This is a genomic window from Clostridium yunnanense (assembly GCF_016595795.1).
In the GTDB taxonomy this organism is placed as follows: Bacteria; Bacillota; Clostridia; order Clostridiales; family Clostridiaceae; genus Clostridium_AR; species Clostridium_AR yunnanense.
On the sequence record NZ_JAENHN010000032.1, the window covers coordinates 40,541 to 98,211 of the forward strand.

Annotated in this window: 48 protein-coding genes (1 of these 48 cut by a window edge); 37 read left to right on the top strand and 11 right to left on the bottom strand. The window is 30.9% G+C overall.

The features are described from left to right. Window positions 1-92: 92 nt before the first annotated feature. Window positions 93-464, bottom strand: coding sequence for a transposase (locus JHL18_RS10690; RefSeq protein ID WP_243277857.1), 372 nt, complete (start codon window positions 462-464; stop codon window positions 93-95). A 122-nt stretch (window positions 465-586) separates the two neighbouring features. Next, window positions 587-2,389 carry a DUF2207 domain-containing protein gene (locus JHL18_RS10695; RefSeq protein WP_200268956.1) on the bottom strand — a complete coding sequence of 601 codons (1,803 nt, stop codon included), beginning with the start codon at window positions 2,387-2,389 and terminating at the stop codon, window positions 587-589. A gap of 379 nt (window positions 2,390-2,768) precedes the next feature. On the opposite strand from JHL18_RS10695, the gene JHL18_RS10700 reads away from it, so the two are divergent. Beyond that, window positions 2,769-4,763 (top strand): methyl-accepting chemotaxis protein, encoded by a 1,995-nt coding sequence (locus JHL18_RS10700; RefSeq protein WP_200268958.1) that lies wholly within the window; start codon window positions 2,769-2,771, stop codon window positions 4,761-4,763. Window positions 4,764-4,850: 87 nt separating this feature from the next. On the opposite strand, the gene JHL18_RS10705 is transcribed toward JHL18_RS10700, so the two are convergent. Next, window positions 4,851-5,276, bottom strand: coding sequence for a DUF3842 family protein (locus JHL18_RS10705; RefSeq protein ID WP_200268960.1), 426 nt, complete (start codon window positions 5,274-5,276; stop codon window positions 4,851-4,853). A 225-nt stretch (window positions 5,277-5,501) separates the two neighbouring features. Here JHL18_RS10705 and hypB point away from each other — a divergent pair, with 225 nt between their 5' ends. From hypB to JHL18_RS10735, 6 genes are all read left to right on the top strand, one after another. Beyond that, a complete protein-coding gene (gene hypB / locus JHL18_RS10710) occupies window positions 5,502-6,170 on the top strand; it encodes a hydrogenase nickel incorporation protein HypB (RefSeq protein ID WP_200268962.1) in 669 nt (222 codons plus the stop codon). A gap of 178 nt (window positions 6,171-6,348) precedes the next feature. Next, complete coding sequence (gene cbiM / locus JHL18_RS10715) at window positions 6,349-7,347, top strand: cobalt transporter CbiM (RefSeq protein WP_200268964.1); 999 nt, start codon at window positions 6,349-6,351, stop codon at window positions 7,345-7,347. Window positions 7,348-7,370: 23 nt separating this feature from the next. Continuing rightward, a complete protein-coding gene (locus JHL18_RS10720) occupies window positions 7,371-8,165 on the top strand; it encodes an energy-coupling factor transporter transmembrane component T (protein WP_200268966.1) in 795 nt (264 codons plus the stop codon). Window positions 8,166-8,169: 4 nt separating this feature from the next. Continuing rightward, window positions 8,170-8,898 carry an energy-coupling factor ABC transporter ATP-binding protein gene (locus JHL18_RS10725; protein ID WP_200268968.1) on the top strand — a complete coding sequence of 243 codons (729 nt, stop codon included), beginning with the start codon at window positions 8,170-8,172 and terminating at the stop codon, window positions 8,896-8,898. A 254-nt stretch (window positions 8,899-9,152) separates the two neighbouring features. Next, entirely contained in the window at window positions 9,153-9,839 is a 687-nt protein-coding gene (locus JHL18_RS10730) for a response regulator transcription factor (RefSeq protein WP_200268970.1), read from the top strand. Continuing rightward, the gene (locus JHL18_RS10735) at window positions 9,839-11,212 is read left to right on the top strand and encodes an ATP-binding protein (RefSeq protein ID WP_200268972.1); all 1,374 of its coding nucleotides are present in this window, start codon (window positions 9,839-9,841) and stop codon (window positions 11,210-11,212) included. Before JHL18_RS10730 ends, JHL18_RS10735 begins: the two co-directional genes overlap by 1 nt. A 106-nt stretch (window positions 11,213-11,318) precedes the next feature. Here JHL18_RS10735 and JHL18_RS10740 read toward each other — a convergent pair whose 3' ends face one another. After that, window positions 11,319-11,819, bottom strand: a complete 501-nt coding sequence (locus tag JHL18_RS10740) for a DUF6803 family protein (RefSeq protein ID WP_200268974.1) — start codon at window positions 11,817-11,819, stop codon at window positions 11,319-11,321. A gap of 197 nt (window positions 11,820-12,016) precedes the next feature. Between JHL18_RS10740 and JHL18_RS10745 the strand changes: the two genes are divergently transcribed. After that, the gene (locus JHL18_RS10745; protein ID WP_200268976.1) at window positions 12,017-12,307 is read left to right on the top strand and encodes a hypothetical protein; all 291 of its coding nucleotides are present in this window, start codon (window positions 12,017-12,019) and stop codon (window positions 12,305-12,307) included. 190 nt (window positions 12,308-12,497) lie between these two features. Here JHL18_RS10745 and JHL18_RS10750 read toward each other — a convergent pair whose 3' ends face one another. After that, complete coding sequence (locus JHL18_RS10750) at window positions 12,498-13,907, bottom strand: glycoside hydrolase family 5 protein (protein WP_200268978.1); 1,410 nt, start codon at window positions 13,905-13,907, stop codon at window positions 12,498-12,500. Between the two features lie 572 nt (window positions 13,908-14,479). Here JHL18_RS10750 and JHL18_RS10755 point away from each other — a divergent pair. The 27 genes from JHL18_RS10755 to JHL18_RS10885 all read left to right on the top strand — a co-directional run bounded on the left by JHL18_RS10755 (window position 14,480) and on the right by JHL18_RS10885 (window position 50,914). Then, window positions 14,480-15,973 (top strand): ATP-binding cassette domain-containing protein, encoded by a 1,494-nt coding sequence (locus JHL18_RS10755; RefSeq protein WP_200268980.1) that lies wholly within the window; start codon window positions 14,480-14,482, stop codon window positions 15,971-15,973. A 1-nt stretch (window position 15,974) separates the two neighbouring features. Next, window positions 15,975-16,982 (top strand): ABC transporter permease, encoded by a 1,008-nt coding sequence (locus JHL18_RS10760; protein WP_200268982.1) that lies wholly within the window; start codon window positions 15,975-15,977, stop codon window positions 16,980-16,982. 99 nt (window positions 16,983-17,081) lie between these two features. Then, window positions 17,082-18,107, top strand: coding sequence for a sugar ABC transporter substrate-binding protein (locus tag JHL18_RS10765; protein WP_200268984.1), 1,026 nt, complete (start codon window positions 17,082-17,084; stop codon window positions 18,105-18,107). A 151-nt stretch (window positions 18,108-18,258) separates the two neighbouring features. Beyond that, window positions 18,259-19,845 carry a glycoside hydrolase family 43 protein gene (locus JHL18_RS10770; protein ID WP_200268986.1) on the top strand — a complete coding sequence of 529 codons (1,587 nt, stop codon included), beginning with the start codon at window positions 18,259-18,261 and terminating at the stop codon, window positions 19,843-19,845. 219 nt (window positions 19,846-20,064) lie between these two features. After that, window positions 20,065-21,339, top strand: coding sequence for an extracellular solute-binding protein (locus JHL18_RS10775; protein WP_200268987.1), 1,275 nt, complete (start codon window positions 20,065-20,067; stop codon window positions 21,337-21,339). Window positions 21,340-21,343: 4 nt separating this feature from the next. Next, window positions 21,344-23,140, top strand: coding sequence for a sensor histidine kinase (locus JHL18_RS10780; RefSeq protein ID WP_200268989.1), 1,797 nt, complete (start codon window positions 21,344-21,346; stop codon window positions 23,138-23,140). Window positions 23,141-23,143: 3 nt separating this feature from the next. After that, window positions 23,144-23,974, top strand: a complete 831-nt coding sequence (locus tag JHL18_RS10785) for a response regulator transcription factor (protein WP_200268991.1) — start codon at window positions 23,144-23,146, stop codon at window positions 23,972-23,974. A gap of 57 nt (window positions 23,975-24,031) precedes the next feature. Further along, a complete protein-coding gene (locus tag JHL18_RS10790) occupies window positions 24,032-25,090 on the top strand; it encodes an aldose epimerase family protein (RefSeq protein ID WP_200268993.1) in 1,059 nt (352 codons plus the stop codon). A gap of 743 nt (window positions 25,091-25,833) precedes the next feature. Next, window positions 25,834-27,411, top strand: a complete 1,578-nt coding sequence (locus JHL18_RS10795; protein ID WP_200268995.1) for an ABC transporter substrate-binding protein — start codon at window positions 25,834-25,836, stop codon at window positions 27,409-27,411. Between the two features lie 89 nt (window positions 27,412-27,500). Beyond that, complete coding sequence (locus JHL18_RS10800; RefSeq protein ID WP_200268997.1) at window positions 27,501-28,454, top strand: ABC transporter permease subunit; 954 nt, start codon at window positions 27,501-27,503, stop codon at window positions 28,452-28,454. A gap of 5 nt (window positions 28,455-28,459) precedes the next feature. Continuing rightward, window positions 28,460-29,311, top strand: a complete 852-nt coding sequence (locus JHL18_RS10805) for an ABC transporter permease (RefSeq protein ID WP_200268999.1) — start codon at window positions 28,460-28,462, stop codon at window positions 29,309-29,311. Window positions 29,312-29,315: 4 nt separating this feature from the next. After that, the gene (locus JHL18_RS10810) at window positions 29,316-30,284 is read left to right on the top strand and encodes an ABC transporter ATP-binding protein (RefSeq protein ID WP_200269001.1); all 969 of its coding nucleotides are present in this window, start codon (window positions 29,316-29,318) and stop codon (window positions 30,282-30,284) included. A 135-nt stretch (window positions 30,285-30,419) separates the two neighbouring features. Continuing rightward, window positions 30,420-31,400, top strand: coding sequence for an oligopeptide/dipeptide ABC transporter ATP-binding protein (locus JHL18_RS10815; RefSeq protein WP_200269003.1), 981 nt, complete (start codon window positions 30,420-30,422; stop codon window positions 31,398-31,400). 336 nt (window positions 31,401-31,736) lie between these two features. Further along, the gene (locus JHL18_RS10820) at window positions 31,737-32,228 is read left to right on the top strand and encodes a diguanylate cyclase domain-containing protein (RefSeq protein ID WP_200269004.1); all 492 of its coding nucleotides are present in this window, start codon (window positions 31,737-31,739) and stop codon (window positions 32,226-32,228) included. A gap of 36 nt (window positions 32,229-32,264) precedes the next feature. Next, window positions 32,265-33,308: a GGDEF domain-containing protein gene (locus tag JHL18_RS10825; protein ID WP_200269005.1), complete on the top strand. Its 1,044-nt coding sequence runs from the start codon at window positions 32,265-32,267 to the stop codon at window positions 33,306-33,308. 180 nt (window positions 33,309-33,488) lie between these two features. Then, complete coding sequence (locus JHL18_RS10830) at window positions 33,489-34,652, top strand: serine/threonine-protein kinase (RefSeq protein WP_200269006.1); 1,164 nt, start codon at window positions 33,489-33,491, stop codon at window positions 34,650-34,652. A 254-nt stretch (window positions 34,653-34,906) separates the two neighbouring features. Next, complete coding sequence (locus JHL18_RS10835) at window positions 34,907-35,353, top strand: MarR family winged helix-turn-helix transcriptional regulator (protein ID WP_200269007.1); 447 nt, start codon at window positions 34,907-34,909, stop codon at window positions 35,351-35,353. A 19-nt stretch (window positions 35,354-35,372) separates the two neighbouring features. Next, entirely contained in the window at window positions 35,373-36,749 is a 1,377-nt protein-coding gene (locus JHL18_RS10840; RefSeq protein WP_200269008.1) for an MATE family efflux transporter, read from the top strand. Window positions 36,750-36,953: 204 nt separating this feature from the next. Continuing rightward, window positions 36,954-37,904 (top strand): alpha/beta hydrolase, encoded by a 951-nt coding sequence (locus tag JHL18_RS10845; RefSeq protein ID WP_200269010.1) that lies wholly within the window; start codon window positions 36,954-36,956, stop codon window positions 37,902-37,904. A gap of 136 nt (window positions 37,905-38,040) precedes the next feature. Then, window positions 38,041-38,769 (top strand): nitroreductase family protein, encoded by a 729-nt coding sequence (locus JHL18_RS10850; protein ID WP_200269012.1) that lies wholly within the window; start codon window positions 38,041-38,043, stop codon window positions 38,767-38,769. Window positions 38,770-39,016: 247 nt separating this feature from the next. Next, complete coding sequence (locus tag JHL18_RS10855) at window positions 39,017-41,008, top strand: PAS domain-containing sensor histidine kinase (protein ID WP_200269014.1); 1,992 nt, start codon at window positions 39,017-39,019, stop codon at window positions 41,006-41,008. A gap of 20 nt (window positions 41,009-41,028) precedes the next feature. Continuing rightward, a complete protein-coding gene (locus JHL18_RS10860; RefSeq protein ID WP_200269016.1) occupies window positions 41,029-43,260 on the top strand; it encodes an MASE3 domain-containing protein in 2,232 nt (743 codons plus the stop codon). 317 nt (window positions 43,261-43,577) lie between these two features. Further along, window positions 43,578-46,580, top strand: a complete 3,003-nt coding sequence (locus JHL18_RS10865) for an exonuclease domain-containing protein (RefSeq protein WP_200269018.1) — start codon at window positions 43,578-43,580, stop codon at window positions 46,578-46,580. 350 nt (window positions 46,581-46,930) lie between these two features. Continuing rightward, window positions 46,931-47,257: an ArsR/SmtB family transcription factor gene (locus JHL18_RS10870; protein WP_200269020.1), complete on the top strand. Its 327-nt coding sequence runs from the start codon at window positions 46,931-46,933 to the stop codon at window positions 47,255-47,257. Between the two features lie 186 nt (window positions 47,258-47,443). After that, the gene (locus JHL18_RS10875; RefSeq protein ID WP_200269022.1) at window positions 47,444-49,798 is read left to right on the top strand and encodes a YhgE/Pip domain-containing protein; all 2,355 of its coding nucleotides are present in this window, start codon (window positions 47,444-47,446) and stop codon (window positions 49,796-49,798) included. A gap of 305 nt (window positions 49,799-50,103) precedes the next feature. Continuing rightward, complete coding sequence (locus tag JHL18_RS10880; protein ID WP_200269024.1) at window positions 50,104-50,457, top strand: hypothetical protein; 354 nt, start codon at window positions 50,104-50,106, stop codon at window positions 50,455-50,457. 88 nt (window positions 50,458-50,545) lie between these two features. After that, the gene (locus JHL18_RS10885; RefSeq protein ID WP_200269026.1) at window positions 50,546-50,914 is read left to right on the top strand and encodes a hypothetical protein; all 369 of its coding nucleotides are present in this window, start codon (window positions 50,546-50,548) and stop codon (window positions 50,912-50,914) included. Between the two features lie 136 nt (window positions 50,915-51,050). Here the strand turns inward: JHL18_RS10885 and JHL18_RS10890 are convergent, their stop codons facing one another. From JHL18_RS10890 to JHL18_RS10910, 5 genes are all read right to left on the bottom strand, one after another. Then, window positions 51,051-51,371, bottom strand: a complete 321-nt coding sequence (locus JHL18_RS10890; protein WP_200269028.1) for a spore coat protein — start codon at window positions 51,369-51,371, stop codon at window positions 51,051-51,053. Between the two features lie 126 nt (window positions 51,372-51,497). Next, window positions 51,498-51,716: a spore coat protein gene (locus tag JHL18_RS10895; RefSeq protein WP_200269030.1), complete on the bottom strand. Its 219-nt coding sequence runs from the start codon at window positions 51,714-51,716 to the stop codon at window positions 51,498-51,500. 28 nt (window positions 51,717-51,744) lie between these two features. Next, window positions 51,745-52,881: a zinc-dependent alcohol dehydrogenase gene (locus JHL18_RS10900; protein ID WP_200269032.1), complete on the bottom strand. Its 1,137-nt coding sequence runs from the start codon at window positions 52,879-52,881 to the stop codon at window positions 51,745-51,747. Between the two features lie 17 nt (window positions 52,882-52,898). Further along, window positions 52,899-53,261: a spore coat protein gene (locus tag JHL18_RS10905; RefSeq protein WP_200269034.1), complete on the bottom strand. Its 363-nt coding sequence runs from the start codon at window positions 53,259-53,261 to the stop codon at window positions 52,899-52,901. A 16-nt stretch (window positions 53,262-53,277) separates the two neighbouring features. Continuing rightward, window positions 53,278-53,496 (bottom strand): spore coat protein, encoded by a 219-nt coding sequence (locus JHL18_RS10910; protein ID WP_420839221.1) that lies wholly within the window; start codon window positions 53,494-53,496, stop codon window positions 53,278-53,280. Between the two features lie 243 nt (window positions 53,497-53,739). On the opposite strand from JHL18_RS10910, the gene JHL18_RS10915 reads away from it, so the two are divergent. Next, window positions 53,740-54,186: a hypothetical protein gene (locus JHL18_RS10915; protein ID WP_200269038.1), complete on the top strand. Its 447-nt coding sequence runs from the start codon at window positions 53,740-53,742 to the stop codon at window positions 54,184-54,186. Window positions 54,187-54,437: 251 nt separating this feature from the next. Next, entirely contained in the window at window positions 54,438-56,222 is a 1,785-nt protein-coding gene (locus JHL18_RS10920) for a glucosaminidase domain-containing protein (RefSeq protein ID WP_200269040.1), read from the top strand. A 563-nt stretch (window positions 56,223-56,785) separates the two neighbouring features. Here JHL18_RS10920 and JHL18_RS10925 read toward each other — a convergent pair. Next, window positions 56,786-57,671, bottom strand: partial view of a S8 family serine peptidase gene (locus JHL18_RS10925; protein ID WP_200269042.1) — the final stretch only. It continues 1,490 nt past the right edge of the window; the window shows 886 of its 2,376 coding nt (coding positions 1,491-2,376); the start codon falls outside the window, past its right edge; the stop codon is at window positions 56,786-56,788.

Consider the following 57,671-nt stretch of genomic DNA (forward strand, 5'->3'; position numbering starts at 1 on the left):
GTGTCTTAATTTCCATTTATAGTACCCGGAACGGTTAACTTGCATTAATCTACAAAGATCCTTAAGAGAATATTTAGCTTTTAAGCTATCTATTATTTCGTACTCACATCTTTTATAGTAACGAATTCCTTTTTTGCACCAACTCCTTTCACTATGTATCCTTTTTTTAATCTTTTAATTTCGATTTCTTGCTTTGCTACAATTAAACGAAGTCGGTCGAGTTCATTCATTGATTTGTTTGTATGCAATGCAGCAAACTTATTCCCTGGCTTCTTTTTGTTTTCTAAACCAGCTTCGCCGTCGTTTAAGTATTTGTGAATCCAAGTTGCAATCATACCACTTGAAATTCCTTCTTCCTTTGCTAGAGTTGGTCGGCCTATGCCTTCATCAAAATATCTACGAACAATACGGAGTTTTTCTTCCTTAGTCCATGTTCTATTTGAACCACCTTTTGTTCTACTCATCATAATCACATCCTTATATATAAATTTTAACATGAAAAAAGTAGACATGCTTTTTTTCATGTCTACTTTTATCTTACAACTTCATATCAAAAGTTGATAAGGTGTTTTCTTATTAAACCTATTTAAAATGCACCAGAGTCTCCGCCACCGCCGCAAGATCCGCTATCTCCACCGGAGGTAAAGCCACCTCCGTCTCCAAAACCGCCACCAAAATCACTAGAATTATTACTACTATGATCTGTAGTGTTTTCTATTAATTGATCTTGAAAATCATCAAAAAAGTCATAATATATAAAGTTAAGATAACTCATGTTGTAAAATAGAGGATCTGAGTATATATAGTTATCATTTGCTAGATTAGGAGAGAACTCAATTATTTTATCTGTTAAGCCTAAAGCGAGAGCATAAGGTAAATATTTTTTCCATTGTTCTGTAGATATAAGAGCTTTTTCATTTGAGGCTAAATATTTAAGTAAGAACTTTTTAAAAGCAATCCATTTTAAATGTTCGTTATTATAAGTATTAGTTAAAACATAACGGTTTCTTATTTTTATGTTGAAAGGCTTTGAATCAGCTTCTGTTTTTATTAGGATTTTCCAATCATCAAATTTATTTTTAAAATCTAAGGCTGTTCCACGCTCAGTTGTTTGTTCTTCTATATCTTTTAGTGAAAAAGAAGGATAATCGCCATAAGAAGAAAGCCAATTAAGTAGATATCTCTCGTGAATAGAACAAAAGTCTAAATTCTTAGTATTTATTGAAAAAGTAAAAGCTATTTTTTCTTCCCCTTTGTTAAAGAGCTTTTTTTCTACATAAGAATTTGCGGTATAGGTTAATATATTTCTTACTGATAGATTCAATAAGGTTGCAACTATATCTTTAATTTCTATATACTCGCTAATTAAGTAAGTTACTAAAGCTGGACTTAAGTCGCTAGGAAGAGACTCACAATAAGTATCAGTGAAAATTTCCTCTGTGCTTCTATACTCTTCAAGTTCTTTTTGAAACTTTTCCTTTTCTTTAGCATTATGAAGTATTAAAACAACTGCTAATAAAAGTATAGTTGAAACTAAGATAAAAATCCCAACACTACTAGAGTTATCTGTATCATAATTTTTAGGAGGTACGTTAGTAGGTGGAGTAATCGAGTTTTTTGAATTATTGGTGTTGTTATTTGCAGTGTTTTCTGGGGTATAAGCGTTATTCATCTGTTCGTTATAGATTCTATTGTACCCATCTTCATTAACTACTTTTTTAGCATCTTTAAGATAATCAGTAGGAAAAAGTATACGACAACCAAAGTATTCTCCAGCATTAAGTTTTGCAATACTAAACAAGAAATTATTAACATCTGCTTTACTTGCAGTTCCAGAAGCTGGACCTATGCCCCAATATTTTGCGTCTTTTAGATTTCCTGTTGGAAAGTTAACCTTAAGGGATAGGTTATTTATATCTGTATTAGATGAGTTTTCGTAGAACTTTCTAAATAATTCACCGGCGTCATTATACTTGGTTGCAGCTCCAATTATGGAGTATTTAATATTGAACTTAACCACTTTATTGCTGTTTTTTGAATATATAGTCAGTTTTTTGTAGTTTCCATCTGTAGCTACTGTATAAGTTTCATTTTGTTTACTATCATTGTTCTTAAATATAACTTTGTTTGAACCATCTAATATACTAATTTCAATATTCTCCACTCCTGAGCTTTCACTAAAATTAATATTTCTAGTGATTCCATTAAAGTCCCCTTTGAAGTTATATTCATATACTTCTGAAACTTCAATATCACCAGCGGTATTTAGTATGGTATCTATGGCAAGTCTGTCAATAGAAAAACTTTTACTATCGGCATGTACGGTATGATATGGAAGTAAAAGTATAAATAATAAAAGAACTACTAGATATTTAAAATATTTTTTCATAGACTTCTCCTCATCTTAATTTTTTTAGACAACCAATACTTAAGTTTGATTGCAGAACATAATGGTTTAATAGAGCATAAAGAAAAATTTATATTATAAGATAATTTTATGGATATATATGCTTTATTTTACAGTAAAATACTTGCGCGGACAACTATATAAATGATTAGAGCTCAAAAAGAAAACAAATATGAAAGGATAAATTAAAAACCTATTTTTATTTACACAAATAGAAAAATATACCTGACGACAAAATGGTATAATTTTTGACAATATATTTACTAACACAAGGAAATGTGATAAAATTTTAACATAGATTATTACTACATTTAAAAAATAATTTAATTCTATGTAAATTGACTAAACAGGGGGATCATGCATGAAAAGCATTAAAGCAAAAATGATAGTATGTTTAGGTTTGTTGATAGGTGCTATATGTATTGGGCTAGGAATAGCTTCTTTCATGAATTCATCAAAAGCACTAACTTCAAATTTATCAAAGACTCTACCAAAGATAGCAGAACAGTCAGCAAGTAATATTCAAAGTAAAGTTGAAGGTCAGTTGAGTTCATTAGAGGTTCTTGCAGCAAGAAATGATATAAAAAACCTAAATGAACCATGGGACAATAAAGTATCAATACTCAAAGAAGAAATAGCTAGAAGTGGAAGCATTAAAATAGGTATTGCAGATAAAAATGGTGATGTACAATATACCGATGGGAAAAATGCTAACATTAAAGATAGACCATATTTTCAGAATGCATTAGCTGGTAAAGGTAATGTATCAGACCCATTAATTAGTAAAGTAGATGGATCTATAGTTATAGTATATGCAGTACCAATTAAAAACAATAATGATATTGTTGGAGTATTAATTAGTACTAGAGATGGCAATAAATTAAGTGAAATAACTAATCAGATTAAGTTTGGACAAACAGGCAGTGCCTTCATGATAAAAAAAGATGGAACAGTTATAGCACATAGTAATAAAGATTTAGTAATGAAATTATACAATCCTATAGAAGAAGCAAAAAAAGATTCTAGTTTAAATGAATTGGCCAATGTTGAAAAAGATATGGGTCAAGGTAAAATGGGAATGAGTAAATATCTATTCCAGGGAGTAGAAAAATATGTAGGATATGCTCCAGTAAAAGGAACTGAATGGTCATTAGCAGTTGTTATATCTAAAACAGAGGTGTTATCAGAACTTGATAGTATGAAGGTTTCTGTTGTAGCATCATCTCTAGTGTTTTTATTAATTGGATTAGCAATAGTTTATGCTGTTTCAACTTATATAGCAAAAGGAATAAAATCAACTTCAAAGCACCTAGATTTGCTAGCAAAGGGTGATTTAACTGAAGAGGTTTCATCTAAATACTTGACATCTAAAGATGAAGTTGGGGAAATGACAAACTCCATGAAAACAATGCAACATTCTCTTAGAGAAATGATTAGTAGAATAAAAGAAAATTCTTCAAATATTAATGGACAATCAGAGAACCTTGCATCTGTTGCTGAGGAGATCTCTAGTACTACACAAAATGTTGCTGAATCGATAAATGAAATTGCACAAGGAACAGGAAATCAGTCTGAGGACTTAATAAATGTAACTGAGGTTATAGATAAATTTAGTAACAAGTTATCTGAAATGGTAAATGAAATACAAGTAGTAGATTCAAACTCTAGGGAAATTAGTTTAATGGCTAATGAGAGTAGTAGTGAGATGAATAAGTTAAATCAGTCTGTAACAAAAGTTAGTGAATCCTTTAAGACCTTTAACACCAAGATTATTGGACTTGGAAAAAATATAAATGAAATAAATGAGATTACAAATATAATTAATAACATAGCTGGACAAACTAATCTGTTAGCATTAAATGCTGCTATTGAAGCAGCAAGAGCAGGAGAAGCTGGAAAAGGATTTTCAGTAGTGGCGGATGAAATAAGAAAACTTGCTGAACAATCAAAGGTTTCTTCAGAAGATATTAAAAGACTAATTAGTGAAATATCTAACAATACAGATGTTATAGTTCAAGATTCTGTAGAAATGGATGATGAGCTTATAAATCAAGTTGGAATAATAAACGGTTCAATAACTTCCTTTGGGAATATTATAGAGGCAGTAGGTGAAATAATTCCTAAAATAGAAACTGTTAAAAATTCAGCTGAAGATATAGATAAGGATAAAGATACTATATTATCTAGAGTAGATGGGGTATCCTCAGTTGCTCTCGAGGTTTCAGCCTCAGCTGAAGAAATTGCTGCATCATCAGAAGAGATGAATGCTTCTACAGAAGAAGTGGTGGCAGCGGCTCAAATACTTAGCTCTATGACTGGCGAAATGCTTGAGGAAGTAAATAAGTTCAAAATTTAAATTGATACATAAATATTAAAAATCAGGAGGTTTTAATCAAAAAATGATTAAAACCTCATTGCTTTTTCAAATTTACCTATTTTCAGTTTAAGATATTAACACTAAGTTATTTTTTATATCAAATACAATCTCTTCAATAATATCTTTGATTTGTAAGTTTCTTGTTCCAGGGATATAAATTCCGTGTTTTTGTAATGGGAGTATATACTTAGTACATTCCATATTAAAAATTGATTTTGAAATTAGTGGGGTGATTTCTCCGTTTATGCTGCCACTACACATCACTCCGATTGGGCCAATGATACCATCAATTTTATTTGTTCTGCAAAATGAAGAAATCGCTCTTTCGCCACTTATACCAACGTTTGCCCCGGCTTTTACCATGTTTGAGGTTGCAAAGGTATTTGTGCCAAGTGCAATTATATAAATATCTTTTTCTATTTCTTTACGAATTTTCTTTATAATTGTTTGTCCAAGACCTGCGCCTTGTGCGTCTATTACAGCGATTTTCATTGTAATGCCCCCGAAAAGTAATAATTATAGTGTAATAACATTATTTTTATATCTTTAAGTATTATTATATAATAAAATAGAATTATATTCTATTTTATCTATATAATAGTTCCAAATAGAATCTATTTAGTAATTATATTACCATTAATAGTTAACGGAATTGTCGCTTATTTTTTTATAGAAGTGGATTATCTATATAATATAATGGTTATGGAGGGTGAGCGTATGAGTATTAAGGTTGTAAAGCAGGAATTAGAGACAAATGAGGATTGTAGTAATGACATTAAAGAAATTTTGAAAAGTAAAAATGTATACCTAATAAACGTTATGGGTTCACCAGGTACGGGAAAAACAAGTTTAATTATAGAGTTAATTAAGTTGTTAAAGGATAGATATAATATTGCAGTTGTAGAAGGGGACATAGCTGGGCAAGTGGATGCTGAGAAAATTGATTCACTTGGAATTTCAGTAGTACAACTAAACACAGAAGGCGCTTGTCATATAGAGGCAAAATCGATTAAAACTATATTAGGGTATTTTGATCTAGATGAAATTGATATAATATTTATTGAAAACATAGGAAATCTTGTTTGTCCTGCTGAATTTGAAATAGGGGAAGATTTAAAAATTGCTATTTTAAGTATTCCAGAAGGTGATGATAAGGTTGAAAAATATCCATTGCTGTTTTCAAAGGCTAATGCTATTGCATTAAATAAATTTGACATGATGGAACACTTCGATTTTGATGATAATAAGGTAGAGGAAGATATTAGACTTCTAAATTTATCTTCTGAAGTATTTAGAATATCCTCAAGAACTGGTGAAGGGTTAAATTCACTTGCTACATATGTGGAAGGGAAAATAAATGTAAGGATTAAAAATAAATTAAGGTGATATTTACAAATTATAACTGTTGTAGTATTATATAAATGTATGCTACGAGAGTATACATTTGTATAAAGATTTTAAAAATATGTTAATCTAGTTTAATAACCACGAGGGTTGATTGCTGCTAACAGTTATCAATTTTTTGTGGTTTAATTTTTTTCGGAATTTTACAGGAGGAGTTAAAATGCATATTCCAGACAATTACTTAAGCCCAGCTACTTGTGCTGCAATGGGTGCTGTAATGGTTCCCATTTGGACAAGGGCCATTAAAAAAATTAAGAATGAGGTTAGTAAGAAGAAAATGCCACTTATGGGTATAGGAGCATCACTTTCATTTCTAACAATGATGTTCAATGTCCCCTTGCCAGGAGGAACAACTGGCCATGCTGTTGGTGGAACCTTATTAGCTATTCTTTTAGGACCTGCATCAGCTTGTATTTCTATAACTATTGCACTTCTAATTCAAGCTTTATTATTTGGAGACGGGGGCGTTTTAGCTTTTGGAGCAAATTGTTTTAATATGGCATTTGTTATACCATATGCAGGCTACTATATTTATAAGTTTTTAAAAGGAATAATCAAGGGTGAAAAAGGAGAGTATATTTCAACTCTAATTGCATCATACCTAGCGTTAAATGTTGGTGCTTTGTGTGCTTCAATTGAGTTTGGTATTCAACCCTTGCTATTTAAAGATGCAGCTGGAATGCCATTATATTGTCCATATCCATTAGCCATATCCATTCCTTCAATGCTTCTCCCGCACCTTGCAGTTGCAGGGGTTATAGAAGGTATTATTACCATAGGAGTATTGGGATTTATAAAGAAAGTTTCACCTGATATGATATATGAAAATACTACTGCTAAAATGAAACCTATATATGCCTTAATAATTGGATTAGTTTGTTTATCACCTATTGGTTTATTAGCATCAGGGACAGCTTGGGGAGAGTGGGGATCGGATGAAATAAGTTCTGTGATTACAGGTGGCAAAGCTTTAGGATATATACCTAAAGGAATGGAAAGTGGTTTTAGCCTTAGTGCATTAATGCCGGATTATTCAATCAAAGGGATACCGGATTACTTTGGATATATTTTATCCGCAGTTGCAGGAGTTGCCATACTTCTAATTATATTTAGAGTGATAGCAAGCATAAAAAAAGATGTCACAAAGGTGAACAATTAAGCTGATAGGAGTGGACGTTATAAATGCCAGAATGGCTTTTAAAAAAAGATAATTATATACCTGAAAAGGATAAGGATGCTTTTATAAATAAGAGCATCCTATCTATATTAGGGGTTCTTACAAGATTTAGATTACAAACAGAAGCTAGAGCTAATAAATTCGGGATAAATGCAGTACTTAAAGTTGTTACGACCTTTATACTTATTATTTTTGTTTCTTTGACTAAGAACTTTTCCTTTGTTTTGATCAGCGGTGTATTTTTACTTGTACTAATTAATTTTTTAAGTATTAATGAAATAAAATATATATTGAAAATTAGTTTTGTAGTAGCGATATTCACGTTAATAATTCTCTTGCCATCAGTTTTTTTGGGATACGGAAATAATACCTTAATGATTACATTAAAGGTTTTAATTTCTGTTGCGTTTGTGAATATATTAGCTTGTATTACACAATGGAATGATCTGATAAGGGCTTTAAAGATATTTCATGTACCTGATATGTTTATTTTTGTACTTGATATAACAATAAAATATATTATTGTTTTAGGAGAGTTTTCACTAAATATGATTTACGCACTCAAATTAAGGTCTGTTGGTAAAAGCAATAACAAGAGTACATCTCTTTCTGGAATTGTTGGAACCATGTTTATAAAGTCAAAGGAAGTAGCAGAAGAAATGTATGGGGCAATGGAATGCAGAGGGTTTACAGGTGAATATAAAGTATACAATAAATTTAAGTTTTGTTTAGCAGACTATATCTGCATAATAGTTAATGTGATATTTATAACAATATATTTTTACTTTGATAGGTTGTGATTTTATGATAGATATAAAAAATGTTTCTTATTTCTATAATCAGGATATTCTGGCGCTTAAAAATATTAATCTGCATGTTCAGGAAGGTGAAGCTGTCGCTTTAATAGGAGTTAACGGCTGCGGAAAGTCTACTCTAATGAAATTAATTAATGGCTTAATTTCTCCTAAAGAAGGTAATTATTTTTTTGAAGGTGAGGAAATAACTTATAAAAAATTACAGAATGAAAAGTTTTCAAAAGCATTTCATAAAAAGGTAGGTTTTGTTTTTCAAAATTCAGAAGTACAACTGTTCTGCTCTAATGTTTATGATGAAATAGCCTTTGGACCAAGACAGATGGGAATGAGAGAAGAAGAAGTTGAAAAAAGAGTAAATGATACCTTAAAACTATTAAAAATAGAGGATTTAAAAAATAGGCAACCATATCATTTGAGTGGGGGAGAAAAGAAAAAAGTAGCAATTGCTACTGTAGTAGTTCTAAATCCTGATGTATATATTTTTGATGAGCCTATGAATGGGCTAGATCCTAAAACAAAAAGATTTTTAAAAGAATTTATGGTAAATATAAATAATGCGGGAAAAACTATTATATGTTCTACCCATGATTTTGAATATGTAAAAGGGATATTTAAAAGAGCTATAGTGTTTTCAAAAGACCATTCAATCATGAGAGATGCTGCTTACGACGATGTAATGAAGGATACTGAATTCTTATACAACAATAATATTATTTAATACATTTTCATATAAAATTCATAATTTTATGCTAAGGTATGGATGTGCCACTTCAATCTGAAATCTATTTTTAAAACTCTCACGGCTTATGTGAGAAAATTAGAAATAATAAATTTTATTATGGAGTGGTTCATCTATATCATATTAATTCTTAGCGTAAGCTCATTAAAGCATCGGATGGATGACCATTTAATTTCAACACAGTACTTTAATGGCACAAATATTAAAAATAAAAAGTTATGTGAGGCTGGATTATGAATAATATTTTAATTATAGAAGATGAACAAAATGTATTAGATGTGTTAAAAGCTTATTTAGAAAAAGCAGGGTATTCAGTTTATGGCTCAACTAGAGGTTTGAAAGGACTTGAACTATTCAAATCAATAGATTTCAAACTAGTAATTCTTGATTTAATGCTTCCAGATATAAGTGGAGAAGATATATGCAAAATTATAAGAGAGAAATCAAAAGTACATATATTTATGCTTACTGCAAAGGGATCCCTGGATGAAAAGATTGAAGGACTAGAACTTGGAGCAGATGAATATCTTGTAAAGCCTTTTAGTCCAAGGGAACTAACTGCAAGAGTAAATGCTCTTTTTAGAAGGATTTCCTATGAAGAAGATAATTCGGACTTACTTTATAATGATGGGAGTTTAATAGTGGACTATGAAAAAAGACTAGTAAAAGTTAAAGGTCAAGAAGTCCCTTTAACCTCAAATGAACTAGATATCTTATATGCACTTATTGTCAATAAAGGGAAGGTACTATCAAGGGAGCAATTAATAGATAAAATTGGCGGAATAGATTTTGATGGATATGACAGAACAATAGATGTCCACATTAAAAATATCCGTAAAAAAATAGAGGAAGACACAAAAAAACCAAAATATATTATAACTGTTGTAAAAGTAGGTTATAAATTTGGTGGTGATAACTAGTGAAAAGTATAAGAAGAAAACTGAGTATTATGTTTTTTATATGTTCTTTAGCAGCAATTTTGCTCATTACAGTGTTTGTCAATTTAACCATTACAAAAAAGTTTGATGATTATATGGTAGACACGCAAAATAAAAGATATGAAAGAATTGTGTCTTATTTTCAAGAAATCTATAAAAGAGAAGGAAAATGGTCAAAGAATTCTGGTATTGAAATGATGCATGAAGCTTATATGGGAAGTTATTGCCTAACTCTACTTGATAGTAATGAAAAAACTATATGGGGTATGGATGCTAGCGATATTAAGAACAATTTACATTTCAATACTATGATGGTTAAGGATACTGGAGTATATAATTCTAAAAGATTTCCTATAGAAGTGGATAATAAAAAGGTAGGATATGTAGATATAGGACAGTATTCATCAGTACTACTATCTGAAGAAGATGTTAATTTTAAGTTATCTATAAATAAAAGTATTATTGCTAGTGGCTTAATAGCTATAATAATAACAATTGTATTAAGTCTATATTTCTCTAAACAATTTTCAAGACCTATTAAAGAAGTTTCAAAAATGTCTGTAAGCTTATCAAGAGGAAACTTCGATACCAAGTCTGTTACAAAGAGTAATATTAAAGAATTAGAAAATTTAAGAGCCAGTGTAAATGTATTAGCAGGAAAACTAAAGCAGCAAGATATGTTAAGAAAACGGCTTGTGTCTGATATATCCCATGAGATAAGAACCCCTTTAAATATACTACAAAACAATTTAGAAGCAATGATAGATGGTATTTTTCCTGTTACTGATGACAGACTTAAAGATTTAAACGATGAAGTTATTAGATTCGGTAAGCTATTAAATAATCTAGAGTTATTAAAGCAGTTTGAAGCAGAAAGTATAAAAGCTAATTTTGAAACAGTTGATCTAAACCAGATACTGAAGAGCGTATGTGAAGATTTTTATATGGAGGCTCAAAACCAAGGAATAAATATTAATTATAATGCTCAAAAAAATCAACAATACTATATAACTGGTGATAAGGATAAGCTAAGACAAGTTTTCTTAAATATAATTTCTAACTCGATTAAGTTTTCTAAGGATAGTGGAAATATACATGTTAATATGTATCCTAAGGACCAAAAGTTAGTTGTAGAGATTAAAGATAATGGAATTGGAATAAAAGAAGAAGATTTACCTTTTATATTTGAAAGGTTATATAGAGGCGACAAAAGTAGAAATGAAATAGATGGAAGCGGTATAGGTTTAACAATTGTGAAAAATATTTTAGAGCTTCATCTTGCTGACATTGAAGTGGAAAGTAAAGAAGAAAAGGGCACAAAGTTTACTATATATTTTGATAGGGTTATTGTATAAAAGTAAAGAGTGCCAAAGTAAGGAATGCATACAAAAAGTAGCTAAAGATTTTTACTTTAGCTACTTTTAAGTTATTAATGTGTATGTTTTTAGTATTACAAATTAATTACTTCATACCATCCATACCACTCATATTTCCCATGTTACTAACGATTTCTGGGTTAACCATACCAAATATCATTGCTATATGTGCAACTACAAGAAATCCACCTACTAGTATGAAATGTATTTTCATTTTTTCTTGATCTGATTTATTTTTGAAAATTAAACCTAAGTCAAGTAAAGCAAGAGGTAGAAGGAAGATTACACCGCTTAGATAAAAACCAACTGCTACTACGTCTACCCAAGTATGCCAACCACCTGTTTTAGTCAATGGGATTACTGCTGTTATAAATAGATAAATAAATATTCCTGTAAAATAGAAACCATCAAAAATTGAAACTGCCTTGTTTAAAGTTCTGATACCGCCACTTTTTATTTTGTTAAATATAATAAAGAATTCCGTGATGGTAAGAGTCTCAGCACATATTACTGGTATTGCCATAAAGATTAGCAAGTTCCAAGGCTGATTTGATGCCAATAACGACATATAATGAGTCATATTCATAGTTTTATACCTCCAAAACATTTTATGAGAAAATATTATCAAAATCATATGAAGAAAATATGAAGTGAATAAATTTAAGTATTAGCTTTTATTAAGAAAATAATGAATTTGCTTCTTCATAAAATCTTTATAGGAGTACGCTAATATATAAAAATAATAAGAATGTTTTCAAATTTAATTATTTTGGAGGGAATAATATGAGTTGTCACAATAAAGGTAATAAAAATAAATCAAAACATAATAATGGATTTAGTAAACATATGCTGCATATGCTTATTTGCTGTGGGCTACCAATGGCGGTAATATTCTTTTTACCGTTTATAGCAAGTTTGAGTCCTAGTATAGCCGGAGTGCTTGGCAAGATCGCTCCATTTTTGTGCCCAATAATGATGTTTGCAATGATTCCAATGATTATGGGAAATAAAAATAAGAGTTGCTGTTCAGAGGATAAAAAAGAAGCTGTAGAGGTTAAAGAACCTATAAAGTAAAATTACACTTTATCATATTGAAAGACATATAAACTGGGAACATATATAGCTTAGTTAACTACAAAAATGAGAGCAGCTTCAATTGTGAAGCTGCTCTTACTTTTCACTGGATAGAAAATCACAAAACTTAAAACATAGCTGAATTTTGATGAATTTAAATATTAAATATTTAGTTATAGATAGCAATAAACTACTTATTATTATAATATTGTCCTAGAGAGATACCATTTGCTCCAAGAGGTATCTGATGGTCGAGGCCTATGAACTTTCCTCCAGATTGCCAAAGTGCAGGTTTCAATAACGCGTACTTTGCTTCATCCCAAGTCTTCCAATCATTACCGAGAAGCCCACCTGTATCACCTGAATTTGGATTTATGCACCAAAAAGTTTGATTAATATGCTTGCTTACTATATAGTCTCTCAATAAAGTCATCCATTTTTGATTTTTTCCGCCGTCCATAAAGCCACCCCATTCACCGATTAAAAGTGGCGCAATTCCTTTATCATTTATATATGCCCAGCTGTTATACCAATAATCATCTAAAAGAGTTTGTGTTGTAAAGTCTTTATCAAACCAAGTTTGATTGTAAACTGAAGGACCATAATCATGAGGTGAATATACAATCTGACTATTAAGAGAACCTAGGTTTATTGGATAGTCTTTTACTCCTCTAAGGTTTCCACCCCACCATGCACCATACCAAGGTGACTGGTCTCCTGTAGCACCAAATATATCAGGAGTGTTATAAGTGTATCCTTTTTCGGTTTTTGGATACTGTTCAACACCTTCAATCATTACAAGTAACTTTGGATTTTTTGCAAGCACTGCCTTTGAGCATTTTTCAGCTGCATATTTCCAATTATTTTCATCAGTAGAGTTATCCCACTTTGCTATATTTGTAGGAGCAGTAGTTGTATAACCTCTCTGACCATGAGGTTCGTTTTTAAGATCAAAGGCTAGGATAGTATCATCATTTTTGTATTTATCAGCTAGCCATGCCAAAGTGTTTATCCATTTATCAGTGGTTATTACTCCAGCAGTTGTTGTATTTACGCCATACCACAATGGATAATTATGTCCTGAATTATTGGAATCTGGACTGTGTACATCAATCATCACTTTTATACCTAACTGTTTACAATAGCTCATTATGGTATCAAATATCTCCATACTGTTTTTAACACCATTGGTTGTTGGGTCGTAGAAGTCAGGATTGCAAACATAATAAGGAGGATTATTAGCAGCAGTAACACTTGAAACTTTATTAGGCTTCCCAATCATCCAACTATATAAAAGTTCAGAGGAAATAGGAACTCTTAAGAAACCTATACCTCTATCTGCAATATTTGTTAAAATACCTTTAATGTCATACCATGCACCATGGAATACGTTTTCGGTACAGTTAAAACCAAACCAGTTTGCACCAGTAAGCCAAACCTCCTTTCCATTCATATCATAAATCTTATTGCCTACGCAATGTAGCCAATCGTCATTATTTGTATCAGCTGCTTTTACTTTTTGAATGTTGCCAAAAGAACATGTTGTGATTACAGTTGAAACAATAATAAGTGATGAAATTAGTCTTCTTAATTTTTTCATTATAAAATCCCCTTAATTTAAATAATTTTAGATAATCAAGATTTTAGACAACTATCAGTTTATTGAGTTTTAAGATTAAAGGTGTACACCTCCTTTATTTCGATTATTAAGTACTATGACTACAAAGGTTTTAGTTAAATTTTAGTGTGATTATTTCAGCAAGAAGTTGTATAGTTAGTTTTAAATTTTTGCGGTATGTAATTTAGGTTATCTGTTTAACCGGAATAAATATCCCAGTTCTATAAATTAAAAATACATTTCGTTTAGAAGTGGTACATCTCTATATATAGAAAGTATATATCTATATATTAAATAATATGTTATAAATTTACAATTAGACATTGAAATAAGTTACTGATATTTTTAAAATCGTCACTAAAGAGTTAAGCATATGTATACGAAGAGGGGCTTTATTAAGATTTACTTATTAGATATTGATACATTACTTTTTAATTTTGATTTAAAAAGTAAAAATATCAAAGGTAAAAGTAAATTTATTCTATATTATTAATTTTTTGTATGTCCTAAAATAAACACATGAAAACGTTTTTGAGAGGCTGAGGTGGTAAGTGGTGAGTAAAATGTTTTTGAAGATGGAAAATATACATAAGAAATTTCCAGGGGTGTATGCATTAAAGGGCGTAAATCTGGAGATAAGGAAAGGGGAAGTACATGGGTTATTGGGCGAGAATGGAGCAGGAAAATCTACATTAATGAAAATACTTGGTGGTGTACAATCTCAAGATGAAGGAAAAATATTTGTTGAAGAGGTTGACTGTGGCTATATTACACCAAGTAAAGCAGCTCAGTTAGGAATTGGATTTGTACATCAAGAGTTAAACTTATGCGAATCTTTAACTGTTGCAGAAAATGTATTTATGGGGAGACTTCCGTATAGGAACAAAGCCTTAGGAATAGTGGATTATCAAAAGTTATATTTAGACACAGAGGCAATATTAAAGACACTAGAAATTGAAATTAAACCTACAGATTTAGCTTCTGATTTAGAAACGGCTAAGAAACAAATGGTTGAAATTGCAAAAGCAATAAGTCTAAATGCTAAGCTTATAATTTTTGATGAACCAACAACCTCACTTTCAAGAAAGGATGTTTCAAGCTTATTTGAGGTAATAAAACATCTAAAATCACAAGATGTGGCTGTTATTTATATCTCTCATAGATTAAAGGAGATATTTGAAATATGTGATAGGGCTACAGTGCTTAGAGATGGAACCTTTATAGGAAACTGTGAGGTTAAGGGTATAAGTCAGGATGAACTTATAAACATGATGGTTGGAAGAGAGTTAAAGAACTTGTTTCCAAAGGAGATTTTTGAGCCGGGAGAAGTGGTTCTTGAAACTGAAGGAATTAGCGATACTACTGGAAGGATTAAGGATATAAGTGTAAAGGCTAGAAAAGGCGAAATCTTAGGTTTTGCAGGATTAGTAGGTTCAGGTAGAACTGAGCTTATGAGACTAGTATTTGGTGCAGATAAAATAGCCAAAGGTAAGCTTAAGATAAATGGCAAGGTTGTCAAAATCAAATCTCCAGAGGATGCTATAAATAATGGAATATGCTTGCTGACAGAAGATAGAAAAAAGCAAGGCTTATCTTTGGTTATGAGTGTAAATGACAACATCAATATTACTAACTTAAAGAGTTTTATGCTAAACCATAAAGCCTTGAAGGAAACCGGTGAAAGATTTAGAGAAGCTTTACTTATAAAGGCAGCTAATCTTGATGTGATGGCTGGAACACTCTCAGGTGGAAACCAGCAAAAAATAGTTCTTGCTAAGTGGCTAAATACCAATTCAGAAGTATTCATTTTTGATGAACCTACTAAGGGGATAGATGTTGGAGCAAAGGCTGAAATATATCATATCATGAATGATTTAGTGAGAAAAGGTAAGGTTGTAATCATGATCTCCTCAGAGCTTCCAGAGCTTATAGGTATGTCTGACAGAATATATGTTATGTGTGAAGGAAGAATAACAGGAGAACTGAATAGAGAAGAAGCTAGCCAAGAAAAGATAATGGCCTTAGCTACAGTTGGAGGTGCTAATTAAAATGGATCAAAAAGTAAGTTCTAATACAAAGGCAGTTGTTAAAAAATCAGTTGATTTTAATATGAGAAATTTATTTTTGAAATATTCAATTTACCTAGTTCTTGTGGTACTAATAATAGTATTTTCAGGTATAAGTCCAAAGTTTTTAAGTACTGCAAACATTGGTAACTTTTTAAGACAGATTCCTACCGTAGGAATTATAACTGTTGCTATAACAATGGTATTAATTACAGGAGGAGTTGACTTATCTATAGGAGCGATTGCGGCTTTTGCGGGAACCGCAGCAGCATTTTTGGCCGTTCATGGATTTAACCCAATAATAGTAATTGCTGCATGTTTATTAATTGGTGCCATGTGGGGAATGTTTAACGGAGTTCTTATCACAAAGTTTAAACTAGAGCCCTTTATATTAACTATGGGTACAAGCTACTTAATAAGAGGTCTAATATTATTCTTTACAAATGGAATCTATATCAAAGGGGTTCCAGATTGGTTTTATAGTCTTGCTAATACAACAGTTGGACCAAGAATTATACATTCAAACACTGTAATATTTGTAATATTAGCAATCATAATGGCCTTCGTAATGAAAAATACAAGGTTTGGACGTTATAGCTATGCAGTTGGTTCCAATAAGGAGTCAGCAAGACTATCAGGTATTAATGTAAATAAGCACTTTGTTAAGGTATATGTAATTGAAGGAATATTTGCTGCCCTTGCAGGCTTGCTTTTAATGTCAAACTTAAATGTTGGTGCACCAAGTGAAGCTAACGGTATAGATTTATTTGCAATGGCTGCTGCAATTATTGGAGGAGCACAATTTGGAGGTGGTATCGGTACTATTGGTGGAGCTATGGTTGGTATTCTTACAATACAAGTGTTCCAAAATGGACTTGCCATCTTAGGTGTTAATACCTTTATACAACAAGCTGTTACCGGTGGAATCATAGTTGTGGCTGTAATTATAGACTTCTATAGAAAGAGAAGTACTTTTAAAACAAAATTTTAAATTAAGGAGCTGTTAAAGCACCGTGTTGAAATTAATTAAATAATATTGTTATCAAAAATTTTAAGATAAATAAATGATTACTTAAGGGGGATTTGAGAGATGAGAAAAAGAATTATTGCTGTTGTGGCAGCGCTACTGGTAACTGGAAGCATTTTTACAGGGTGTGGACAAAACGATAATAAAGGTACAGCTTCATCAGGAAAGAATAAAACTCTTTATTTTGTTCCTATAGTTGATACAGGTGCATATTGGTCACCAATGAAGAAAGCTGCTCAAGATGAAGCAAAAGCATTAGGCTACGAATTAGTATTTAAAACATCACCTTCTAATGAGCCTCAAAAGAATGAAAAGCATTTAGGCTTTGTAGATGAAGGTATACAAAACAATGCAGCAGGTATAGCAGTTTCTCCAATGGATCCAGATATGTTTGATAAGAAAATCAAAGAAGTTAAGGATGCAAATATTCCAGTTGTAACTTTTGATGCTGATGTTAAGACAAAGGACAATAGAACTGCATATGTTGGAACTGACAACAAACTTGCAGGTGAAGAACTAGGAAAGCAAGCTGGTGAGTACTTAAAGTCTAAAGGGGTTAAGAGTGGTAAGATTGCCTTAGCTGCAGTAAATTTAACTCAAACTACTATGACCTATAGACAAGATGGAATAAAATCTGGTTTTGAAAAAGCTATGGGGGATGATGCTAAGAACTTCACATGGCTAGAACCAATACAAGATAATGACCAAGCAGCTGAATCTAAGAAACAATTAGAAGGACAAATCACAGCAAATCAAGATATGGTAGCAGTTTTTTCACTAGGTTCAGAAGGTCCTGATACTGGTGTCATGGAAGCTTTAAAGTCTCAAAATAAAGCTGGAAAAATATATCACTTTGGATTTGACTACACACCAACTTGGGAAAACGGTATAGCAGCTGGTTTAATAACAGGAATAGTTGATCAAGATTCTTATGCTATCGGAAAGACTGTAATTGATGTGTTAGATAAAAAAATAAAAGGTGAAAAAGTAGATAATAACTATCCAGTACCTGTTAAGTGGGTATCAGCTGATAAGATAGTTGAGTATGGGAAAGAAAAGCAAAAGCAATTTACTACTGAAACTAAATAGTTTCTTCAAATACAATTTGAAGCTTTAGAGGTGTTAAAATTAATTGATTATTTATCATATACTTTAATGAGTTTTCGCAAAGAATCAATTAATTTCTAAAGTATTCTTAAACATTAGGAAAAAATTAAATATATTTAAGGAGGTTTTATAAATGGATAGAATTCAAAATCCAATATTAAGAGGTTTTAATCCAGATCCTTCAATAGTAAGATGTGGAGAAGACTACTATATAGCTACATCAACTTTTGAGTGGTTTCCTGGTGTTCAAATACATCACTCCAGGGATTTAAAGAATTGGCAGCTAATTAAAAGACCTTTAGATAGAATGAGTCAATTAAATATGGTGGGTAATCCTGATTCAGGTGGAATATGGGCTCCTTGTTTAACACATTCTGATAATATGTTTTGGCTCATATATACCGATGTTAAACATCTATCAGGAATTTGGAAAGATTGTGCTAATTACTTAGTAACTTGTGATAGTATAACCGGAGACTGGAGTGAACCTATATATCTAAATGGAGTTGGTTTTGATGCATCTTTATATCATGATGATGATGGTAAAAAGTATTTATTAAATATGGTTTGGGATCATAGAGAAGGAAATCATCAATTTTATGGTATAGCAATTCAAGAATATAGTCATGAAGAAAAGAAGCTTATAGGTGAGTCAAAGCTGATTTTTAAAGGCACAGAAATAAAGCTAACTGAAGGACCACATATTTATAAAATAAATGGCTATTATTATTTAATGGTGGCTGAAGGTGGTACAAAGTACGAACATGCTGTAACTGTGGCTAGATCAAGAAATATCATGGGACCATATGAGCTTCACCCAGAAAACCCAATTTTAACTTCTTGGAATAGTCCTAGAAATCCATTGCAAAAAGCTGGACACGCGTCCTTAGTTCATACTCATACTGATGAATGGTACCTTGCTCATTTGGTTGGTAGACCACAGACTGAAAGAGGCTGTTGTCCTTTGGGTAGAGAAACTTCCCTTCAAAAGATTCAGTGGATAGATGGATGGCCATACGTAGTAGATGGTAGAGAACCTTCTCTATATATAGAAGCTCCTAAAATGGAAGAAGTAAAATGGGAGCGCAATTATCCTGTAAGAGACGATTTTAATGAAGACGAATTAAATATAAATTTCCAAACCTTAAGAGTTCCTTTAGACGAGACTACTATGAACCTAAAAGAAAGAAAAGGTTTCTTAAGACTTCGTGGAAAACAGTCGTTAACTTCTAAGTTCCTTCAAGCACATGTTGCTAGAAGATGGCAAAGCTTTAACTTTGATGCTATAACAGGTGTTCAATTTAATCCTTCTAGCTTCCAACAAATGGCTGGCTTAGTATGTTACTACAACACTGAAAACTGGGTTTATGTAAATGTGACTCATGACGAAGAATTAGGAAGGATAATAAGCTTAATTGAGTGTGACAATTTCAAATTCTCGCAGCCACTTAGAACTAAGCCTATAGTAGTACCTGATGAAGTAGAAACAGTTCATTTTAAGGTTGAAGTAAGAAGAGAACAGTATAAATTCTTATTCTCTTTTGATGAAAATATGTGGATTGAGCTTCCTTTTATTTTTGATTCAAATAAACTTTCAGATGATTATATTAGAGGAGAAGGCTTCTTCACTGGAGCTTTTGTAGGGATGTGCTGCCAAGATGCAACAGGACAAAACCTAGAAGCAGACTTTGATTACTTTACTTATAAAGAAATTTACTAACTTTAAGCTGGCAAGGAATTTTTACTTAAAATCCTTGCCTTAATTTATTATAAAACTTAAATGCACTTAAGAGGATATTAAATAACAAAGATAAAAGAAGTTAACTTAAATAGTTAATAAGTTGTATGTTTGCAATAAAGAGTAAACAGTTACAAGATATTATGGTATCATTAAAGGAAGAGAGAGATAAAAATGTTATATTGTCATAAAGGGGATAATATGAGAAGGTTGTTATCAATTTTTCTAATAGCCGTAATTACTTTTAGTTTTCAGGGGTGCGATGACAAAAAAGTAAACGATTTAAATAGCGATTCGAAAATAACTCTTAAGATGTGGCATATATGGGCTCAAAAATCTCAAGATAATAATTCTATTATCATAGAAGATGTAATTAAAGCCTGGAATAGAAATCATCCTAATGTTCAGATAGAGGTTGAAAGTGTTGAAAGCGAAAAATATAAAACAAAATTAAAAACAGCATTTGCTACAAATGAATTGCCAGATATATTTTACTGTTGGGGTGGGGGCTTTTCAGAACCTTTAATACAATCTGGAAGAGTACTGCCTCTTAATAATTATTTGGGGAGTGGAGTTCTAAGCGAAATTAAGGATAATATGTTAGGCAACGTCACTTATAAGAATAAGATATATGGACTGCCACTTACTTTTTCCGTAGGAACCTTTTATATAAATACGGAATTGTTTAATACCGCAAAAATAAAGATACCTGATAATTATGAAGAATTTCTATCTGCAGTAAAAGCCTTTAGACAAAAAGGAGTAACTCCTTTATTAGTTGGAGAACAGGATAAATGGACAGGAATGCTTTATTACGATATTTTGGCACTTAGAGAAAGCGGTTTAGAAGATAGTAAAAAGGCTCTTTCTGGTATCGAAGATGGCGATGTGTTTTTAAAGGCAGCTAAAAGATTAGAAGAGCTCGTGAACTTAGGCGCTTTTGATGAAGCTAGCTTAAAGTATATGAGGGATGAATCAGAAATGCTCTTTAAACAAGGTAAAGTTCCTATGTATTATACAGGAAATTGGCTTGCAGGTGAGATTCAGGCAGAAAATTCATTAATTAAGGATAAGGTTGTAGTCAAGGCTTTTCCATTAATGAAGGATGGCAAGGGTTCCGAAGAAGAATTTTTAGGAGGAGCTGCTGATTATATGATGGTCAGTAATAACTCTCAGTACAAAAAAGAAGCAGTAGAAGCAATGGAATTTATATGTAAAAATATTTCTAAAAAATACTATGAGTTTGGATCAGGACTTCCTGCATGGAAGGATGATTATGATGAAACAAAAGTAAATAAGCTGTCAAAAGAGCTAAAAAGGCTTACTGAGAATGGAAAGTATCTTTTATATTGGGATATATATTTAGGTGAAGAAAGAGGAGATAAGCATAAAGATTTAGTTTATAAACTGTTTCAACACAAGATAAGTCCAGAGGAGTTTGCTAAAGAAATGAGAAAACTGGAGGAATATCACTAAAACTATGAATAATAAAATAAGTAAATTTAGTGCTTTTCTTCTGCTTGATAGTTTAAAGGAAAAGTACTTAAATTTAAAGATAAGTTCGAAAATAGCTATATATTTCTCAGTGATTTTTATTATTGCAACTATTGTAATTAATTTTACTTATGACAGTATCAACAAGACCTACATGACAGAGAAAATTAAGCAAAGTTCCTTTGAAGCTTTAGAGAGTGCTGAATCTAGTACAAATATTATAATTGATAATGTGTCTAATGCTTCTAAAATGATAGTTTCCAGTGACGATATTCAAAGTAACTTAAAAAATGCTAATTCACAAACTGATTTAGAGCTTCAAAATAATATAAATAAATACTTAACTCAATTCACTAACTTTAATCCTAATATAGCTTCTATCTATATCTTAGATAATTATAGCAATAAATACTATTCTGAAAATAATACCTATAAAAATTTTAACGTTGATGAGATAAAGAATATGGACTGGTATAATGAGCTGATTAAAAAGAATGGAGGCTATATTTTAAAGCTAAATGGTGGCGGATTGTTTCATAATAAAGAGTATGATTATGAATCCTATGTTTCTTTTATAAGAATAATAAATGATATCAATACACAGGAAAAAATTGGAGTGCTAATCATAAATATCAACGAAAATGCCTTTTATGATTCTATTGTAAAAGTGAGCAATAAATCAGGTACTAAGCTGATTATAGAAGATGAGAATAACAAAATTATTACTAAGCCTGATATTGAGAAAGGAATACTACAGGAAGCTGAAAAAGAAAAGACTTATACTGAAAATAAAGGGTTTATCATAAAAAAAATTGATAAGAAAGATTATATAATATCTAGTATAAAAATGAAAAATAACAATTGGAACTTAATTAGCATCAGTGAATACAGCCAGTTAGGAGAACAGTCAAAATATATTAGATACTTCATTTTGATCTTTATTGTTGTAAACATCATTCTAATTATATTAGGTGCTTTCGGAATATCAAGGATGATAACCAGGCCACTTACAAAGCTTCATCAGTCAATGAGAGCTGTAAAAAATGGAGAATTTAAAGCTGTTGACATTAAAACCTATAATGATGAGGTTGGAGAAGTAAAAAATGTTTATAATATTATGGTTTCTCATATAAAATTTCTTCTAAACAAGATAAGAGAAGACGAAAAGTTTAAGAGAAAAGCAGAGCTTGATGTGTTAATGTCCCAAATAAAGCCGCATTTTTTATATAATACCTTTGATACTATAAGTTCACTAGCTTTATCAGGAGAAAATAGAAGTGTATACGAAATAATAAAGGCTTTAGGAGCTTTTTATAGAACAAGCCTAAACAACGGACGAGACATAATAACTGTTGAGGAAGAAATAAAAACCATAAAAAGTTATCTATTGATTCAGAATGTAAGGTATAGAGATAAGTTTGAGGTCCAATATGATTTAAGTCAAAACTGTGATGGTTTTAAGATAATAAAGCTTGTACTTCAGCCCTTGGTGGAAAATGCAATCTATCATGGGCTTAGAAATAAAACTGTTAAAGGTTTCATAAAAATCTCTGTCTATGAGGAAGAAAACAGTGTTGTACTAGAGGTTGAAGACAATGGAGAAGGCATAGATGAAGATAAACTTAAGAGTATCAATGAAGGAAAAACTTCTGGTATTGGTGTAAGAGCGACAAAGGAAAGATTGAGAGTGTTTTATGGTGAAGAGTGTAAATTCAGTGTTACAAGTGAAAAAGGCAGAGGGACTAAAATAGCTATAAAGATTCCTAAAAAGGATGTGTACTAATCTATGGAAAATAGAATAAAAATAATTATAGTAGACGACGAAAATTTGATTAGGAATTTAATCAAGAATTGTATACCTTGGGATGATATTGGTGTTAATATAGTAGGTGAAGCATCAAATTCAGAAGAAGCAATGAATTTAATTGAAAAAGTTCAGCCAGATATTATATTAACTGATATATGTATGCCTTCAGCTGATGGGTTAGATATGAGTCAGTATGTTTTAGACAAATATCCAAGTATAAAGATTATTGTAATTACTGGCTATGATGAATTTGAATATGCTAAAAGAGCTATAAAGGTTGGAATAAGTGATTTTATTCTTAAACCAATTGATGATAAGGAGCTAAAAAATAGCATTTTAAAGCTAAAGGATATTATACTTCAAGAGAAAGTAAAAGAAAAGGATTACCTACAAATAAAAGATAGAATTGATACCTTTGGATCAATTATTGACTTAAAGCAAAGTAATGATGAAGAAGATACAGCCTTGAATATAGATGAAATAAAAAAGTTTATATTAAAAAACATATCAAATACTGAGCTGTCACTAAAGCTGGTATCTGAATATTTCTATGTAAATTCAAGCTATCTTAGTAGAATATTTAAATTTAAAACTGGTATGAATTTTTCTGAGTATATTATTAGTGTAAAGATGAAAATCGCCATTGATATGGTTAGAAATTCAGATGCAAAATCCTGTGAGATAGCTAGCAAGATAGGAATAGCTGATCCTAATTATTTTAGTACTTGTTTTAAAAAGTACACTGGATATTCTATGAAAGAATACAAGAAGCTTAGGGAACAATCAAGAGAGCAAACCCAAAAAAGCTAACTGAAGAAAGTCGCTTCAGCTACTTTTTTATAAATTATATATAAAGGAGAATGACATATGGGAGTAGATGTAAGAGAATATGGTAAAACAAAAGAAGGGCAATTAGTATATTGCTATACGTTGAAAAATTCAAAAGGTATGACTGCAGAAATTATTAATTATGGTGCAATATTAACATCGCTTCTTGTAGCTGATAAAGAAGGAAATTTTGATGATGTTGTGCTTGGTTATGACTCTCTAGAAGGATATTTTGTAAACCCAGCATTTTTAGGATCAACTATAGGAAGATATGCAAATAGAATTAAAAACGCTGCTTTTGAGTTAAATGGTGTTGAATATGCCTTAACTAAAAGTGAAGGAGAGAATCAATTACATGGAGGATTCACTGGGTTTCATAAAGTTCTTTGGGAAGTTGCAGGTGTAAACGATAATCAAAGTCCAAGCATAGAACTAACCTATTTAAGTAAAGATGGCGAAGAAGGCTATCCTGGAAATCTTAAAGTTAGAGTAAGATATACTGTTACAGAAAGTAATGAACTTAAAATAGATTATGATGCTGTCTCAGACAAGGATACTGTAATTAATCTAACTAACCATTCGTATTTTAATTTAGCAGGACATGCTTCTGGAACAGTTTTAGATCATAAGGTTATGATTAATGCTGATAGATTCACTGTTATTGATAGTGCTTCAATTCCAACTGGTGAACTTAGAGAGGTAAAAGGAACACCAATGGACCTAACTAACCCAGTTAAATTGAGTGAAGGGATTTATGAAGATTACGAACAATTAATTGTTGCAAAAGGTTATGATCATAACTGGTGTCTAAACGCTAATGGCAATCTGTTAGAAAAATCAGCAGAGGTAACTGAGGATAATACAGGTCGTGTTATGGAAGTATATACTACAATGCCTGGAGTACAACTTTATTCTGGAAATTACTTAGATGGTTCTATAATTGGTAAAGATAAAGCTGTTTATAACCAAAGAAATGCATTATGTCTTGAAACTCAATTTTATCCAAACTCTATGAATGTTCCAAGCTTCCCTTCTCCAGTTGTTAGAGCAGGAGAAGAATATAAGCAAACTACTATTTATAAATTTTTTACAAGGTAGTATATAAGATAAGCCTAGTTACCTATAAGATTTGTCATATGTGCCTATAAAGGTATAGGCTTAGCTTAAAAACGCTAAAGATTTCTTTAGCGTTTTTTTTGTATAAAATATTAGCGACAAGATAACCTAGCAACTTAATATGATTTGAATGTTTTTTTATAATGTAGCAAGAAATAAAACTTTTTGATTATTAAATTGATATATACGATCGATACAATTGTTTTATGTTATGTAACACAAATTTATGTTGGGTACTTAATTGGAAAGCATATTACTGAATTTAATGTGGTTATAAGAAAGACAAGTTCTATAATTCAAAAATTAACATATAAATATAAAAAATAAATTAATCATTGACAGTTAGAAAATTGTGGATTAAAATAAAAACATACTAAATATATAAGAGATATAGGAATTAAACAATGATGAGAAGAGTACGTTAAGAGAATGGCCGACAGAGAAAAATCTCCTAGGGTGGAAGAGGTTATGGGCAAGGCTTAATGGAAGTGCATCTCTGAGTTCTGAATCGAATTAATAGTAGACTTCAGCGGGAACGCCCGATATAGCGGTGCGGTATGCTTGTACCAACATACTATTAGATTTTGTGTGTTTGCATAAAAATCAGAGTGGAATACGAGGTTTTGACTTCGTCTCTGGATTGGAGACGGGGTCTTTTTTCATTCTATATAGTTTCATGTGTTTAGCTTAGATTTATTAATAATTTTTTACAAGGGGGAACAGAAATGACATTTAAAAAATTATCAATGCTTGTAACAGCACTAACAACAGCGGCCTTTTTACTAGTAGGCTGCGGTGGTGGAGCAAAAAGTACAGCAAATTCATCAGGAACTGCAGCAAAATCAGATACCTTCATCTATGGTATTGATGGTGATCCTGGTAACTCTGTAAATGTAATAACAACAAGTGATCGTTATGGGTTAATGGAGATAAAAGCATTGTACTCACCACTATATATGTATAATGTTGATGGAATTAATTATTTCCTTGCTGAAAGCATGACTCAATCAGCAGACAAATTAACTTATACTGCAAAGTTAAGAAAAGACGTAAAGTGGAGTGATGGCACTAAGTTTACTGCTGATGACGTAGTATTCACATATAATGAAATGTTAAAAGAAAAGAATGCTGGCTGGGCATATAGTCAATTGATCTTCAACGGAAAACCAGTTAAGGTAACAAAAGTAGATGACTATACAGTAGATTTCACTTTACCAGAAGTAAGTGCTCCTGGAATAGAACTTTTAGCTAATATCTTTATAATGCCAAAGCATATATATGATGGTGAAACAAATTTTGAAAATAGTACTAAGAATGCAAAACCTGTAGGAACTGGTCCATATAAACTAGAAGAATACAAAGCTGGTCAATACGTTAAGATGGTTAGAAATGATGATTACTTCTTAGGTAAGGCAAAGATACAAAATGTTATCTTTAGAGTAATACCGGATGCTAACACTGCTAAGCTTTCTCTTCAAAAAGGAGAAATAAATGCTTTATCAGTTCAATCAAGAGATTTGGACAGCTTGTTGAAAGGTAATAATTTAACTCCTTATAAGTATGATGAAGGTAGAGTAGCTTATGCTGTCCTTAACTCTAATTCACCAAAGCTTAAGGATGCAAGTGTTAGACAAGCAATTTTCTATGCACTAAACAGAACTGATTTGATAAATGCAGCTTTTGGATCAGAGGAATATGCGAAAAAAGCTTATTCTTTCCTTCCTAACGAAAATAAATTCCATACAGATAATGTTGAGAAGTATGAGTTTGATCAAGCTAAGGCTAAAGAACTTTTATCAAAGGCAGGAGTTTCAGGATTAAAACTTAAACTTGGATATCCAGGCAGTAATGTTCCTTACCAAAAGGAAGCTGCTATCATCCAACAAAATCTTAAGGCAGTAGGAATAGATGTTGAGCTTGCAGCAGGTGAAGATGCTGCTATAAGTCAACAAATGAAAAATAAAAATAGTGACTACGATATGTTCATTGGTGGGTATATCATGGGTATAGATCCAGATACCTTTAACTCATTATTCCTATCAGATAGTAAATTTAACTACAGTCACTATGCAGACAAGCAAATAGATGATTTATTTAATGCTGGAAGAGTAGAAACAGATGAAGCAAAGAGAAAAGATATATATAATCAAATTCAACAAAAGCTTCAAGCAAATGCATATTTCTATCCAATTCTTGAAAATAAAAGAATTGTAGTTATGAGTTCTAATTTAGCTGGAATTGATGATGCTAAGTTGGTTCCAGTTTATACTTTTGAAGATATGTCTAAGCTTTATTATAAATAAAAGTCATATAGATGTAATGTAAATACATGGAGAATATATAGGTTTATATTCTCCATGTATAATTTATTAATTAAGGAAGTGAGTACAAAGTGGCAAAATACATATTTAAAAGAATACTACAAGCTATTCCGCTACTTTTAATTATTACTATAATATGTTTCGTGTTAATTCAAATGGCACCTTACAATGCGGTAGATGCCATGACAACACCAAAAATGTCCCAAGAAACAATTGATCTAATTAAAGCAAAATATGGCTTTGATAAGCCTGTCTATGTACAGTATTTTTTATGGTTAAAGGGGATGTTAACAGGTCAGTTTGGATATTCAATTGTTACTCATGAAAGCATTTCAAACGATTTAGCTGCAAGACTTCCAGCTACTATGGTTTTGGTTTTTCCAGCTTACTTGATATCACTTGTTATCTCAATAGTTCTTGGGCTTATAGCTGGATCTAATAAAAACAAGCTTGTAGATAAGATAATAGATGGATTTTGTTCAATAAGTATAGCTACTCCAACCTTTTGGTTTGCAATGATTTTAATTTTTATATTTGGATACAAGCTATCTATACTTCCTATATTGGGTATGAATACTATAGGAGTTGAAGGGTCTATATCGGATTTTTTACTACATTATATAATGCCATGTGTTGTGTTAGTTATCGCTTACACTCCGGAGCTTGTTAGATATGTTAGATCCTCAACCATAGGACAAACTTCTGAAGGGTATGTGATGGTACAGAATGCTTTTGGAGCAAGTAAGAGCGAAATATTATTTAGACATATCTGTAAAAATGTTCTTCTACCAATTATCACGAAGATAGGCATGGCACTACCTATGCTCGTTACTGGAGCAATGATAACAGAAACTGTTTTTGGATGGCCAGGAGTAGGTCCGTATTTTGTTACAGCAGTTCGAGGTTTAGATTATCCAGTGGTTATGGCTATTTTAGTATTATCTTCTTCTATGGTCATAATAGGAAACTTATTGTCAGATATATTATATTCAATTGTTGATCCTAGAATAAAAGAAATGGAGTAAGGCCAATGAAAAGCGTAAGATTTAAAAAAGTCATAGATGAGTTAAAGGGTAATAAAAGTGCTTTGTTTTCAATAGCCTTTCTGGTATTTATAATAGTTATATCAATATTTGCATTTTTAATACCTATAGATCCGAATGATACTGATACTTCAAGTATATTACTAACTCCTAGTATGAGCCATTTATTTGGAACTGATGAACTAGGAAGGGATTACTTAGCGAGAACTATTTATGGAGGAAGAGTGTCTCTTGTAGTTGGAATCCTCGCTATGATTATTTCAACTAGCATAGGTATAGCTGTTGGCACAATAAGTGGATATTTTGGAGGGCGTATAGATAATCTTTTAATGAGATTTGTTGATATAATATCATCTATTCCATGGATGATACTTGTAACTGTAGTAAGCATATTTTTAAAACCTGGACTTCAAGCCATAATCATAGTAATTGGATTATTTTCTTGGATGGGAACAGCCAGACTTGTACGTGCGGAAACCCTTTCTATAAAACAAAGAGAGTATGTACTTTATGCAAATTCCATCGGAGAGTCTTCAAGAAACGTGATTTTTAAACATATTATTCCTAGTGTGTTTCCAACTATAATAATCGCTTCAACCTCAAGTATAGCTGATGCTATAATGACAGAATCCTCATTAAGCTTTTTAGGACTTGGGATCCAGCAACCTATGTCATCTTGGGGGAATTTACTTCAAAATGCTCAGACAAACTTACAAAATGCACCATATATGGCTATTTTGCCAGGTGTGTTAATAATACTTACAATATATTCTTTCAATAAATTAGGGAATGTTTTAAGAGTATTTGCTGAGCCAAAGACAGCAGGAGGAGGTAAATAATATTATGAATGACGAGACACTTCTTAAAGTAATAAATTTAAAGACTACATTTTATAATAAAAATAGTAAGATAGAAGCTGTTAGAGGAGTTGATTTTGAAGTTAACTCAGGAGATGTTCTTGGAATAGTAGGTGAATCAGGTAGTGGTAAGAGCGTACTTATGCGATCAGTGATGAACATACTTCAAGAAAATGCCAAGATAGACTCGGGAGAAGTTGTTTTTGAAGGAAAGGACCTTTTAAAACTATCTCATAAGGATATGAAAAAAATCAATGGAAAAGAGATGGCTATGATTTTTCAGGACCCAATGTCTGCTCTAAATCCACTAAAAAAGGTTGGAGCGCATCTTGTTGAGGTTATAGTTAGGCATAAAGGGGTCAATAAGAAAGAAGCAAAGTCTCTGGCTATAAAACTTTTAGCTGATGTTGGGATTCCTATGCCAGAAAAAAGGATAGAGCAGTATCCGCACGAATTTAGTGGTGGTATGAGGCAAAGAGTGCTTATTGCAATGGCACTTGCTTGCAAGCCTAAGCTATTAATTGCAGATGAACCTACAACTGCCTTAGATGTTACTATTCAAGCACAGATTTTAGAGCTTTTAAAATCTTTGAAGGAAGTCAATGATATGTCTATTATTCTTATAACACATGATCTAGGGGTAGTAGCTAATATCTGTAATAGAATAGCAGTTATGTACGGTGGCTTAATAATGGAAGAAGGAACTACTGAAGAAATCTTTTATGAAACTAAGCATCCTTATACAAAAGCTTTACTGAATTCTATACCTAAAGTTGAGGGAAATGAAAAAGTAAGGCTTAAACCTATAGAAGGTTCTGCTCCATCTTTATTAGACCCTCCTAAAGGCTGCCCTTTTGCAGAGAGGTGTGAATTTGCAAACTCAAAATGCTTAAGTAGGATGCCGGATTATAAAAAGTTTAGCGACACCCATAGAGCTAGGTGCTTTTTACTGTAGAGTAAATTATATAATTTTCCTCATATTCATTCGGAAAGGCAGATGCGTTAAAAAGCTCACTGAAGAAGGTCACTTCAGCGACCTTTTTATAGGGGGAAGATGAATTACGCAAGTCAATGTAAAGGAGGCATATAAGTGGATAATACAGATAGAGTATTAATAGAAGTAAAAGACTTAAAAAAATATTTTCCCGTTAAGAACAAGTTTATAGGAAGCGAAAAGAAGTTTGTTAAAGCGGTAGATGGGGTCTCTTTTGATATAAAGAAAGGCGAAACCTTTGGACTTGTAGGTGAGTCTGGCTGTGGTAAGTCAACTCTTGGAAGATCAATCACTAGACTTTACGATGTAACTTCAGGTGATATATTTTTTGACGGAACTAATATTGCAAAATTTAATAAAAAAGAGATGAAGCAGTATAATAAAAGGATGCAAATTATCTTTCAAGATCCTTATTCGTCACTTAATCCTAATATGAATGTGGAAGAACTAATCAGTGAACCTCTTCTGCTGCATACAAATCTTTCTAAGAAGGAGAGAAATGACAAGATTCAGAGTTTGCTTGAAATGGTTGGACTTAAGAAAACAGACATGGAAAAGTTTCCACATGAATTTAGTGGAGGCCAATGTCAAAGAATAGGAATCGCAAGAGCTATATCAACTAACCCTGAGTTCATATTATGTGATGAGCCTATATCAGCTTTAGATGTATCTATTCAAGCTCAAGTAGTAAATATGCTAGAGGATTTACAAAAGGAACTTGGATTAACCTATCTCTTTGTGGCTCATGATCTTTCAATGGTAAGACACATTTCAGATAGAATAGGTGTAATGTATTTAGGCAATATTATAGAGATTTCTGGAAGTAATGATTTATATAACAATCCACTACATCCATATACAAAAGCATTACTTTCAGCGATACCTATAGCTGACCCACTAAAGGCAAAAGCATCTCAAAGACAAATAATCGAAGGAGATATACCTAGTCCAATAGATATTCCTTCTGGATGCAGATTTCATACGAGATGTCCGTACGCAAAACCTATGTGTAAGGAATCTACACCTCAAATGAAGCAAATAGAAAATGGACATTTTGTTGCATGTCATTTATATTAGTTAAAAACTAGTCACCAAATGAATTGTCACTTGTAAAGTTGACAGATGACGATTCATTGGACTAGTTTTTTTCTTTTTCATCAATAAATTATAGTTAGACTAAGAAATCTAAACATACTTGAATAGAAAATTAAAAAAAGATTAATAAAAAAATATTCTCCCCCCTTAAATAGTAAGTATCTAATCGTATATTAATATGCAAAGAATTATGAGTAGGATATGTGATTTTAAATATAGGAGGTCTAGAACTGAGGCTATTATAAATTACATGCCTAAAGGTTACAAAAGTGGTGTAAGGGTGCAAATACATATGATAATAAACAGCGAGGGATATACATGGAGACAAAAACATTTAAACCATTATATTGGAATCACTTTACTGCAATACCTAACTTTTTTGATTTTATTGATTCTGATATAAGTGAAGTATTTGGTAAAAAGGGGAGCTTTATAGTTTTCAATATAGTTAGTTTAAGAAAGATTAATGAAAAGTATGGAAGGAATTTTGGTGATTTACATACTAAAGCTTTAATAAAAGCAATTACCAATATTTCATCAAAATATAAGAAATCTTATTGCTTTAGATTTGGAAGTAACGATTTTGTAGTTATATTACCTGATTATACTACAAAACAAATTAACGAGATTTGTATTGAAATCAAAGAACAATATAAAAGTAATGTAAATTCTTTAGGTCTTAATAGAGCGCAGCTAAATAAATTTATGATTGAATATAGAAAAGAGATTGCTTCTGTAGAAGATTTTATGAAAAGTTATCTGAGCATGCCAAGATGCTTTGACTTACAAAACACAATAAAAGGAATATGATAGGAAGTTAAACAAATTATTTTGGGGAGGATTTGAATGGAAATAAAAGCATTTGATGATGTTTATAGTAATTGTTCTTCAGTACGTCCGAACTTCTTTGATTTTCTTGAAGCTGATATTAGTAAAATCTTTGGAGAAAAAGGTGCATTTATAGTTTTTAATGTTTATAATTCTAAAAATGAAAATGATGAGTTATATATAGAAAGTATTTTTAAGTTAGTTAGGAATGTAATTTCTACATATTCAAATGTATATGGTTTTATCTTGGGAACTAACGATATAATAATTACCTTTCCAAACTATAATTTAACTGATATCGAAAAGATATCTTGCAAAGTGGAAGTTAGCCTAAATAATATAATGAAAATTATAGAAAAGCCATATCTGCAATTAAATAAATTTACTCTAAAATATAATCAAAATATCAACTCTGTAGAAGATTTTTATGAATTACTTTTTGATAATGTAATGAAGCAAGAAGAAAGTAAAGAAGTTTCTAGAGTAAAACTGAAAAGTATAATACATATGTTTACAAATAATATAAGGAACACACTTCATTCTTATAAGTATGCAAATGAACTTGCGTTTATCGATGATGTTTCTGGTATCTCAAATCATAGGGCAGGTAAATTATTTTTATCAAAACTAATAGAAGAGTATATGGAAAATAGAAAAGGCTTTGCAATAATGTTTATAGATGGAGATAACCTGAAACGTTATAATAATATAAGTTATGAAGCAGGTAACCAGATGATTAGAAATCTTAGTACTATAATTAAAAGTTCCATAAGATGTGAAGATAAAGTGTTTAGATGGTTATCAGGTGATGAATTCGTAGTGATACTTAAAGACATAGATGGACAAAATACTTTAAAGTTAGCTGAAAGAGTAAGAAAAGCAGTTCAGGTTCAAACTAAAAACTATATATATCCTACAACTATTTCAGTAGGAGTAACTCATTATCCAAGTGATGGGAAGAACGTTAATGATCTTATAAACAGAGCTGAAAAAGCAAATGCTTATGCAAAATCCATTGGGAAAAATCGTGTGATAAAGTGGAATTCTTCAATGGCTGATTAAATATATAAAATACTTTTGATCATAAAAAATAGTTTTTAACCGTGTTTAAGTTAATTTCATGAATAGTTAAAACATATTTTAAATTTAATAATAAAAAATATGGGTACCCCCATAAAATAGAGAGTAGCTACGTATATAATACTAGGCGAAATTTTGATACATCAGTAAATGGGGGTAAGTATGCTTGAAGTTGGTTATGTATTAGATGATAAATATGAAGTAATAAAAATAATAGGTTCTGGAGGTATGGGCACAGTATATTTATGCAAGAACATACGTCTAGAAAACCTTTGGGCAATAAAGGAAACGGAAAAATATGATAATGTAAGCTTAGATATCTTATCAGAGTGTAATATACTAAAGAACTTGAATCATTCTGGAATTCCTAGAATAGTTGATATATTTTATGAAAAGAACTATGTATATTTAGTTGAAGATTATGTGGAAGGAAAAACTTTGTTTGAGTATGTCAAGAATGAACAAGGGGTTGAATTAGAAAATATTAAGACTATAATTCTTGAAATTAGTGAAATAATAGAATATTTGCATAGTCTTAATCCACCAATAATTTATAGAGATTTGAAACCTTCAAATATAATAATAAATCCAAGCGGGAAAGTTTTTCTTGTAGATTTTGGCATATCAAAATTTTATAAAGTAGATAGCGATAGTGACACAATATGTATGGGGTCCAGTGGATATGCAGCACCAGAGCAGCATGGATTAGCACAGTCATGCAAACAAACAGATATCTATGGTATGGGAATGGTTATTTATTTTATGATTACGGGTAAAGTTCCGTTTAGTGGCGCAGAGCCATTATTTGATGAAAATTATGATAAAAACATAAATAAAGATTTTATAAGAATAATAAAAAAATGTGTACAGCCTGAAATTAAAGATAGATATACCTCTGTTTATGAGCTGAAAAAAGAAGTTATTGAATTATCGATCAACGAAGAAGATGATAAGACTACGCTTTTAAAAGGTTCAAATGAAAAAGTCAAGAAGATGAAGAAGAAATTTAGTATAAAAAAGATTTTTCTAATTATTCCTTTCTTCGTAATTTTAGTATTATCTTCAATATATCTTTTAGGAGAAAGCGTTGTAGATAATGATAATGAAATAAATAAATCTAATATTGAAAATACAGTGAAAAGTGTACCTGAAGCAACAAAAGAAACCAATGAACAAAATCAAAATAATACTTCATCAGATGCAACTAGTGATAGCAAACTACAAAATCAAGTAACTGATGATACTATTAATAAGCAAACTTTGGATAGTCAAGAAACGATTTATAATCAGCACAAAGCTAAAGGGAATGGTAAGAAGAAAAAATAATCTAGATTATATATACGCGTCAGTTATTTTTTCAAAAAAGTTGGGTAAATAAAAATATCCAACTTTTTTTGTTGTAAAGGGAAGTATAAATTTTTCTAAATTAGAAAACTCAATTAAAAAATTGAATATATACTTAAACGACATTGACACTTTAGGTATAAGATTATATACTATAATAGTTATAAAAATATAACTATTATAGTAATATAACTATTATGAAAATATAACTAATATTATATCCTTTGGAGGAATAAATGGATAAACAGATATATGATGAAATGATTGAAAATCTATATTGGGCATTTCCTTTGCTTAAAACTAAATTGGTAAAGCCTTTTGATAAAGAGGAAAAAGCAAGTGATCTAACAGGTACTCATATGACTATACTTTTTATGGTAAAAGAAAAAGGAAGTATATGCATATCAGAAATAGGAAAACATTTAGGGATTTGTAAAGCAAATCTTACACCTCTTATTCAAAAATTAATAGATAAAAGCTATATTGAAAGATTCGTTGATGATAAGGATAGAAGATACACTTATATTAAACTAACAAGTGTCGGGGAAGATTTCATGGAAAACAAAAGGTATAAAGTACAAGAGTTTTTGAAAGAAAAGGTATCAGATTTAAGCGAAGCAGATTTGATGAAATTATCAGCTTCAGTTGCAGGTTTAAAAGAAGTTTTAATGAAAATAAAATAATTGTTAGAGGAGTGTAAGTATGGAAAAAACAAACAGATTAGGTGAAGAGAAGATTTCGAAGCTCCTTGTTACTTTCTCAGCACCAGCTATTATAGGTATGCTAGTAAATGCAATGTATAATGTTATTGACAGAGCAGTAATAGGGCATGGTGTAAATGAACTTGGAATCGCGGGAATAACAATTGGATTTCCTATTCAAATAATAATGATGGCGTTTGGTATGCTTATTGGTATTGGGGCAACTTCTTTAGTATCAATCCGTTTAGGTGAAGGAAAAAAAGAAGAAGCTGAAAAGATTATGGGGAATGCTGTTACTTTACTAATAGTGGTTTCTATTGTTTTAACAATTTTAGGATTGATATTCCTTAATCCTTTGCTTAAAGCATTTGGAGCAAGTGACGCAGTATTACCATATGCAAGAGATTATGTTAAAGTAATTCTTGTAGGAATGATCTTTGGTACAATGGGATTTGGTATGAATAATTTTATTCGTGCAGATGGAAATCCAAAGATAGCAATGCTTACAATGCTAATAAGTGCTTTAATTAATGCAATCTTAGCCCCAATTTTTATATTTATATTTAAGTGGGGAATGGTAGGCGCAGGTCTAGCAACCGCTTTAGCTCAATTAGTATCAAGTACTTGGATAATGTCATATTTTCTTATGGGAAAGAGTTCTCTTAAACTTAGAGCAAAGAACCTTAAGCTAGAATCAAAAATAGTAAAAAGAATTTTAACAATAGGTATGCCGCCTTTTGCAATGCAATTATCGAACAGTTTACTAAATGTTATTTTAAATAAAACACTTATTGTATACGGCGGAGACTTAGCAATTTCAGGTATGGGAATAATTAATAGTATTCAAACCTTAATGTTAATGCCGGTAATAGGAGTTAGCCAAGGTTCACAACCAATAATAGGTTACAATTATGGAGCTAAGAAATACAATCGTATTAAAGAAACCTTAAAGTTAGCAATATCGGCAGCTACAGTTATCGTAGTTATTGGGTTTATATTAACTAGAATATTCCCGAATCAATTTATTGGTATATTTGCATCAGATGAAGAATTGATAAAATTCGGAACGCATGCACTTTTTATATTCTTTTTATGTTTACCTGTAACAGGTTTTCAGATTATAGGAGCTAATTACTTCCAAGCAGTTAGTAAAATGAAACCTGCTATGTTCTTGACCTTATCTAGACAAGTGCTTATACTTATACCAGCAATTTTAATTCTTTCAAAAATGTTTGGATTAGATGGAGTATTATATGCAGGACCTTTAGCTGATTTTGTTGCGGCAGTTTTAACTGGAATCTGGCTATGGAAAGATTTAAAACATCTAAATGAAGTTGAAGAAGACGAGAATGAAGACTTATTGGTTCTAGAAGATTAATAATTAATATATAATATATTAAAAAATATAAGAAGCTGTATCAAAAATTTTGGTGCAGCTTTTTCATATCTAAGAATTAGCTCTAGATATTTTTAATACAGTAAAGCTAATACTAAATTAATAGGTGCAGTATATACTTTTGTATCGTATAGTAAAGTATCTAAGTAAATTATGTAAGTGACATTCAATGGAGGAATTAATAGTATGAAGAAAAAATATGGATTGATAATTATTTCTATTTTTCTTGTATTGTTAATGATAGGCGATATCTTCGTTAGTTCATTTTTTTATAATTTAGCAGTTGCAAGAAATAATAAGGCTTTCTTAACAACAACTGAAGATATACCAGTAACTAATACTGAGACTAAGCCTAAAGTTAGTGGTAGTGAAAAATGGGTAAATGAAATCGGTTATGAAACAGTAAGTATAAAGAGTTTTGACGGACTTAAACTTGTTGGTTATTATATTAAGGCTAAGAATAAGACTAACAAAACCGCAGTGCTAGCTCATGGCTATGGTGGAAGAGGTAAATCAATGGGAGATTTTGCAAAGATTTACTACGATATGGGCTACAATGTACTAATGCCTGATAATCGTGGACACGGAGTTAGTGAAGGTAATTATATTGGCTTTGGATGGGTAGATCGGTTAGATTATTTGAAATGGATTGATTTTATTTTGGAGGAAGTAGGGGAGAATACCCAAATTGTTCTTCATGGTGTGTCTATGGGCGGTGCTACTGTTATGATGGTAAGTGGAGAAGATTTACCTAAGCAGGTTATGGCTATTGTGGAGGATTGCGGATATACATCTGTTGAAGACGAATTAGCTTATCAGCTAAAAAGAATGTATGACTTACCAGAGTTTCCAATTATCCAATCTACAAGTTTACTTACTCAGATTAAAGCAGGATATAACTTTAGTGAAGCATCTGCTTTAAGGCAGGTTGAGAAGAATAAAGTGCCTATGCTTTTTATTCATGGTGAAAATGATGTTTTTGTACCTACAAGTATGGTGTATAGATTATACGATGCTTGTAGAAGTGATAAAGACATACTTGTCGTTAAGGGTGCAGAGCATGGGTTATCTTTAACTAAAGCTCCGATTGCATATAAGAGTAAGGTCAAAGAGTTTGTTGGAAAATATATAAAATAATCATGAAAATAAAATTAGAGCCTATAATAAGTTCGAATAAAAAGCTTGAGGAAACTCAAGCTTTTTGTTGACATCAATGAAAAGCATAATTATGATTAATTTAATTAGAAGTATAACCAAATATAGGAGAGTGCAAATGGATATTTTAGAAGCAATAGAAAAAAGAAGATCTCGTAGAAGTTATTTGTCTACACCAATAGCAAAGGATAAGATTGAAAAAATCGAGAGTCTTATATCTAAATATAATGAAGAAGGGGGGATTTCGATACAGTTTGTTGAAGATGGAAGTGATGCTTTCAATGGATTAAGGAAGAGTTATGGAATGTTTTCAGGTGTTAAAAGTGTATTGGCGCTTATCGGAAAAAGCGACGATCCAAATCTAGCTGAAAAGTTAGGATATTATGGGGAGCTCTTGGTACTTGAGGCAACTAAATTAGATTTAGGAACCTGTTGGGTAGGTGGTTCTTTCGATAAGAAAACTCCAATTGGTAAACTGAGAAATGATGAAACCTTAGTTTGCGTTATACCTATAGGAAATGTTGAAGAAACACAAACTATAAAAGAGAAGCTTATATCTAAAGCAGTACATGGAAAGATAAAACCAGTAGAGGAATTTTACACAGCAGTTGGAGAGGTTCCTAATTGGTTTTCAGAAGGAATGAAGGCTGTACAAAAAGCACCTTCTGCAAAGAACACTCAAAAGGTTAGATTTAATTATAATGAAGGTAGTATAACTGCTGGTATTGAAAATACTTACGTCTTTGATTTAATTGATTTAGGAATTGCTAAGGCTCATTTTGCTATAATAGCAGATGGTTATTTTGAGTTTGGTAACCCAGGAAAGTTTATAAAGAATAGAAAATAAAATTACAAATTAACCATAGAACCCCTAAAGACATATTAGATCAGTCTTTAGGGGTTTTAATAACATATAAAATATTATTAAGAAATAAAAGTTAGAGTAAATAACATGATTATTAACATAATAGCATATGGTGTTGTAATTATATGGTATACATATAATTATGGGCGAAAATAAGAGGAATTTCGTAAAATATGAAGAATTATAGTAAAATATGAAAATTTTGCTATAACGTGGAGGGACTGATCAGATGCTTCATACAACGCCTGTTGATAATATTAAATTAAAAGATAAAGATAATAAATTACTAAATTTAGATTTTAATTGCTTTGATTATATACCTACTGCAATTTTGGTTCAAAGGGATGATGAAATCGTTTATGCTAATAAAGTGCTACTTAAAATATTTCAGTGTGACTATCAGTGGATATTGGGAAAGTCAGTTTATAAATTACTTCAAGTTGAAGATGATAAAGGGATAAATGCACAAGTGCAGCAATGTTTTAATATAAAAGATGGTGAATACAAAATAAAAAAACCTAAAGGAGACGAAATTGAAATAGAATTAAAAGTTAATGATGAAAAGTTAGGCGATAGTACTTTCCTTTTTTTGACTGTAAGAGACATAAGTATTGAAAGAAGAGAATACGAATTAGTCCGAAATCGTGGAGATAGATATAATGATATACTTGAGAATCTTCCAGTTAGCATTTATATAACCATTGACGGAAACTTTGAAAAGGTGAATAAAGAAGGCCTAAAATTATTAGGAGTGGAGGATTTTGAAGACATAAAAGGTAAGAGTATTATGACATATATCCATCCTGATGATTTTTGCCATATTAATAGCAGGAAAGATATATTGTATAACAAATCGGAAGCTGTATATTTTGAAGAACAAAAGATTATTAGAAAAGATAATGAAATATTGACAATTGAGTCAGCTTCATTCCCTTATACTGTAAAAGGCAAAAAAGGAGTTGTGACCACTATTAGGGATATATCTAAGAGAAAACAGTTAGAGGTTGATCTTCATGAAAGCAGAGAACTATACAAAAGTTTGGTTGATATATTGCCTATTGGGATAAGCATCCATGATGGTAATACATTTTCTTTTGTCAGTGATTCTTATGTGAAGATATTGGGATATGATAGTCCGGATGAATTAGTTGGTCAGAAACTTACTAAGATTGCAAGCAAAGAGGTTGAGGAAGTTGTATATGAAAGACTAAATTCTCTTTTAGATCATAATATAACTCTACCTCCAATTGAGTATAAGTTTGTCACCAAACAAAATACTTTAATTGATGTTGAGATTATATCTGTGAGATTTTCCTATAATAAAAAGGTAAGTATTATTTCTACTGTGAAAGATATCACTGAAAAAAAGAAAGCTGAAAAAGATAGGCTGCTTCTGGAAAAGACCTTAGAGTATGATAGATTAAAGACTGAGTTTTTTACAAATATTTCTCATGAACTGAGAACTCCTTTAAATATATTATTAAGCTCTTTACAACTCATAGAGTTATATGTTGGAGATGATACTAATCCTAAAATGATGGATATTAAAAAATATTCTAATGTAATGAAGCAGAACTGTTATAGATTGCTAAGACTTATAAATAATTTACTGGATATAACAAAAATAGATTCTGGTTATTATGGATTAAATTTTCGAGGTCACAACATTGTAAAAATAGTTGAGGACATAACACAATCTGTTGCAGCTTATATGAAAGAAAAAAACATTCAAATCATATTTGATACCGATGTTGAAGAAAAGATAATTGGATGTGATGAAGATAAAATAGAGAAAGTAGTTTTAAGTTTGCTTTCTAATGCGGTAAAGTTTACCAAGCCGGGAGGCGTTATAGATGTATCCGTTAAAGATCTAGGAGAAAGTGTGAAGATAAGTGTAAAGGATACTGGGATTGGTATACCAAAAGACAAATTAGGTCTAATCTTTGAGAGGTTTATTCAAGTAGATAAATCTCTATCTAGAATAAGCGAAGGTGCAGGAATTGGATTGGCCTTAGCTAAGGCTTTGATAAAGATGCATGGTGGAACAATTAATGTTACAAGTGAATATGGCAAGTATACACAATTTGATATTGTACTCCCATTAAGAGATATTGAAAATGAAAATGTAATGTCAAATTCACATCAATATCTAGATAGGTGGATAGAAAATAAAGATAAAGCTGAGAAAGTAAATATAGAATTTTCTGATATCTACATCTGACTTAAAGGGGGGATTTAGTTATGTTGGATAATAAGTACGAGTTATTAGATAAGGACACTAACAAAAGCATAATTATAAATATCTTAATAACATTTATAATTGTACTATTTATAGCTTTTATAATATCTATAATTGTATTCTATAAATTTTGGTCTTGGGATAAAGAATTAGTGCATAAAACTCTTGAATTAATCAGTATTTTTATGGGAATAGCTACTTTCTTAATAATATGGAACAGACATAGTTCAGAAGAAAGTATAAATTACATATTAGGGTTTGGATACTTTATTGTATCAATAATGGATGCAATTCATATTTATTTTTATAAATATATGCTTATACATGATGTAGCGAATAGTAATGCATCTTTAAAATATTGGTTGATTGCAAGAATTATAGAAGTTCTTACTTTATTGATATTTTCGTATGTACCATATAAGAAAAATGGTAATAAATATATAGCTATGCTAAAAACCATATTAATTATGTCTTTTCTATTTTACATTTTAGAGATAAATAAAGGATATATTCCTCCATTTTATACTATAGATGGAATTACACTTTTTAAGATAATTACAGAATACTTAATAATCATTATAGCAACGCTAACTTTATACAGATTAAAGAATAATCTTGTTACAAAGCAATTGATTAATTTTGAATGTCTTTACATATCAATTTTATTGATAATTCCTTCGGAGGTTTGTTTTACACTTTTCAAAAGTCCAGATTCAATTTGGGTGGTATTTGGTCATGTTTTAAAGATAGGTAGCTATTATTATCTTTATAAGGCAGTGTTTCAAAGTTTGATTAATTATCCTTATGATAAATTAAATGAAAATAATCAAAGGTTATCTGATATTCTTAATGCGGTGCCAATTCCTATACATACTTATAATTTGAATAATAAAATTGATTTTGTTAATAACAAATTTGAAGAACTATTCAAATATTCAAAGGAAAGTATTATAGGTTTAGATGACTATGAAATATCAAAGGTTTTACGTAAGGTAGGAGATAATTATGAAAAATCCTTACCATATCGGGTAAATAATAATGATAATACTCAAAATATAATTAGAACTTATTTAGATTCAAATAATAAAGAAATAAAAGTTCTGATTAATGCTCATAAGATTAAGGGCGGTGTTCTTATTCTTACGAATGATATAAAACAAGAACAACAAATTGAAAATCTCAATTTACAGGCCCAAACTATATTAAATTCTATATCAGTACCTACAATGATAATAGATTACAATGGGGATATAATTGCATGTAATAATTACTTTGCTGATTTAGTAGAAGTTGCATATGAAGATATAATTAAAATGAACATATATGCACTTAATAAGCTTTTGAAATTGAATAATAATGGAGGTCACAAAATATTTAAAAAAATAAATTTTAGAGATGATAATATTGACTGCATTATTGTGACTCCTGTGGGAAATGAAAAGAATATACATATAAATACATCTGTAATAAAGAATATTTATAACGAAGTAATTGGATTAATGATAGTTGTACAAGATATATCTAAGATTAAAGAGAATCAAATGAAACTGATAAACCAAGAAAAATTGGCTTTACTTGGTCAGATGGGGGCAACCATTGTCCATGAAACAAGAAATTTCCTAACGACCATAAAAGGAAATAGTCAATTAATAGAGCTGTATACTGATAATGATAGAATCAAAGGCTTTGCCAATAAAATAAATTCAGATACTGATGAAGTAAATAGAATTATAAGTGACTTTTTAAGCTTGTCAAAACCAAGAGAAACTGAATTAGAAGAAGTAGCGTTTTATGATTTAATCTCATCAATGAAAAGTACTATAGAGACGTCATCATTAATGAGTAAAGTGCAAGTATCTTTTAAATTAGATTACGACGAGAGATATATATTATGCGATGAAACTCAAATTAAACAAGTTATACTAAATATTTGCAAGAATGCAGTTGAGGCTATGGAGCAGATGTCAAGTCCTAAGTTACTTATAAGTGCAGGTCTTAATGAGCAAGCTAAGGAAGTATATATCAAAATTGAGGATAATGGCAAAGGTATGAGTGAAGAAATAATTAAAAAGATAGGAACTCCTTTCTTCACAACTAAGAAAACAGGTACAGGCCTTGGACTTAGTGCATGCTATCAAATTATTAAAGAACATAGTGGAAGGATTGAGATAGAGAGTTGGATCGGTATTGGAACTATTTTTACAATAACTATTCCTTATTTGGATGAGGATTAAATTGAAATTTAATAAAGCTATAATTTCTAATATATCAGTAGAAATTATAGTTGGTTTTATATTGGATTTTTATTACATTTGTAATTCTATTTTTACTTTAAATGTTATTAAGTAGTAAATGTGAAAGTCTGTAAGGTGCTATACTATTGTGGAGAAATCCAGTTCGATATATAATATAAAAATAAAAAAGAAGAAGTTATCACCTGCCAAATTTTCCTCATAGGTATTCGGAAAGGCAGATGAGCAAAAAAGGCTCACTGAAGAAGGTCGCTTCAGCAACTTTTTAATAGCTTACTAATGAAAATCGAGGAGAAAGTATGGATCCCGTTAGTATATTAAATAATGTAGTATTTTTGGATATTGAGACAACTGGGCTCAATCCATTAGAAGATAGAATAATAGAAATAGGTGCAATTAAGGTAAAGGATGGTATTATTACTAAGTTTAGTAGTTTAGTTAATCCTAAAATGGAAGTTCCACTAAATATTCTTGATTTGTGTACTGGAATAAATCAAGAAGTCTTGGATAGTGCTCCTGAATTAGATGAGGTTATGATTTATTTGGTTGACTTTATTGAAGAGTACCCTATTATATGTCATAATGCAGATTTTGAAAAGAGTTTTTTAAAAGTCAAAAATAGGTTTTTAGATTCACTTGAATTAATTGCTATTCTTTTTCCAGAGTTTCATGAATTTAATCTTCAATACTTGATGAAGAAACTTTTGCCAAAGGAAAGGAAAGAAATACATAGAGGACTTAGTGATTCAGAAGATACTGTAGAGGTTGTTAATTATGCCATAAGTATCTTCTATTTTGATAATGGTTTTACGATCCCAATGAGTATTACAGAGCTAGAAGCATGGGAATGGCATAAATATATAACAAATGTAAATATGGACTATGTTAAATATTTCATTTCTAATATTCCTTCGAAAACTAAGCAAGGAAATCAAAAGCCATATACTATTTTTGCTCTTAAGGAGTATGAAAAGCTTTTTGAAAATGAAGAAGTATGGAAAAGAAATAGAAGTGACTATAAACTTAGGCCTCAACAAAGAGATGCATCTAAGTTCATAAAGGAAGGTTTAGAAGGTAATAAGTTTACTATAATGGAAGCGCCTACTGGGCTTGGAAAAAGCATGGCATATTTACTTCCAGCTTCCATTTACTCTCATTTAGAAGAGGAAAAAGTTATTATTTCTACAAACACAAAAGGACTACAGAATCAGCTAGTAGACAAGGATATTCCAAATCTTTTAGAAGCCTTGAATATGAAAGATGATATTAGCTATACCTTAATAAAAGGGAAAAGTAATTATTTATGCTATGATAGATTTGAAGATATAGAGTATCCGAAAGATATGAAAAATCTTATAGGATATATTTATTTAAAGAGATTGATAACAGAAAAAGGTTTTGGGGATATAGAAGAAATTAATTACCTAATAAAAGAGAAATTTAATTTACATGGTTTACTAGATCAGTGTTTTTGTGACTCAGAGCTTTGTGATGTAGACAGCTGTAAATATCGAGATATGTGTTATTATGCTTCTAAGGTGGAAGCATTAAAAGAAGCTCAATTAATAGTGGTAAATCATTCTTTATTAGTTAAGTGGCCATATCAGAGTATAGCGCCACTTGAAAATATCGTTATTGATGAAGCTCATAATCTTGTACAGGAAGCTTATGACGCTTTTGAGGAGACACTTATATCATACGAATTTCATAAATTCTTAACAGAGATATATGATGATGAAGGAAAAAATGGATTTCTATATTACTTATCACTAAGAGCAAAAAATAATAATTTGCCTTTAAAAAATATACAAATAGGAATAAATCATTGCTTAGAACAGCTAGACAATGTAAGATTAGCTTTTGATAGCTATATAAATTCTAACTTAATAAATAGAGATTATAATATAAAAGAACATTTGAATAAAAACAATCCAAACATTACTCCAATTATAAGCTGTTTACAATATTTAAAAGAAGATATTTCGGACTTAAATCTAAATATAGATAAGGCTGTTAATATTTTGAAAGAGATAACTGCTTTAGAAAAAGATAAAAGATTGAAGATAATGATTGAAAAAGTTGAAGTTCTAAGTGGATACATTAAGTTAATTGAAAATGTAATTGAACAAAGTAAAAATGACTACTGTTTTTATTTTGAAGTTGAAAGAAGTCTTAAGTGGTGGAAAATATCAAGTATCCCACTAGATGTATCAAGTGATTTTTATGAAAAAGTGCTTAATGGAACAAAAAGTTGCTTGTTTATTTCGGCTACATTAAGCACGGATAATGGCTACAATAATTTAAAAAATAATTTAGGGATTAGTATAGCTAAGTCTCAAAATAAAGAAATAGTAGAGGTACCTCCTATAGATCCAGTTTTTGATTATAAAGGAAGAAGTGCAATATATAGTTTTGATAGCATGGATCCAAATGATATTGGAGCTTTCTCGGAAGAAATGAAAGTTTTTGTTTTAGAACTTTTAAATAATGTTGAGGGAAACATAATCATTCTTTTTACAAGTAAAAAAAGATTGCAAGCTTTTAAATCAGCTGCTGAGCTAGAACTTAAAAGTTTAGGAGTAAGGCTTGTAGAAGGGAAAAAAGATATAGAAAAACTTAAATTAAGAGAAAAAAGATTTATCCTTTTGGGATCTAAAGGCTATTTTGAAGGGATAGATATTCCAGGTGATACTATGACTACTGTAATCTTGGATAAGGTGCCTAATATTAATAGTAAAGAACCATTATATAAATCTTTAGTAGAAAAAGGACTTGAAAGAGGAAAGGATTATTGGCAATCTTATGCTAACGTGAACTTCCCAATAGTTTCTATAGATCTTAAACAAATATATGGAAGAATTATAAGAACAGAATATGATTATGGAGCACTTTTTATCATGAGCAAATTTGATAGAAATAACTCAACAATTAGGAAACTTGAAAAACAACTGCATGGTGTTCCAATAATTAGAAAAGAACAAGAAGAAATTTTTAAAGATTTGAAACTGAGAACAATAAGATGGAAACAAATGAATCTTTACAAAATAATGAAGGAAGTTAAGAGTACTTTAACGGAGGAATTAAAAAGAAAGAAACATGAAAAAAGTATTCTATCTATAAAAGATATTGAGCTTTATGTGAATCAATTTATGTCAAGGGAATATGAAAAAAGAAATTTGAAGTATGATGTAAATATTTATTTAACAGAACAATTAATTATATATATAAGCAACGTAAAAATAAATCTAGGAAGTAATAAAAAAGCTATAGAACAGTACTTTAAAGATATATTATGTTTTTAAGTTTATCTATAATATAGTACTTAATTAAAGGCATCTTGCAAATAATAAAGGGTTCTTATGTCGAGGCTTAATTTATACTTATTCGAAAATCGTGCACCTATGAATTTTAGAATGTATAAATTAATAGGTGAACTAGGAACACTATGAATGCAGGTGCCTTTAAGTTTTAAATTAATGAATATGATGAAATTTAAAGAGGAATTAGTTAATATAACTATATAATACGAAATAAAAAAATAAGTTTTTATGTAATTGTATACACGCTTCGACATGTATTGACAATATAATTATAAAGTTTTATTATAATTATACGTTTAAGAGATTAAACCGATAAACGTTTGGAGGTTAGTATGGATAATAAACCAAATAAGGAACAGATCATAGATACATTTAGGCAATGCATTCCTTTTTTTAATGTTTTAGCAGATGAAAATAGACAAAATATAATTATGCTTTTAGCGGAGGAAGAAGAGGGACTTAATGTAAACAAGATTACAGAAGGAATTCCGCTTTCAAGACCTGCTATTTCACATCATCTAAAGATATTAAAACAAGCTGGTTTTGTAGGAATAAAAAAGGTAGGTACAGAAAACTTTTATTTCCTTACATTAAAAAAACCAATTGAAAAAATTAAACAACTTATGAGTTATATAGAGGGCACTTGTCATTTTAGATAAATTTTTTACTTCATTGGTTTAATTGATTAAACTAATTGACGCAAATAATTAATATTATCCATTTTAATCTATATGTTAAAAAATTTATCTTATATGATAAGGAAATATGGATGTACCACTTAATAATAAAACATATTTTCAAATGGAAGTGGTACATATGTAGAAACATTTAAGGGAGGTATAAGAATGAACGGAAAAAGTAAGACAAGCAGTAAAAAAACATTAATTATCATTTTAAGCATAGCATTAGCAGCAGTAATGTTCATACCAATGCTTTATTCTTCTATTTACCTTGGAGCTTTCTGGGATCCATATGGTAGACTTGACCATGTACCAGTAGCTTTTGTAAATTTGGATAAGTCAGTTGCTAAGGATGGCAAGGAGTATTCTGTAGGAAAAGAACTTGAGAATAATCTAAAAAACAATGATAAAGTAGCCTGGAAGTTTGTGAGCTATGAAGAAGCACAAAAGGGTGTAAAAGGTACTGACTATTATGCAATGATAGAAATTCCTGAAGATTTTTCTAGGAAAATTGCTGATTCACAGGATGGTGTATTTAACACTCCTGAGGTAATTTATGAAGGAAATAAAGGAAGAAACTTTGTATTTTCTCAAATATCAGAAAAGGTTGCAGAAAGTATTAAGAGTGAAGTTAGTTCAAGTATTCAGAAAGAGATATCTAGGGCGTTAGTTGATAGTTTATATGAAGTTAAGGTTTCTATTAAAGACGCTGGTGATGGTGCAACTGAGTTACAAGATGGTACTCAGAAGCTTTTAGATGGAAGTAAGACATTAGCTGATGGACTTGGTACTGCTTCAAATGGCTCAGGCCAATTAAGAGATGGTTTAATGCAAGCAAGTAACGGAGCTTCAACTCTTGAAAATGGAACTAAGCAGTTATTAGACGGAAGCAACACTTTATCCAGTGGATTAAATCAAGCCTCAAATGGATCAAAAGATTTAAAAGCAGGATTAACTACACTTTCTAATGGAGAAACTCAAGTTGTAGATGGTGCTGGAAAGTTAGTTGATGGACTTAATGCATTTAAACAAAGTTTAACAGCAAAAAATAATCAGATCCCTTTATTGGTAGATGGGGCAACTGAGTTGAGTGTACGTACTAATGAGTTAAAGCAAAAGACTGTAGATTTTAATTATGATAATTTTAATGCTTTAGCTACAGTTGTTAACGGAAATGAAAGTGCTATAGATACTGTAAACAAAGTCTTTAATGATGAATTGATAAATAATATAAAAAATTCATCCTTGACTGATGCGGATAAGGCAAAATTAAAAGAAATAGTTGGTACTATTCGACAATTAGATCATGTAAATAAGGTTGCAAATGTGGGGGCACATCTTTCAGATACTGCAAATAAGTTAAAAGATTTTCCTCAAAGTATAAATAAGCTAAATCAGGGTGCTGGAAGTATTTCAACTGGTATAAATCAATTAGTAAGCGGCCTATCTGAAACTCAAAGCAAGGCAGCAGTTGGTGCAGATCAACTTATTGCTGGAGCAAAAGCAATTCAAGGTGGAAGTTCTGTCCTTCAAGCAGGTTTAAATACAGCAACTGAGAAAACTGGTGAGTTAGCTAGTGGTTTGAATGAATTGAGTACTGGCTCAACTTCTTTAAGAGATGGATTACAATCTGCCAGCTCTGGAACTACTAGTTTAAAAGATGGCTTAAATACAGCTGTAGTAAAAACGGGAGAATTAACCGATGGACTTAATAAATTAAGCAGTGGTTCAGTAACACTAAAAAATGGACTAAATGATGCTAACGATGGAGCGGGTAAACTTAAAGATGGACTAAATAGTGGTTTTGATAAGATGAATGGAAATTTGAAGTTCAACTCCGATAATATGTCTAAATTTGTTTCAGCTCCAGTTACACTTAAGGATAATTCAATAAACGATATTAAGTATTACGGAGAAGGACTTGCACCATATTTTGTATGTCTATCTTTATGGTTAGGTTCTATGTTTATAAACCTTATATTATCAATAGCGAAGAAACTTAATGTGACAGAAAATAAGTTTATAAAGAGTTTTGGTGGTAAATTTGCGTTTGGAGCAGCAATGGCCACATTACAAGCTTTGATTTTAAGTTTTGCATTAGTAAAAGGGCTAAATATAGATGCTACAAGCATAACAAGCTTTTATGTAAGTAATATCTTTATAGCAATTGTGTTCTTTAGTGTAATGTATGGAGTATCTTATGCTATAGGGGTAATAGGAACACCTATCATGTTTATTATATTCCTTTTACAGTTATCATCTTCAGGTGGAACTTTCCCAATTGAAACAGCACCTACTTTTTATAGAGTTGTTGGACAAATCTTCCCAATGACTTATGCGATAAATACGCTTAGAATGATTATTGGTGGAGTAAATACAGCGATTTTGCACAAAGATATAATTATTCTTTTAGCATTTATGATTGCGTTCTTAGGCTGTGGATACGCGTTGAGGATAATACTTAATATGTTTAAGAGCAACGACAATGAGGATGATGCACAAGAATTAAATGCAGCATAAATAAGAAGATAAGTAGTGAGATGTAGCAAGAAAATTAAAGAAGTAAAAATGAGGATAGGTAGCAAGGCAAAGCTACTTGTCCTTATTTTTTATATAGATGAACCACTTCGTAATAAAATTTATTATTTTTAGATCGAAGTGGTTTATCTTTAGATAAACTACTTCATATTAGAATTTTATAAAATTAAGCTTTTCTTAAGATTGGAATAGTGCTAGACAGTTTACTTTAAGGTTAATGGAGAGTATCATATATTTATAAGTTGTGCAAATTTTTGTAAATAAAGTTTTTAGGGAGAGTGAGAAAAATGTTTGTTATACCACAGGTATTACCAACAATTTTCGTAGTAAATAAAACTGATCAAGATCTAGAAAATATATTTATTACTTTAGAAGAGTATAAGTCAAAAGACCCTATGATAAAAAAAATAAAATGTGGAGATACGAAGACAGCAAGTATATATAACAGGGGATATGCTGGAACAAAGGCATTATATTTATATCATTATGATAAAAATAACGTGAAACATCAGTACATAATATATGATCAAATAACCGCTGGTTATTGTAATAATATACGAGTATTAATTACAAATGTTGATGAGACAGGCTCTTTACATTTCAGTGTTACACTAGATTATGATAATACAAAAACTCATTGATATTGGGGCAGTTTTTAGCGATATAATTAATAATGAATAAAGCTGTATACTATTTGTATTTGTAAAAATTATAAGAGGGGGAATTATTATGTCGGGATTTGCTGGAACAATGATAATGCAATCATGGCCAAATATCTATGTTGCAAATAAGACAGGAAAACAGCTAAATGATATTTATTTTACTATGGATGAATATAAAAAGCCAGATGTTAAAGTGAAAAAAGTGAAGAGTGGAGCAACTACAATAACTGCAATATATAACAAAGGCTACAGTGGCACAAGGACACTTTATTTGTATCACTATGATAAAGATAATTATAAGTGCCAATATGTAGTTTATGATAAGTTAGTTGCTGATTATTCAAACAATATAAAAGTAACCATCAACGATATAAAAGATAATGGAACATTAGTGTTTGATGTAATAATAAATTATGATCCGTTGAAAACTCATTAATTATAAAAATACTATAGGGTTCCTATAAACTACCTAATCTACATCTATTTTATAATATATTATTATAGAAAGAATAATTGTAGGAATAGTTGAATAAGGAACCCTAAATAAATTACTAGAATATGCTATTCAGTTACTATTTAAATAAAAGCTTTTCAGAATTTCCTTTAAGCTTTAAAGCAGTATCTGTATTTTGCATATCCATATTAAATTGCTCGGTAATATCATAAGCATTGTAATATCCTTTATTTAACATATAATTAAAAATCTTTTCATGTGTAGTAATAGCTGCATTCAAATGATTTCTTAAAGTTAACCTAAGTTCTGGAGTAGTTGCTTCAGTTAACGCAATAGAGTAATTTCTTACAGCACTTTTTGCTGAAAGTAAAAAGTCCGTAGCAATTAGTTGATCACTCATCTTGTTTAAGCCGGTAAGATTTTCTATTAACGAATTCATAAAATCACCTCCTTAAGAAACTTATATGTCAGTAGTTACTAGTTATTTTTGATATATATGCAGAAATATTTTTGGGAGATTATACTTTTTGTGCTCAAAATATAGTCATACTAGCAATGTAACTTTCTATTGGTTGTATTTAGCTACATAAGACTGTTCCATATATGCTCTTAATTCTCCTATCTGAACTTGTTCAGCAGAAACGCTTTCCTTCATGATTGATTTTAATTCAATATCTTCTACTAAAGGCGACATAGTGATTGCCTTTGTTAAACTAAGATTTTTTAGAGTTAATAGTTCATGCAGTTGTAAGGTTTCATGAGGTGTAATAAATTGTTCATTCATATAGTAACCTCCTTAATTAAATAATGATTTATGGTTTTAAAATAACCTTAATACAATCTTCTGTTTTGGTATCAAAAGCTTTATATCCGTGTGGGGCATCGTCAAGTGGGAGCCTATGTGTGATGATATCACTTGGGTCGATTTTTCCCTCATTAAGTAAGTTATAAAGTATTGGCATGTAAGGTATTACAGGTGCTTGACCTGTTCTTATATTAATATTACGGTTTATTAGGTCGCCAAGAGGGAATGCATTGTATCTTCCTCCATACACTCCTGTAACTTGTATCATCCCGCCTTTTCTAACAGCTTGAGTTGCTATATTAAAGCCTCCAAGCGCGCCACTTTGAAGTTTTAAACCTGATCCAACAAACTCCATAGGAGTCATCTTTCCATCCATTCCTACGCAATCGATAACAACATCTGCACCTCCATGAGTTAATTCTTTTAAGTATTCACCAGTATTGTCATGTTGCTCAAAGTTAACAGTTTCGACTAAGTTGTATTTTGCAGCATGTTTCAAACGATAATCTATATAATCAACAGCGATAACTCGTTCTGCACCATGTAACCAAGCAAATTTTTGTGCTAATAGGCCTACAGGTCCACAGCCTAAAATAACTACAGTATTGCCAGGCTTAACTCCAGCATTTTCGACGCTCCAATATGCTGTACCCATAGCATCTGACATAAGAAGTAAGCTTTCATCTTTTACTTCGCAGTCTTCAGGAATACGGAAAGGGCTAAAGTTTCCATAAGGAACTCTTAAGTACTCAGCTTGACCGCCTGGATAACCACCAAAGGTGTCTGAATAACCTAAAAATCCACCATTTTCACCATGAGGATTAGAATTATCACACATGCAAGTTAAATCATGTTTGCAGTAATAACATTCACCGCAGCTTACGTTAAAAGGGACAACAACTTTATCACCTTTTTTTAACTTGGTTACATCAGGGCCAACTTCTTCTACAATACCCATTGGTTCATGTCCTATTATATAATCTTGATACATATTAGGAACCATATCATGAATAAGATGTAAATCTGATCCACAAATAGCTGTATTTGTGATTCTAACAATTATATCATCAGCCTTTTGTATTGCTGGTGCTGGTACATCCTTTACCTGTACATTTTTAATACCTTGAAATGTTACAGCTTTCATAAATTTTTACCTCCTTCTTAAACATATGGAGTTGCAAAGTTTCCTAGTCTGCTGGTATCTCCAGGGAAAAGATCTAAACTTGCAATCTGTACTGCATTTCTTGAAGATTCCATATCCATTTGAAATTGTTTTTCCAAATCAACTGGGTGAAACCAACCTTTTCTAATCATGAGAGTGGTTAATTCTTCGTGTAGGTTTATTGCATCATTTAATTGTGTATTTAGAGCGGCTCTTACCTCTGGGGTTGCAGCTTCTGTTAAAGCAATAGCATAGTTTCTTACTCCGTTTTTGGCATTTAATAAGAAAGCTAGAGCCATGGTTTCGTCTACCATTTTCGGCATTCCTTCTGCATTTCTTACTTCCAAATAATCATTAATCATATTTTGATTACACCTCCTATCTCAATTTTGGTGCTTTTCCAAGTAAAACTTGTAAATCATTTATAGCTGAAATTGACAATCTAACATCTTTCTCTAATAAAGCCTTTAATTCTTGATCAAAAACTACACCTTCCATCATTTTTGATGTTGTCATACAAATAGTTTTGAAGTTGAGAAGTTCATGTAATTGCATAGTTTCTGCTGGTGCAAAAGTTTGTTGTTCCAAAACATTCACCTCCTATGATTGTAACAGCTTTATTATTCCACTTGAAAAAATCAGTTATACTAAAACAGAGCATACATTGATAATGAAATATTTAATAAAATAAGTATTAATATGGGAAAGAGTTTTATGTTATTAATTTCCATTTTGAATATATTATGTTAAAATTATTTTGCAGAACGCATTAAAATGTTTATTTAATTGAAAATCAATAAAATAAGGTTAGAATCAACCTTAGAAAGGGGTGAAAATATTATGAAATTTAATGAAGATAATTTAAAAGAATTATTAGTTAGATGGCAAGATGTTTTAAGATTAAGAGACTGGGATATTCAATATCAGTTTGTTGAAAAAGATTGGAGAAAATCTGGTGATGTAAAGATAAATTCAGAAGATAAAAAGGCTATACTTTTAATAAATAATTTTAACCCTAAGTCAACAAATTTGGAGGAGTTAGTAATTCATGAACTTTTGCATATTAAATTATGGGGGATGGATCAGATGATAGAAGAACTTATTTATGGAGTCTATGGAAAAGACAGGCAGGATCCTAAACTTAACTTTGCATATACACAATTTATGAAGCTTTTAGAGAATACAACTGAAGAGCTAGCTAAAGGATACGTTACATTGGGTGCAAAAGATAAAGAATTATCTTTTGGTAAGCTAAAAAAAGAAGTTGAGGAGGAAATCGGTATTTAAATAGAAATATATATAGAGAAACATCTGGCAATATTTACATATATTTATGCTGTTTTCCCTATTGCTTGTACACATTAAGATAAATTATAATTAGATTATAAGAAATTATATAGCTAAAGGTAAAAATATGCAGTTTTTACCGAATTTTGTAGTGTAGATATGAATCAATTATATTTATATTATAAATTCAATGTTTTAGCTAAAGAAGTTTTGTTTTGATTTAATATGCATTGTTTGAAGGGAAGGTGTATATGTTTAAATTTATTAAACGATTATCTTACGTTGCTCCAATTATATTGTTATTAGCTCTTATTTATATTCATCCAGTAAATGCTTTTGCTATTGATAATACTGGTGAATCTATAAGCGTTAAATATTCGTCCCATGTTCAAAATGTGGGGTGGCAAAATAGTGTATTTGATGGACAAACTTCTGGGACAGTTGGTTTATCTTATAGGTTAGAAGGTATAAAAATATCTATTGAGAATCCTATATCAGGAATGAAGATAAAATATCAAACTCACGTTCAAAATGTAGGTTGGCAAAATTGGATTTATGATGGGCAGCTTTCTGGAACTTCAGGCAAGAGCTTAGCACTTGAAGGTATAAAGATAATGCTTGAAGGTGCACCTGTTGGTTACCATATTCAATACCAGGCTTATGTACAAAGTATAGGCTGGCAGAATTGGGTACAAGATGGTCAGCTGGGAGGTACACAAGGTAAGTCTTTAAGACTAGAAGCAATAAAAATAAGGATAGTTAAAGAAGATTCATCTCTTTATGGAAAGTTAGGCCTTACGTATAGGACTCACGTTCAAAATGTTGGTTGGCAAGATTACGTTTACGATGGACAATTTAGTGGAACAGAAGGATTTTCTTACAGACTTGAAGGAATAAATATTGCATTGCAAAATCAAACTTCTGGAATGAAGATTAAGTATCAAACTCACGTTCAGAATATAGGATGGCAAGGGTGGATGTATGATGGACAGATGTCTGGAACCTCTGGAAAAAGTCTACGACTTGAAGGCATAAAAATAATGTTAGAAGGAGCCCCAGCGTGGTTACATGTAAAGTATCAAGTTCATGTTCAAAATGTAGGTTGGCAGAATTGGGTTAAAGATGGACAAGTTGCTGGAACTGAAGGGCGAAGTTTAAGACTTGAAGGAATTAGGATATTATTAGTTGACGAAAAAGAAGTAGTATATTCAAGTTATAACATAACACTTACAAGTATGCTGGATAAACAAATGTCTGTTGAGCCTGCAGTTAATGTAGTAAATAGTACCACAAAACAATGGGAATGGAGATATGCACAAATTCAAAATGGCATCCAAGGGTATTATATGTGGCAACCGCAGAAAAATACTGACGGAAGTACGACTAATATTAAAAAATGGACAAGTTCTCCAGAAGGGTACCAATACATAAAGCAAACTGTGCAAAAAAATATAGATCCAAGTTATATTATTAATGATCCTATGTACATATACCAATTTATAAAATTAAGTTATGTTGATGGAACAACTGCTGCTGATCTTAATAAATTATTTAAATTAGATGGTGTACTTGCAAATAAAGGTCAAGTTTTTATTGATGCAGCTAAAGCTAATAATATAAACCCCATTTATCTAGCGGCCCATGCAATCCTTGAGACTGGAAACGGAACATCAGAGCTAGCTAAAGGTACTGATATAAGCGGTACAGATGGAGTTAAAAAAGTATATAATTTATTTGGTATACAAGCTTTCGATGGAAATGAAATAAATGGAGCATACTACGCATATAGCCAAGGGTGGACAAGCGTAGATAAGGCAATTTATGGAGGGGCTAATTGGATTGCAAAAGGATACATAAACAATGCCACTTACAAGCAGGATACTATTTATAAAATGAAATGGAATCCTCAGAATACTGGAACACATCAATATGCTACAGATGCAGAATGGGCACGAAAACAAACAGTTTATATAAAAAAATGCTTTGATATGGTACCAAATGCTAAAATAATATTTGATGTACCAGTATATAGATAGTCTATTATTATAAAGATATGCTATATTACACCGTTATCATATGGTGGATATTATGGCATATCTTTTTTGTACAGGAAAGTATAAAACTTTATCTCGATTAAATCTAGATATTTCAATGCCCTCAGCGACTTTTTTACTTTGGAGAAAAATGTGAAATTTTTAAGATATCTAAAACATATAGTTTAATAGCATTAGAAGTTTTATGGCTTTACAGTAAAAAAGTAAAACTCTTAACCTATAAGTTTCTTAATGTACAAAATGAAAAGCAGCAACTAAAAACACGCTAATAGGGTACTTAGCGTGTCTTTAGTAAACAGATTTACTATGTTATATAGATAAACTACTTCATATTAGAATTTATCCAAATAAAGATTCGTAGAACCATCGAAATCTTTATTTGGAGTTTAATGACTGAAGTAGTTTATCAGTTCAGCGGAATAGATAATCCAGTTCCATTTAATAAAACTAAGTGATACTTATGTTAATTATTAATGGTAATAGGGTTATAAAAGATAGATTCTATTTGGAACTAGTTTATCTATAAGTATGTAATTTATAAAAGATTAATTATTATTTATAATTCTTATTCTAAGTCCTTCAACAGGAAGTGACAAACCTGTGGTGCCAGCTGTTTCTCCATTCTTAACCCAATCCATCCAGCCCTTATTACTAACATGAGTCTGATATTGAATTGTATAATTAGGTGCATTTTCAAACCATATTCGTATTGCTTCAACTCTAAGTCCTTTTCCTATTGTACCGGCAACAGTACCATCATATGCAATGTTTTGCCACCCAATGTTTTGAATATGTACTTGATATTTTATCTTCATACCAGCAGGAGGTGTTGGTAAACTAAGCTTTATTGCTTCTAGCCTAAGGGATTTTCCAACTGTACCTACGAGGCTACTAGGATCAGAATCTGTTTGCCAGCCTATCTTTTGTATATTTGATTGGCTAGTTATTTTGACAATATCACTATCTTTTACTAACTTTATTCTTATTGCCTCTACTCTTAGTCCTCTCCCTGAGGTTCCAGACATTTCTCCATCTTGAACCCAATTCTGCCATCCAATTCTTTCAACGTGAGCTTGATATAATACATGATAACCAGTAGGGGCATTTTCTAAACTTATTCTCAAGGCTTCCATTCTAAGTCCAAGTCCTGAAGTACCTGCTAAACTCCCATTATATACCCATGGCTGCCAACCAATATTTTGTATATGTGTCTGATACTTTATTTTCATATTACTTGGAGCGTTGCTAAGGTTTATGTTCATAGCTTCAAGTCTTAGTGATTGTCCGCTTGTTCCGGAAATTGCACCATTAGAAACATAATTTTGCCAACCGATTTTTTGTATATGGGTTCGGTAATTTATAGTTATAGGGTTCTCTGGCAAACTAATAGTGTTATATGTAAAATTAGCAGTCCAGTTATTGGAGGAACCT

What these genes read in the sequence shown, in the direction of transcription:
- JHL18_RS10690 (WP_243277857.1), bottom strand. Translation starts at nt 464, where the DNA reads ATGAGTAGAACAAAAGGTGGTTCAAATAGAACATGGACTAAGGAAGAA.
- JHL18_RS10695 (WP_200268956.1), bottom strand. Translation starts at nt 2,389, where the DNA reads ATGAAAAAATATTTTAAATATCTAGTAGTTCTTTTATTATTTATACTT.
- JHL18_RS10700 (WP_200268958.1), top strand. Translation starts at nt 2,769, where the DNA reads ATGAAAAGCATTAAAGCAAAAATGATAGTATGTTTAGGTTTGTTGATA.
- JHL18_RS10705 (WP_200268960.1), bottom strand. Translation starts at nt 5,276, where the DNA reads ATGAAAATCGCTGTAATAGACGCACAAGGCGCAGGTCTTGGACAAACA.
- hypB (WP_200268962.1), top strand. Translation starts at nt 5,502, where the DNA reads ATGAGTATTAAGGTTGTAAAGCAGGAATTAGAGACAAATGAGGATTGT.
- cbiM (WP_200268964.1), top strand. Translation starts at nt 6,349, where the DNA reads ATGCATATTCCAGACAATTACTTAAGCCCAGCTACTTGTGCTGCAATG.
- JHL18_RS10720 (WP_200268966.1), top strand. Translation starts at nt 7,371, where the DNA reads ATGCCAGAATGGCTTTTAAAAAAAGATAATTATATACCTGAAAAGGAT.
- JHL18_RS10725 (WP_200268968.1), top strand. Translation starts at nt 8,170, where the DNA reads ATGATAGATATAAAAAATGTTTCTTATTTCTATAATCAGGATATTCTG.
- JHL18_RS10730 (WP_200268970.1), top strand. Translation starts at nt 9,153, where the DNA reads ATGAATAATATTTTAATTATAGAAGATGAACAAAATGTATTAGATGTG.
- JHL18_RS10740 (WP_200268974.1), bottom strand. Translation starts at nt 11,819, where the DNA reads ATGAATATGACTCATTATATGTCGTTATTGGCATCAAATCAGCCTTGG.
- JHL18_RS10745 (WP_200268976.1), top strand. Translation starts at nt 12,017, where the DNA reads ATGAGTTGTCACAATAAAGGTAATAAAAATAAATCAAAACATAATAAT.
- JHL18_RS10750 (WP_200268978.1), bottom strand. Translation starts at nt 13,907, where the DNA reads ATGAAAAAATTAAGAAGACTAATTTCATCACTTATTATTGTTTCAACT.
- JHL18_RS10760 (WP_200268982.1), top strand. Translation starts at nt 15,975, where the DNA reads ATGGATCAAAAAGTAAGTTCTAATACAAAGGCAGTTGTTAAAAAATCA.
- JHL18_RS10765 (WP_200268984.1), top strand. Translation starts at nt 17,082, where the DNA reads ATGAGAAAAAGAATTATTGCTGTTGTGGCAGCGCTACTGGTAACTGGA.
- JHL18_RS10770 (WP_200268986.1), top strand. Translation starts at nt 18,259, where the DNA reads ATGGATAGAATTCAAAATCCAATATTAAGAGGTTTTAATCCAGATCCT.
- JHL18_RS10775 (WP_200268987.1), top strand. Translation starts at nt 20,065, where the DNA reads ATGAGAAGGTTGTTATCAATTTTTCTAATAGCCGTAATTACTTTTAGT.
- JHL18_RS10780 (WP_200268989.1), top strand. Translation starts at nt 21,344, where the DNA reads ATGAATAATAAAATAAGTAAATTTAGTGCTTTTCTTCTGCTTGATAGT.
- JHL18_RS10785 (WP_200268991.1), top strand. Translation starts at nt 23,144, where the DNA reads ATGGAAAATAGAATAAAAATAATTATAGTAGACGACGAAAATTTGATT.
- JHL18_RS10790 (WP_200268993.1), top strand. Translation starts at nt 24,032, where the DNA reads ATGGGAGTAGATGTAAGAGAATATGGTAAAACAAAAGAAGGGCAATTA.
- JHL18_RS10795 (WP_200268995.1), top strand. Translation starts at nt 25,834, where the DNA reads ATGACATTTAAAAAATTATCAATGCTTGTAACAGCACTAACAACAGCG.
- JHL18_RS10805 (WP_200268999.1), top strand. Translation starts at nt 28,460, where the DNA reads ATGAAAAGCGTAAGATTTAAAAAAGTCATAGATGAGTTAAAGGGTAAT.
- JHL18_RS10810 (WP_200269001.1), top strand. Translation starts at nt 29,316, where the DNA reads ATGAATGACGAGACACTTCTTAAAGTAATAAATTTAAAGACTACATTT.
- JHL18_RS10820 (WP_200269004.1), top strand. Translation starts at nt 31,737, where the DNA reads ATGGAGACAAAAACATTTAAACCATTATATTGGAATCACTTTACTGCA.
- JHL18_RS10825 (WP_200269005.1), top strand. Translation starts at nt 32,265, where the DNA reads ATGGAAATAAAAGCATTTGATGATGTTTATAGTAATTGTTCTTCAGTA.
- JHL18_RS10830 (WP_200269006.1), top strand. Translation starts at nt 33,489, where the DNA reads ATGCTTGAAGTTGGTTATGTATTAGATGATAAATATGAAGTAATAAAA.
- JHL18_RS10835 (WP_200269007.1), top strand. Translation starts at nt 34,907, where the DNA reads ATGGATAAACAGATATATGATGAAATGATTGAAAATCTATATTGGGCA.
- JHL18_RS10840 (WP_200269008.1), top strand. Translation starts at nt 35,373, where the DNA reads ATGGAAAAAACAAACAGATTAGGTGAAGAGAAGATTTCGAAGCTCCTT.
- JHL18_RS10845 (WP_200269010.1), top strand. Translation starts at nt 36,954, where the DNA reads ATGAAGAAAAAATATGGATTGATAATTATTTCTATTTTTCTTGTATTG.
- JHL18_RS10850 (WP_200269012.1), top strand. Translation starts at nt 38,041, where the DNA reads ATGGATATTTTAGAAGCAATAGAAAAAAGAAGATCTCGTAGAAGTTAT.
- JHL18_RS10855 (WP_200269014.1), top strand. Translation starts at nt 39,017, where the DNA reads ATGCTTCATACAACGCCTGTTGATAATATTAAATTAAAAGATAAAGAT.
- JHL18_RS10860 (WP_200269016.1), top strand. Translation starts at nt 41,029, where the DNA reads ATGTTGGATAATAAGTACGAGTTATTAGATAAGGACACTAACAAAAGC.
- JHL18_RS10865 (WP_200269018.1), top strand. Translation starts at nt 43,578, where the DNA reads ATGGATCCCGTTAGTATATTAAATAATGTAGTATTTTTGGATATTGAG.
- JHL18_RS10870 (WP_200269020.1), top strand. Translation starts at nt 46,931, where the DNA reads ATGGATAATAAACCAAATAAGGAACAGATCATAGATACATTTAGGCAA.
- JHL18_RS10875 (WP_200269022.1), top strand. Translation starts at nt 47,444, where the DNA reads ATGAACGGAAAAAGTAAGACAAGCAGTAAAAAAACATTAATTATCATT.
- JHL18_RS10880 (WP_200269024.1), top strand. Translation starts at nt 50,104, where the DNA reads ATGTTTGTTATACCACAGGTATTACCAACAATTTTCGTAGTAAATAAA.
- JHL18_RS10885 (WP_200269026.1), top strand. Translation starts at nt 50,546, where the DNA reads ATGTCGGGATTTGCTGGAACAATGATAATGCAATCATGGCCAAATATC.
- JHL18_RS10890 (WP_200269028.1), bottom strand. Translation starts at nt 51,371, where the DNA reads ATGAATTCGTTAATAGAAAATCTTACCGGCTTAAACAAGATGAGTGAT.
- JHL18_RS10895 (WP_200269030.1), bottom strand. Translation starts at nt 51,716, where the DNA reads ATGAATGAACAATTTATTACACCTCATGAAACCTTACAACTGCATGAA.
- JHL18_RS10900 (WP_200269032.1), bottom strand. Translation starts at nt 52,881, where the DNA reads ATGAAAGCTGTAACATTTCAAGGTATTAAAAATGTACAGGTAAAGGAT.
- JHL18_RS10905 (WP_200269034.1), bottom strand. Translation starts at nt 53,261, where the DNA reads ATGATTAATGATTATTTGGAAGTAAGAAATGCAGAAGGAATGCCGAAA.
- JHL18_RS10915 (WP_200269038.1), top strand. Translation starts at nt 53,740, where the DNA reads ATGAAATTTAATGAAGATAATTTAAAAGAATTATTAGTTAGATGGCAA.
- JHL18_RS10920 (WP_200269040.1), top strand. Translation starts at nt 54,438, where the DNA reads ATGTTTAAATTTATTAAACGATTATCTTACGTTGCTCCAATTATATTG.